40 protein-coding genes are annotated in these 49,882 nt (G+C 63.1%); 18 read left to right on the top strand and 22 right to left on the bottom strand.

What is annotated here, in order from left to right:
* Together RUW20_RS09800 and RUW20_RS09795 are read right to left on the bottom strand one after the other, a co-directional pair.
* A partial coding sequence (locus RUW20_RS09800; RefSeq protein WP_313952020.1) for a TIR domain-containing protein occupies window positions 1–439 on the bottom strand: 439 nt, incomplete at its 3' end.
* A gap of 70 nt (window positions 440–509) precedes the next feature.
* Window positions 510–1,484, bottom strand: coding sequence for an N-acetylmuramoyl-L-alanine amidase (locus RUW20_RS09795; protein WP_313952019.1), 975 nt, complete (start codon window positions 1,482–1,484; stop codon window positions 510–512).
* Window positions 1,485–1,840: 356 nt separating this feature from the next.
* On the opposite strand from RUW20_RS09795, the gene RUW20_RS09790 reads away from it, so the two are divergent.
* Window positions 1,841–4,414 carry a glycogen/starch/alpha-glucan phosphorylase gene (locus tag RUW20_RS09790; protein WP_313952018.1) on the top strand — a complete coding sequence of 858 codons (2,574 nt, stop codon included), beginning with the start codon at window positions 1,841–1,843 and terminating at the stop codon, window positions 4,412–4,414.
* An 83-nt stretch (window positions 4,415–4,497) separates the two neighbouring features.
* Here RUW20_RS09790 and RUW20_RS09785 read toward each other — a convergent pair whose 3' ends face one another.
* Window positions 4,498–6,456, bottom strand: a complete 1,959-nt coding sequence (locus RUW20_RS09785) for an alpha-1,4-glucan--maltose-1-phosphate maltosyltransferase (protein WP_313952017.1) — start codon at window positions 6,454–6,456, stop codon at window positions 4,498–4,500.
* A gap of 145 nt (window positions 6,457–6,601) precedes the next feature.
* Window positions 6,602–7,810, bottom strand: a complete 1,209-nt coding sequence (gene glgA, locus RUW20_RS09780) for a glycogen synthase (RefSeq protein ID WP_313952016.1) — start codon at window positions 7,808–7,810, stop codon at window positions 6,602–6,604.
* Between the two features lie 261 nt (window positions 7,811–8,071).
* On the opposite strand from glgA, the gene tsaB reads away from it, so the two are divergent.
* From tsaB to RUW20_RS09750, 6 genes are all read left to right on the top strand, one after another.
* On the top strand, window positions 8,072–8,749 hold the full coding sequence (gene tsaB, locus RUW20_RS09775) for a tRNA (adenosine(37)-N6)-threonylcarbamoyltransferase complex dimerization subunit type 1 TsaB (protein WP_313952015.1): 678 nt from the start codon (window positions 8,072–8,074) through the stop codon (window positions 8,747–8,749).
* The gene (rimI, locus tag RUW20_RS09770; RefSeq protein WP_313952014.1) at window positions 8,746–9,222 is read left to right on the top strand and encodes a ribosomal protein S18-alanine N-acetyltransferase; all 477 of its coding nucleotides are present in this window, start codon (window positions 8,746–8,748) and stop codon (window positions 9,220–9,222) included. The genes tsaB and rimI overlap by 4 nt, the downstream gene beginning before the upstream one ends.
* Window positions 9,219–10,064, top strand: a complete 846-nt coding sequence (locus RUW20_RS09765) for a uracil-DNA glycosylase (RefSeq protein ID WP_313952013.1) — start codon at window positions 9,219–9,221, stop codon at window positions 10,062–10,064. The genes rimI and RUW20_RS09765 overlap by 4 nt, the downstream gene beginning before the upstream one ends.
* 78 nt (window positions 10,065–10,142) lie before the next feature.
* Complete coding sequence (locus RUW20_RS09760; RefSeq protein ID WP_313952012.1) at window positions 10,143–10,772, top strand: LemA family protein; 630 nt, start codon at window positions 10,143–10,145, stop codon at window positions 10,770–10,772.
* 3 nt (window positions 10,773–10,775) lie between these two features.
* Window positions 10,776–11,648, top strand: coding sequence for a YgcG family protein (locus RUW20_RS09755; protein ID WP_313952011.1), 873 nt, complete (start codon window positions 10,776–10,778; stop codon window positions 11,646–11,648).
* Window positions 11,648–12,145: a TPM domain-containing protein gene (locus tag RUW20_RS09750; protein ID WP_313952010.1), complete on the top strand. Its 498-nt coding sequence runs from the start codon at window positions 11,648–11,650 to the stop codon at window positions 12,143–12,145. Before RUW20_RS09755 ends, RUW20_RS09750 begins: the two co-directional genes overlap by 1 nt.
* Here the strand turns inward: RUW20_RS09750 and RUW20_RS09745 are convergent.
* The gene (locus RUW20_RS09745) at window positions 12,142–12,663 is read right to left on the bottom strand and encodes an Lrp/AsnC family transcriptional regulator (RefSeq protein WP_313952009.1); all 522 of its coding nucleotides are present in this window, start codon (window positions 12,661–12,663) and stop codon (window positions 12,142–12,144) included. The genes RUW20_RS09750 and RUW20_RS09745 overlap by 4 nt on opposite strands.
* Window positions 12,664–12,785: 122 nt before the next feature.
* On the opposite strand from RUW20_RS09745, the gene ipdC reads away from it, so the two are divergent.
* Window positions 12,786–14,408: an indolepyruvate/phenylpyruvate decarboxylase gene (gene ipdC, locus RUW20_RS09740; RefSeq protein ID WP_313952008.1), complete on the top strand. Its 1,623-nt coding sequence runs from the start codon at window positions 12,786–12,788 to the stop codon at window positions 14,406–14,408.
* Between the two features lie 26 nt (window positions 14,409–14,434).
* On the opposite strand, the gene lplT is transcribed toward ipdC, so the two are convergent.
* Window positions 14,435–15,697: a lysophospholipid transporter LplT gene (lplT, locus tag RUW20_RS09735; protein WP_313952007.1), complete on the bottom strand. Its 1,263-nt coding sequence runs from the start codon at window positions 15,695–15,697 to the stop codon at window positions 14,435–14,437.
* Window positions 15,698–15,867: 170 nt separating this feature from the next.
* On the opposite strand from lplT, the gene RUW20_RS09730 reads away from it, so the two are divergent.
* The 5 genes from RUW20_RS09730 (at window position 15,868) to RUW20_RS09710 (ending at window position 22,986) form a co-directional block, all read left to right on the top strand.
* Window positions 15,868–16,770: a LysR family transcriptional regulator gene (locus RUW20_RS09730; protein ID WP_313952006.1), complete on the top strand. Its 903-nt coding sequence runs from the start codon at window positions 15,868–15,870 to the stop codon at window positions 16,768–16,770.
* Window positions 16,770–17,873 (top strand): alanine racemase, encoded by a 1,104-nt coding sequence (gene alr, locus RUW20_RS09725; RefSeq protein WP_313952005.1) that lies wholly within the window; start codon window positions 16,770–16,772, stop codon window positions 17,871–17,873. Before RUW20_RS09730 ends, alr begins: the two co-directional genes overlap by 1 nt.
* A gap of 2 nt (window positions 17,874–17,875) precedes the next feature.
* Window positions 17,876–19,255: a DNA repair protein RadA gene (radA, locus tag RUW20_RS09720; protein ID WP_409559339.1), complete on the top strand. Its 1,380-nt coding sequence runs from the start codon at window positions 17,876–17,878 to the stop codon at window positions 19,253–19,255.
* Window positions 19,256–19,348: 93 nt separating this feature from the next.
* Window positions 19,349–21,877 carry an ABC transporter permease gene (locus RUW20_RS09715; protein WP_313952004.1) on the top strand — a complete coding sequence of 843 codons (2,529 nt, stop codon included), beginning with the start codon at window positions 19,349–19,351 and terminating at the stop codon, window positions 21,875–21,877.
* A gap of 134 nt (window positions 21,878–22,011) precedes the next feature.
* Window positions 22,012–22,986 carry a histidine phosphatase family protein gene (locus RUW20_RS09710; RefSeq protein ID WP_313952003.1) on the top strand — a complete coding sequence of 325 codons (975 nt, stop codon included), beginning with the start codon at window positions 22,012–22,014 and terminating at the stop codon, window positions 22,984–22,986.
* A 105-nt stretch (window positions 22,987–23,091) separates the two neighbouring features.
* Here the strand turns inward: RUW20_RS09710 and RUW20_RS09705 are convergent, their stop codons facing one another.
* The 3 genes from RUW20_RS09705 to RUW20_RS09695 all read right to left on the bottom strand — a co-directional run bounded on the left by RUW20_RS09705 (window position 23,092) and on the right by RUW20_RS09695 (window position 25,748).
* Window positions 23,092–23,250, bottom strand: a complete 159-nt coding sequence (locus RUW20_RS09705; protein WP_313952002.1) for a hypothetical protein — start codon at window positions 23,248–23,250, stop codon at window positions 23,092–23,094.
* 168 nt (window positions 23,251–23,418) lie between these two features.
* Complete coding sequence (locus RUW20_RS09700; protein WP_313952001.1) at window positions 23,419–24,591, bottom strand: phosphoglycerate dehydrogenase; 1,173 nt, start codon at window positions 24,589–24,591, stop codon at window positions 23,419–23,421.
* Window positions 24,592–24,632: 41 nt separating this feature from the next.
* On the bottom strand, window positions 24,633–25,748 hold the full coding sequence (locus RUW20_RS09695) for a phosphoserine transaminase (protein ID WP_313952000.1): 1,116 nt from the start codon (window positions 25,746–25,748) through the stop codon (window positions 24,633–24,635).
* 913 nt (window positions 25,749–26,661) lie between these two features.
* On the opposite strand from RUW20_RS09695, the gene RUW20_RS09690 reads away from it, so the two are divergent.
* The 5 genes from RUW20_RS09690 (at window position 26,662) to RUW20_RS09670 (ending at window position 35,712) form a co-directional block, all read left to right on the top strand.
* Complete coding sequence (locus RUW20_RS09690) at window positions 26,662–28,299, top strand: sensor histidine kinase (RefSeq protein WP_313951999.1); 1,638 nt, start codon at window positions 26,662–26,664, stop codon at window positions 28,297–28,299.
* Complete coding sequence (locus RUW20_RS09685; RefSeq protein WP_313951998.1) at window positions 28,296–29,993, top strand: ATP-binding protein; 1,698 nt, start codon at window positions 28,296–28,298, stop codon at window positions 29,991–29,993. Before RUW20_RS09690 ends, RUW20_RS09685 begins: the two co-directional genes overlap by 4 nt.
* Window positions 29,990–30,436: a response regulator gene (locus RUW20_RS09680; RefSeq protein ID WP_313951997.1), complete on the top strand. Its 447-nt coding sequence runs from the start codon at window positions 29,990–29,992 to the stop codon at window positions 30,434–30,436. Before RUW20_RS09685 ends, RUW20_RS09680 begins: the two co-directional genes overlap by 4 nt.
* Before the next feature lie 694 nt (window positions 30,437–31,130).
* Window positions 31,131–32,453, top strand: a complete 1,323-nt coding sequence (locus RUW20_RS09675) for a diguanylate cyclase domain-containing protein (protein ID WP_313951996.1) — start codon at window positions 31,131–31,133, stop codon at window positions 32,451–32,453.
* A 211-nt stretch (window positions 32,454–32,664) separates the two neighbouring features.
* Entirely contained in the window at window positions 32,665–35,712 is a 3,048-nt protein-coding gene (locus tag RUW20_RS09670; RefSeq protein ID WP_313951994.1) for an EAL domain-containing protein, read from the top strand.
* Between the two features lie 24 nt (window positions 35,713–35,736).
* Here RUW20_RS09670 and RUW20_RS09665 read toward each other — a convergent pair whose 3' ends face one another.
* The 13 genes from RUW20_RS09665 to RUW20_RS09605 form a co-directional block, all read right to left on the bottom strand.
* The gene (locus tag RUW20_RS09665) at window positions 35,737–36,639 is read right to left on the bottom strand and encodes a DMT family transporter (RefSeq protein ID WP_313951993.1); all 903 of its coding nucleotides are present in this window, start codon (window positions 36,637–36,639) and stop codon (window positions 35,737–35,739) included.
* A gap of 19 nt (window positions 36,640–36,658) precedes the next feature.
* Window positions 36,659–37,387, bottom strand: a complete 729-nt coding sequence (locus RUW20_RS09660; protein WP_313952029.1) for an ABC transporter ATP-binding protein — start codon at window positions 37,385–37,387, stop codon at window positions 36,659–36,661.
* Entirely contained in the window at window positions 37,387–38,226 is an 840-nt protein-coding gene (locus RUW20_RS09655; RefSeq protein ID WP_313951992.1) for an ATP-binding cassette domain-containing protein, read from the bottom strand. Before RUW20_RS09655 ends, RUW20_RS09660 begins: the two co-directional genes overlap by 1 nt.
* The gene (gene livM, locus RUW20_RS09650) at window positions 38,223–39,539 is read right to left on the bottom strand and encodes a high-affinity branched-chain amino acid ABC transporter permease LivM (RefSeq protein WP_313951991.1); all 1,317 of its coding nucleotides are present in this window, start codon (window positions 39,537–39,539) and stop codon (window positions 38,223–38,225) included. Before livM ends, RUW20_RS09655 begins: the two co-directional genes overlap by 4 nt.
* The gene (locus RUW20_RS09645; protein ID WP_313951989.1) at window positions 39,539–40,453 is read right to left on the bottom strand and encodes an ABC transporter permease subunit; all 915 of its coding nucleotides are present in this window, start codon (window positions 40,451–40,453) and stop codon (window positions 39,539–39,541) included. The genes livM and RUW20_RS09645 overlap by 1 nt, the downstream gene beginning before the upstream one ends.
* An 84-nt stretch (window positions 40,454–40,537) precedes the next feature.
* Window positions 40,538–40,732 carry a type II toxin-antitoxin system HicA family toxin gene (locus RUW20_RS09640; RefSeq protein ID WP_313951988.1) on the bottom strand — a complete coding sequence of 65 codons (195 nt, stop codon included), beginning with the start codon at window positions 40,730–40,732 and terminating at the stop codon, window positions 40,538–40,540.
* Complete coding sequence (locus RUW20_RS09635) at window positions 40,729–40,941, bottom strand: type II toxin-antitoxin system HicB family antitoxin (protein WP_313951987.1); 213 nt, start codon at window positions 40,939–40,941, stop codon at window positions 40,729–40,731. Before RUW20_RS09635 ends, RUW20_RS09640 begins: the two co-directional genes overlap by 4 nt.
* 208 nt (window positions 40,942–41,149) lie before the next feature.
* The gene (locus RUW20_RS09630; protein WP_313951986.1) at window positions 41,150–42,109 is read right to left on the bottom strand and encodes a restriction endonuclease; all 960 of its coding nucleotides are present in this window, start codon (window positions 42,107–42,109) and stop codon (window positions 41,150–41,152) included.
* Between the two features lie 160 nt (window positions 42,110–42,269).
* Window positions 42,270–45,419, bottom strand: a complete 3,150-nt coding sequence (gene putA, locus RUW20_RS09625) for a bifunctional proline dehydrogenase/L-glutamate gamma-semialdehyde dehydrogenase PutA (RefSeq protein ID WP_313951985.1) — start codon at window positions 45,417–45,419, stop codon at window positions 42,270–42,272.
* Window positions 45,420–45,558: 139 nt separating this feature from the next.
* Window positions 45,559–46,656: a branched-chain amino acid ABC transporter substrate-binding protein gene (locus RUW20_RS09620; RefSeq protein WP_313951984.1), complete on the bottom strand. Its 1,098-nt coding sequence runs from the start codon at window positions 46,654–46,656 to the stop codon at window positions 45,559–45,561.
* Window positions 46,653–47,345, bottom strand: a complete 693-nt coding sequence (locus tag RUW20_RS09615) for a GntR family transcriptional regulator (protein WP_313951983.1) — start codon at window positions 47,343–47,345, stop codon at window positions 46,653–46,655. The genes RUW20_RS09620 and RUW20_RS09615 overlap by 4 nt, the downstream gene beginning before the upstream one ends.
* Before the next feature lie 288 nt (window positions 47,346–47,633).
* The gene (locus RUW20_RS09610) at window positions 47,634–49,004 is read right to left on the bottom strand and encodes an HlyD family type I secretion periplasmic adaptor subunit (RefSeq protein ID WP_313951982.1); all 1,371 of its coding nucleotides are present in this window, start codon (window positions 49,002–49,004) and stop codon (window positions 47,634–47,636) included.
* A 72-nt stretch (window positions 49,005–49,076) separates the two neighbouring features.
* Window positions 49,077–49,882: calcium-binding protein (locus RUW20_RS09605; RefSeq protein ID WP_313951981.1), on the bottom strand; the 806-nt coding region annotated here is incomplete at its 5' end.

Below are 49,882 nucleotides of genomic sequence, written 5' to 3'. Positions count from 1 at the left end.
CCACCAGACGCTGGACATCGTGCGCCCAGTCGTAGGCACGCAACTGACGCCAGGTGAACTCGCCGAGACGGTTGAACGGCGCTGGCAGATCGGCGGCTTGCGGTGGCGCCACCAGTCCGTCGCAGAGCAGCGGAATCAGGTGCGCGCCGCCGGCCAGCGCGTCGGTGAGTTCGCGCCGCACCGGATCGGCCGGATCGGCGATGCGCAATTGCCCGTGATCGTCGGTGGCGGCCAGCAGCTGCGGCGTGAGCAAAAGCAGAAGCACCGGTTGGGTCCGGAGCGTTCGCGCAATTTCGTCGCGCCAGCGGACGCCGGCGCGCAAATCGTCCTTGTCGAGGAAGACCTGTTGGTCGCCAAACAGGGCGCCGAGATCGCGCGCCAGGGCGGTTGCCTTGTCCTTGCCATCGGAGGTCCGGTAGCTGATGAACAGCTGGGCCACTGACGTGCCGCTGTCGGTCTTCGGTCAGCGGTAACGCGGGGCCGCGACACTGGCGCCAGTGCCTGACGGACTAGGCATTGTCCGACTCGGCATGGAGCTTTTGCGCCCGGCGCGCCTTTTTCGCTGCCTTGCCCTTGCCGGCACCTTTTTTCAGCCTGGTGGGGGCGAAGGTCGGATCGGTGGAGGCCGGTCCGGCAACCGTGAACCTCGGGACGGCAGCGTCTCGGCCGCCGTCGATCGGTGCGATGTAGGCGTTGCTCACCCAGCCCTCGACCTCGGGGTCGGCGACAACTTCCACCAGACTCCATCGGTCACGCGCTTCGAGCAGTAGCAGCTCGGTTCCCTTCTTCAGCGCTGTGGTGACGCGTTCGGAACTGGCATCGGGTCCCTGGCGAATGTTCAGGCTGCTGGCAATGACCACATAGTGCTGCGGTTCGTCCTGTTCGCGACCGAGCACCCGGCTGCGCACCGCGGCAAGCGGGAAAGCAGGTCCCGGGTCGGTCTTGCGGCCGGGGGCGATATCCTCGTGCCCGAGTACGTCCTGCAGGCCGTAATGGTCTACCAGCAGATCGGCGAGTTCCATCGCCCGCGCAATTTGCACTTCCGTGTAGGCGTGCCACGGCGACACCGGGCCGCCGTTGCGATGCGCGGCGAGCATCACTTCCTCGTCCGGATAGACCTTGGCAAACCAGGCCTGGTACTGGCTGCCGACCCGCCGGAGCAGGCCGGCATTGTCCATTTCGATACCGATCGAGTGGGAATTGAGCCCTACCAGCCCGGCCCACTGGCTGACGCCGGCGTGCCAGGTGACGACGTTGAAGGGCGCCAGTTGAACGATCTGCCCGTCGCGCCCGAGAACGACATGCGCCGAGGCATTGCCCTGCGGCTTGCGGGTGCACAGCGACTGTACCGAGCTGTCGACCGAGCGGCCGGCAGTGTAATGCATGATCAGGTAGCTGGGGGCCATGATGCCGCCGCAGTTTGGCGTGTCGCGATGACTGACCTGGTCACCGACCAGTTTGTGGTTTTCGATTCTCAGAGTCATGTGCGTTTTCCTCGCTGTGCTTGAGTAGGGTCGAACACGGCGCATTGGGGAGGCGCCATAGAAGGCAAGCTCGTGTTTTGCGGAATGCTAGCACCATCCTTCGTTGACGCTCCGACTTTGCTCACCAGCAATCGTTCGCCCGCGCGTCGGCAAGGACCTCATGGCGCTCCACGGCGGTGGCCGTTGACACGCGACGCCGTTGCGCAGGGCCCAGGCAAGGGGGAAAAACAGACCTCGAACGCGGCAGGGTGCACGGCTGCCGACAATGCTTTAGACTCGCCGCTGACGTCAATCGCCGGAGCGGCGATTGACGAACGCGCTTTGGCAATTAATTACCAACATGGTGGGGGTGTGATATGAATCAGAAGAAGCAATCTCCGGCAGCGACGTCTGCAGATGCGGCGCCGCTGGTAGGACTCGACAATCGACGCATGGGGCTCAGCGTGGACGCGCTGAAGCGCGCTTTCCTGGATAAGCTGGTGTATTCGCAGGCGCGTTTCCCGGAAGTTGCGACGCGCCACGACTGCTTCCAGGCGCTGGCGCGCGCTGTGCGCGACCGCCTGCTGCAACGCTGGGTGCAGACTGCGCGCACCTACCGCGACCAGGGCAGTCGCACCGTCTGCTACATGTCGGCCGAATTCCTGATCGGTCCGCAGCTGGGCAACAACCTGATCAATCTCGGTATTTTTGACAATGCCAAACAGGCGATGAGTGAACTCGGACTCGACCTGGAGGTGCTTCTGGATCAGGAGGAAGAGCCGGGTTTGGGCAATGGCGGTCTGGGGCGGCTGGCCGCTTGCTACCTCGACTCGCTGGCGACCTTGGAGATTCCGGCGATTGGCTATGGCATCCGCTACGAGTTCGGCATCTTCACGCAGGCCATTCGTGACGGCTGGCAAGTCGAATTGACCGACAAATGGTTGCGTTCCGGAAGTCCGTGGTTGATCCACCGTCCGAGCATCGCCTTCGATATCAAGCTTGGCGGTCATACCGAACATCAGTATGAGGCGTCCGTCAATCGGCGCTTGCGGGTGCAATGGATGCCAGCCAAGGTGGTACGCGGTACGGCCTGGGACATGCCGGTGCTCGGTTACGGCGTCAACACGCCAAACCGGCTCAGGCTGTGGAGCTCAGAGGCGCCGGAGTCATTTGATTTCGCCGCCTTCAACGCCGGCAACTATTATCAGGCGGTGGACGCGCAGGTACTGTCGGAAACACTGACCAAGATACTCTATCCGAACGATGAAATGGAAGCGGGCCAGACCCTGCGTCTCGAGCAACAGTACTTCTTCGTTTCGTGTTCCCTGCAGGACATGATTCGCCTGCAACTGCAGCGCGAGAAGAACCTCGATCGATTTGATGAGAAATTCGTCGTTCAACTCAACGACACGCACCCGTCGATTGCCGTCGCCGAACTGATGCGCCTGCTGGTGGACGACTACGGCATGGTCTGGGACCAGGCCTGGGGGATCACCCAGCGGACCTTCGCCTATACCAATCACACCCTGTTGCCCGAGGCGCTCGAGAAATGGCCGCTGAAGTTGTTCAGGAAGGTGCTGCCGCGGCATTACGAGATCATTTGCGAGATTAACGAGCGTTTCCTCGACGAAGTGCGCATCCACTTTCCGGGTGACGATGAGCGGCTCCGGCGGATGTCGCTGATCGATGAAGACGGTGCACGCTACGTGCGTATGGCGCACCTGGCGGTGGTCGGCAGTTTCGCTGTCAATGGTGTCGCCGCGCTGCACAGCGAACTGGTCAAGTCCGATATCCTCAAGGACTTCTACGAGATGTGGCCGGAGAAGTTCCGCAACAAAACCAACGGCGTCACGCCGCGCCGCTTCGTTCTACTGTCGAATCCGTCGATGTCACGACTGATCGACGAGACCATCGGGCGCGGTTGGGTAACCGACATGGGGCGCCTGCGCGAGCTCGAACCGTATGCCGAAGAACCCGCATTTCGCGAAGCCTGGCGCAACATCAAACGGCGGAACAAGGAGCACCTGGTCCACGAGATCAAGCGTTTCGCCCACGTTGACGTTGATCCGACGTCGATGTTCGACATCCAGGTCAAGCGCATTCATGAGTACAAGCGACAACACCTCAACCTGCTGCATGTGATCTGGCTCTACAAGCGCCTGAAAGACAATCCGGGTCTGGTGGTGGCGCCTCGCACGGTGATCTTCGGTGGCAAGGCGGCGCCGGGTTACCGGATGGCCAAACTGATGATCAGACTGGTCACCGCGGTGGCCGATATCATCGGCCGCGATCCGGCGATGCGGGGCAAGCTGCAGGTGGTCTTCTTCCCGAACTACAACGTCAAGAGCGGTCAATCGATCTTCCCCGCGGCCGATCTGTCCGAGCAGATTTCGCTGGCCGGCAAGGAGGCGTCGGGGACCGGCAACATGAAATTCCAGATGAATGGCGCGCTGACCATCGGCACACTGGACGGCGCCAACGTCGAGATTCGCGAGCAGGTAGGCGACGACAACTTCTTCCTGTTCGGAATGACTACACCAGAGGTCAAGGAGCTGCGGAACGCCGGTTATCGACCACGTACCTACTACGACGCCAACCCGCAACTTCGCGAAGTGATCGACCTGATCGCCTCCGGCTTCTTCACCAGGGGCGACCGGGATGTCTTCCGGCCACTCGTGGATCACCTGCTGAATCATGACGATTACATGCTTCTCGCCGACTTTCAGTCGTACATCGACTGCCAGGAACGGGTGTCCGAGGCTTACCTCGACTACGAGCGTTGGTCCCGGATGTCGATCCTCAACGTCGCGCGTTCAGGCTTCTTTTCGTCTGACCGGGCGATTCAGGAGTACTGCACGGAGATCTGGAAGGTGCAACCGGTGCGCATCGAACTCAGCGATCTCTCGCAGGATGACATGCAGTTCAAGCGCGCCGCGGCAGGCGGTGACTGAGCAGCAGGGGCCGGGCGGGGCGGCCTCGCCGCTCTCCACCGGCCCCCGGCTCTCCGCCTGACTGACCCCTTTCGGTCGATCGCCTACCAGCGGCGAATTTTGATGATGTGCGCCATGGTGGTGTGGGGGCTGAGTTCGACGTAAGCGGTCGGACCGCTCCAGCGATAGCTCTGATCGGTGAGCAGGTCGTGCGCCTGATACTGCTCGTCCCAGGCGATGTCGAAGGTGCCGAGCGGGATCTGGATGGTCGACACCTGTTTGTGGAAAGGGTCGAGGTTGACCACGCAGACGATGATGTCCGATCGATCGTCGGTCATCTTGGCGTAGGCGATGATGTTGGCGTTGTCGGTGGCCAGGAACAGTACGTTGTTGTAGCGGTGCAGGGCAGGAGAGTCACGCCGGGCCTGATTGATCCGGGTGATGATGTCGACAATATTGCCCGGCGCCCGCCAGTCGCGTACCTTGATTTCGTATTTCTCCGAGTCCAGGTATTCTTCCTTGCCCGCAATCGCCTCGTTTTCGCACAGCTCGTAACCGCTGTAGATACCGTAGACCGAGGACAGGGTTGCCGCCAGCACGGCGCGCATGATGAACGCCGGCCGGCCGCCGATTTGCAGCAGCGGCGGCAGGATGTCCGGCGTATTGGCAAAAAAGTTGCCGGTGTAGTATTCCTTCATCGGGCCATTGGCCAGTTCACTGACGTACTCGGTGAGCTCCTCCTTGGTGTTGCGCCAGGTGAAGTAAGTGTACGACTGCGCGTAGCCGGCTTTGGCCAGTAGCCGCATCATCTTCGGCTTGGTGAAGGCTTCGGCGAGGAAGATCACCTCCGGGTGTTTCTTGTGCACCTGGCCGATCACCCATTCCCAGAACGCGACCGGCTTGGTATGCGGATTGTCGACGCGGAAAGTGGTCACCCCCTTGTCGATCCAGAACAGGAAAACCCTGAGCATTTCCTGCCAAAGGCCTTCGCGGTCGCTGGTTCCGAAGTTCAGCGGGTACACGTCCTGGTATTTCTTTGGCGGGTTCTCGGCGTACTTGATCGACCCGTCCGGGCGGTGGAAAAACCACTCCGGATGCTCGGTGACGTAGGGATGATCCGGCGAGCAGTTCATCACGTAATCGAGCGCAATCTCGATGTCCAGCTCGCGACAGGTCGCCACGAACTGATCCCAGTCCTCCCAGGTGCCGAGTTTGGGCTCGAGCCCGGTGTGGCCACCGTGTTCGTTGCCGATCGCCCACGGGCTGCCGACGTCGTCGGGGCCGGCTTCGAGGCTGTTGTTCTTGCCTTTCCGGAAGCTGTGGCCGATCGGGTGGATCGGCGGCAGGTAGATGACATCGAAGCCCATCGCCTTGATCCCGTGCAGGCGCTGGATGCTGTCCTGCAGCGTGCCGTGCCGGAAGGGCGTAGTGCTTTGCGAACGGGGAAAAAATTCGTACCAGGCGGCAAAACGGGTGATCGGCCGGACGACCGTTATCTTCAGTGTCGGTGCCAGTTCGTAGCCCTCGCTACGATCGGGATAGCTGGCCATCAGGTTGCGCAGCACACCGCCGATCCCGAGATCGACCGCTCCCTGCTGCTCATCGGCGGCCATCGCACTCTCGATGGCGTTGATGATGCCGTTGATGCGCGTGCGGTCTTCGCCTTTCGCCATCGCTACCGACTTTCTGATGATCGCCAGCCCCTCGAGCAGTTCGCTCTGAAGTTTGGCGCCGGGCACGTTCTTTTTGCTGATTTCCTCCACCCACGACAGGTAGTGATCGGCGTAGGCCTCGATGGTGTATTCCCATGGGCCGATCTCGGTGACCGTGAAGCCGCCGGTCCAGTCGTCGTTGAGAGCCAGCGTCATCGGGCTTTCCTGCCATTTCTTGTCGCCCACCTTGCGCGTTTTGACCACGGCTGCCAGCTTGTCGTGTCCTTCCTTGTAGATGTCGGCACTGACGGCAACGCTTTCGCCGACGACGCGCTTGATCGGGTAGCGGCCGCAGTCGATCTGCGGCTGAACGGCTTCGATGTTTACACGTGGGTAGTCTTGAGGAATCATTTCTGGGGCTCCTTAGTACTGAACCGGTGGGGCCGGAACAAAGACGATCTGATCTGAATGGCGACGGCGGTGAGGGCCGTCAGTGCGTGGCCCGCTCGATCCGGGGTGCGTTGACCCTGCGGATCGGACGAGGGCAAGGGGGTCCCTAGCGCAGCAGCGAATCGTAGAGCTGCTTGGTTTGTTCGGCGATGCTCGACCAACTGAACACTTCGCGCGCTCGTTGCTGGCCGGCAACGGCCATCGACTCGGCGAGTTGCGGGTCGTCGAGAACCTTGTTGATCGCCACCGCGAGGTCGCGCGAAAATCGGTCCGGGTCCACCGGTTCGAACGGCGCCACGTGTAGTTGCTCGAGCGGTACCAGGTAGCCGGTGACGCCATCGACGACGACTTCCTTGATGCCGCCGACCGCACTCGCCACCACGGCGGTGCCGCAGGCCATGGCTTCGAGGTTGATGATCCCGAAAGGTTCATAAATGGACGGGCAGCAGAACACCCTGGCGTGCGAATAGAGCTGGATGACTTCGGGCTTGCTGAGCATCTCCTGAATCCAGATCAGGTTCTTGAACCCCTCGTGTCGCACGGCCTTGACCGCCGCTTCCATCTCGGCACGCACTTCCGCAGTGTCGGGAGAGCCGGCGCAGAGGACGATCTGAGCGTCAGGGTTGATGTACCTGACCGCGTTGACCAGGTGCAGGATACCTTTCTGGCGGGTGATCCGGCCGACGAACAGAACGAAGGGCTGGTCCGGATCGACGCCGTACTTCTCAAGGGTGTCGGTATCCATCGTCGGATGGTATTGCTCGACCTTGATGCCGTTGTAGATCACCGAGATCTTGTCCGGGTCGATGTCGAAATGCTCGAGGATGTCGGCCTTGGTTCCCTGCGAAACGGCGATCACCGCATCCGCCATGTTGAGCGAGGTGCGTTCGATCCACGACGACATGTCGTAGCCGCAGCCGAGCTGTTCGCGTTTCCACGGTCGCAGGGGTTCCAGCGAGTGCACGGTATGGACCAGCGGGATGCCGTAGAGGTTCTTCGCCAGGATGCCGCCTAGGTGCGCGTACCAGGTGTGCACGTGCACCAGATCGGCGTCGACCTGCTCGCTCAAGGTCTCCAGATTGGTTTCGAAGGTGTCCAGCGCGCCACTGAGCTTTTTGTCCACATGTGCGAAACTTCCCTTGCCGAACGGGTAACCCTTGACCCGCACGCCGCCGCTGACCGTGTCCTGGTTACCAAAACAGCGGACTTCGACGTGCATCAGCCTGGCGAGTTCGTCGGCCAGGTACTCAACGTGAACGCCCGCTCCACCGTATACGTTGGGCGGATATTCTCGGGTCAGTAGCATCACTTTCATCGCGGCACTTTCTATCCAGTGGTTGTGAAATCGAGGGCGATGTCATCGCCTCGACGGCTTCGCCATTGTATCGGCAAAGGTCCGGGCGGCCAAACCAGAGGCACGGGTGGACGCCGTCGTCAGCGTCTGGTGGGCACCCCGCCGTGGTGAGAAACAGCGGCCGGCGCCAGCGTTTCCGGCACCGTCGAGGTGGCCTGTCGCCATGTCCGGCAAAGGAGGCCACGGACGACGCCGGCGACAAGGGCGAGTAGAATACGGCGCATGAATCTGCTTGCCATCGAGACTTCGACCGAACTGGGGAGCATTGCTCTGTGGTGCGACGGTGCGGTGACGCGGCGTGCTTGCCCGGCAGGTGTTTCACATTCGGAAACCCTGCTGCCACTGATTCGGGCGACCATGCGCGAAGCCGGGCTCGGCTTCGCCGACCTCAACGCCGTCGCCTTTGCTGCCGGCCCGGGTTCGTTTACCGGCCTGCGTGTCGCCTGCGGTGTTGCCCAGGGTCTGGCCTTTGCCCACGACCTGCCGGTGATTCCGGTCGGCACCCTTGATGCCATGGCTCTGGCCAGCGGTGGCGAACAGGTGATCGTGGCACTTGACGCGCGCATGGGTGAAGTCTACTACGGCTGCTATGCGGCGGCCCGTCTGCTCGGTCCGGTGGGCGTCTATCACCCATCGGCAGTGCCGATTCCCGACTCCTCTGGCTGGCTGGCCTGCGGTAACGGGCTGGCCGCCTACGCGGCCCTGCGTGAGCGGCTCTCGGGGTGCGTGCAGGAGTGGCAGCCTGAAAGGATGCCGGATGCGGGCTCCGTCGCCATCCTGGCGGCGTCATGGCTGGCGCGCGGCGAGACCGTTGATGTCGCCGAGGCGGTGCCGCTGTACGTGCGTGACAAAGTGGCGCTCACCGTTGCCGAGCGCTTGGCCAAAGGGGGCAAGGCGTGAGCGCCGTGCTGCGACCGCGGATCGAGATGCTGCCACTGGGCCATCGGGACATCGACGAGATGCTGGAAGTGGAGCAGGCGATCTATCCTTTTCCGTGGACCCGTGGCAATTTCGTCGATTCGATCGCCTCCGGTTACAGCGCCTGGGGTTGCCGTGTGGCCGGCGAACTGGTGGGCTATTTTGTGCTGATGCTGGCGCTCGATGAAGCGCACCTGCTTAACCTGAGCGTCGCCGAAAGGCACCAGGGACTGGGTTACGGCGCCCGTCTGTTGCGCCATGCGATGCGGGTTGCGCGTCAGGGAGGTGCCAAAACGCTTCTGCTTGAGGTGCGTCCATCGAACCGCAAAGGGCTGGTGCTCTACCGGCATTTCGGTTTTCAGCAGATAGGGGCGCGGCGTGGCTACTACGCGGCAGAGGCAGGCCGCGAAGACGCGCTGGTGCTGCAGCATGCGCTGGAAGAGTTTTCGGCATGAGTGCTGGTACCCCCCCCGACGAAACGGCTTTGACGCGTGCACAACTGCTGCGCGAGATGGGTCTGTCGCCGCAGTGGAAACTGCGTGCGCAGCCGTCAGTCGGGCGAATGACGCCGGTGCTGATCGCCGAGGCGTCGGTCGAGCAGGGTTCGCCGCCGGTCGCGGCAGTCACGGCCAGTTTTGCCACGCCAGGCGTTAGCGCAAGCGGAGCTTCGGTGACCGATCGCGAGCAACAGATCGCTGACCTCGACTGGGATGGACTACGGCAAGGCGTCGCCGACTGTCGTGCCTGCGGCCTCTGCCAGGAGCGCCGGCAGGCAGTGCTTGGCGTCGGTGACACCAGTGCCGACTGGCTGTTCATCGGCGAAGGGCCGGGGGCCGAAGAGGATGCCCGCGGCGAGCCTTTCGTCGGAGCGGCGGGCAAGTTGCTCGATGCCATGCTCACGGCAATCGATCTGAAGCGTGGCAGCGACGTCTACATCGCCAATGCCGTGAAATGCCGCCCGCCAGGCAACCGCACGCCGGAGGCTGCCGAGATGGCCGTTTGCGCGCCTTATCTGAGGCGCCAGATCGCCTTGATCCGGCCCAGACTGATCGTTCTGCTCGGTCGGGCGGCGGTACATGCCGTGCTCGGTGAGCTGGGTTCGCTGGCCAGCTTACGCGGCAAGCCTTTCGTTTATCCGGCAGCGGAAAGCGACGGCCAGGCGATTCCGGTGGTGGTGACCTATCATCCGGCCTATCTCCTGCGCAGCATGCCGGACAAGGCCAAGGCCTGGGAGGATCTGTGCCGCGCCCGCACGCTGATGCGTACCGCGAAGGCAGTCCCTTCGCTGCCGATGTGAGCGGGCGACACCCTTGAGAAAGCCCTGAACGTCGCCATTTCTCGCTTGCTCTGTTCATCTCCCGGAAAGGAAACCGTCATGCGCATTCGCCTGGTCGCCATCGTCGTCCTGCTTGCCAGCCTGCTCTCCGGCTGCGGCTACAACGCCTTTCAGGCCGGCGACGAAGCAGTCAAATCGGCCTGGTCGGAGGTGCTCAACCAGTACCAGAGGCGAGCCGATCTGGTGCCCAATCTGGTCCGTACCGTGCAGGGCTATGCCAGTCACGAGAAGGAAGTGTTTACCCAGGTCACACAGGCACGCGCGCAGGTCGGTGCCATCCAGGCGACAGCGGAACTGGCCAACGATCCAGCCGCTCTGGCCCGCTTCCAGCAGGCACAGGCCGGACTCTCGAGCGCCCTGTCGCGACTGTTGGTGGTCGCCGAGAACTATCCGCAACTGAAAGCGGACGCCGCCTTTCGCGACCTGCAGGCGCAACTCGAGGGCACCGAGAACCGGATTACGGTAGCCCGCAACCGCTACATCAAGTCGGTCGAAAGCTACAACGTCTCGGTGCGCACGTTCCCGAACAATCTGACGGCGATGGTCTTCGGCTACGCGGTGAAACCGAATTTCACGGTCGACGACGAGAAAGCAATCTCGACGGCGCCGAAAGTTGACTTTTCGGCACCCGCTGGCGGCGGCACGAGCGCGCCGGCAGCCGCCTACTAGCCGATGCCCAAGTTTCCTGCCCGGCCGGTGGCTTGGCTGTTTTCCCTGCTGCTGCTGCTCGGCGGTAGCTTTGCCTCTGGCGCCGAGCAGCAGGCGGTGCCGCCTCTTGAAGCCCGGGTCACCGACCTGACGGGTACGCTGTCGAGCGCGCAAAAGGCGGCGATCGAGGCGAAGCTGGCTGCCTTCGAGCGCGAAAAAGGGTCGCAGATCGCGGTTCTGATCGTCGCGACCGTCCGGCCCGAAGCCATTGAGCAGTACGCGCTGCGCGTCGTCGAGGCATGGAAGCTGGGTCGGCAGGGCGTCGACGACGGCGCACTGCTGCTGGTCGCCAGGGATGATCGGCGCCTGCGCATCGAAGTGGGCTATGGCCTTGAGGGCGCGCTCAACGATGCCACCGCCAAACGCATCATCAGCGAGACGATCACCCCGCGCTTCAAGCAGGGCGACTTCTACGGCGGTATCGACGCCGGCGTCGACGCGATGACCAAGGTCGTTGCCGACGAGCCACTGCCGGCACCGCGCAGCGAGGGACGCCAGCAGGCCCGGGTCGGAGACGCCTTCGACACGCTGCTGTTCGCCGGAATCTTCCTGGTTTTCGTCGTTGGCCGCGTGCTGCGAGCCGTTTTCGGACGTCTGCTGGCAGCGGGCATCGTTGCCGTCGCCGCTGCGGTGATTGCGTCGCTGCTGCTGTCGTCGCTGCTGCTGGCGGCGATCCTTGGTCTGGTCGCGTTCGTCGTTTCGCTGTTTGCCGGCGCCCTGAGTGCGGGCCGCGGAACTTCGCGCGGTGGTCCGTGGGGCGGTGGGGGTGGTCGTTCGGGTGGGTTTTCAGGGGGCGGTGGCGGCTTTGGCGGTGGTGGCGCTTCGGGACGATGGTGATGCCATTGAAGCGACTGCTACGCCACATGGTCCTGCCCGACTGGTGGGTGCGGCGCGCATTTTCGCCGCAACTACTGCGCCGGATTGCACAGGCGGTTGCCGCTTCCGAGGCGGTGCACCTTGGCGAGTTGCGGCTGGTGGTCGAAGCCAGCCTGCCGCTGTCGGGCTTGTTACGCGGCGCGTCCCCGCGCCTGCGTGCGATCGACCTGTTTTCACAGCTGGGCGTGTGGGACACGGAGCACAACAGCGGCGTGCTGATTTACCTACAACTGGTCGACCGGCGGGTGGAGATTGTGGCGGATCGAGGAATCGATGCCAAGGTCGGCCAGGAGTTCTGGGACAGTGTCTGCCAGAAAATGGAAGCCGCTTTCGCGGCCGGAGATTTCGAGAACGGGACCTTGCTTGCGCTGCGCACCATTACCAACACCTTGCGTGAGCACTTCCCGGCGTCCACAGAAAATCCGGACGAACTGCCAAATGCTCCGCTCCTTCTCTAATCTTCGGCGAAGCGCACCCGCTGCCGGGGCTTGCTGGGCTGGGTCAGGTGCCCGGTGGGCAGCATATGCGTTTGCTTTACCGTTTGCAGAGCGATGCTGGTCTTGATGCGGGCGACGCCCGGCAGACGCAGCAGACGCTTCATCATCAGTTCCGAGAACTCGCCCAGATCGGGCGCAACGATCCTCAGCATGTAGTCGGCATCACCACTGATCGAGAAGCAATCCAGCACTTCCGGCATCGCGGCGACAGCGCTTTCGAAGGTTTCGCTGGCCGTGTCGCCGTGACTTTCGAGGATCACCTGGGCGAATGCGGTAACCCCCAGGCCCAGCGCCGAGGGAGCGAGCAAAGCCACGTAGCCGGCAATGACGCCATCCTCTTCAAGCCGCTGGATGCGACGGCTGATCTGTGACGCTGAAAGGCGGATCTGCTCGCCGAGCACCGCGTTGGTCGCGTTACCCTTGCGCTGCAACGCATCAAGAAGTGCAAGATCATAGCGATCAATGGTGATCTTTGACATTATTTGCCCAATCCGCGCATGAAATGTGCGCAGTATAAGGATGGTTGGCGGTTTTTCCAACACCTTCTGCGCGCGATTGCTGGCATTATGGTCTCTTTCAGAGAAACTGGGGAGGGGCACCAATGAAGCTGACAGAGTCCTTGCTGCAAGCCTTGAAAGCGCACGGTGCGCGCCAGATTTTCGGCATTCCCGGCGACTTCGCGCTGCCCTTTTTCAAGATCATCGAGGAATCGCAGATCCTGCCGCTGTACACGCTGTCGCACGAGCCCGGTGTCGGTTTCGCTGCCGACGCCGCAGCACGGATGGTCGGCGGACTCGGCGTCGCTGCGGTGACCTATGGCGCCGGTGCGTTGAACATGATCAACCCGGTCGCCGCCGCCTATGCCGAGAAATCGCCGCTGGTAGTGCTGTCGGGCGGACCGGGCAAGAACGAGTCGCGAGCCGGGCTGCTGCTGCATCATCAGGCCAAGACGCTCGACTCGCAGTTCCAGATCTTCAGGGAAATCACCTGCGACCAGGTGCGGCTCGACGACGCCGGCCGAGCGCCCAGCGACATCGCTCGCGTGCTCGGCAACTGTCGACGCCTTTCGCGGCCGGTGTATATCGAGCTGCCGCGTGACATGGTCGGTGCGCCTTGTCAGGCAGTGCGCGCCGAACCAGCGCCGGCAGTCGATCAGGACGCGCTCGATGCCTGCGTAGACGAGATTCGCGAGCGCCTGAAACGGGCTGCCCGGCCGGCGCTGATGGTCGGCGTCGAGGTCCGTCGCTTTGGCCTTGAGCAGCGGGTGGCCGAACTCGCCCGCCGCCTTGGTCTGCCGGTGGTCACCAGCTTCATGGGACGCGGCCTGCTGGCTGATGCCGATGTCCCCTTGATCGGTACCTACATGGGCGTTGCCGGTCTGCCCGAGGTGACCGAACTGGTCGAGAACTCGGACGGCCTCTTCCTGCTCGGGGTGATCATCTGCGACACCAACTTCGGCGTCTCGGCCAGCAAGATCGACCTGCGCAAGACCATTCAGGCACTCGATGGGCAGGTGAGCATGGGCTACCATAGCTATCCGCAGATTCCGCTCACGGCGCTGGTCGATCGCCTGCTGGAAGGTGCGCCGGCGGGCGACAGCGCCTATGCGATGACGCCGCGAATCTTCCCGCGTGGCATGGTCGCCGATCAGGCAACGCTGACCCCGACCGACATCGCGGCGGCGGTCAACGACCTGATGGCCGAGCACGGCAAGCTGCCGATCGCTTCGGATATCGGCGACTGCCTGTTCACGGCCATGGACATCGAGCACACCGCGCTGGTGGCGCCAGGCTACTACGCGACGATGGGCTTCGGGGTGCCGGCCGGTCTGGGTGTGCAGGCCGCCACCGGACAGCGGCCGTTGATCCTGGTAGGAGACGGAGCGTTCCAGATGACCGGCTGGGAACTCGGCAACTGCCAGCGCTATGGCTGGGATCCGATCGTCCTGGTGTTCAACAACGCCAGCTGGGAAATGCTGCGCACCTTCCAGCCGGAATCGTCGTTCAACGACCTCGGCCACTGGGGTTTCGCCGAAATGGCTGGCGGATTGGGTGGCGATGGCATTCGGGTGGCGACCCGCGCGGAGCTCAAGGCGGCCCTCGACTCGGCGGTGGCGAAGCGCGGCCGCTTCCAGCTGATCGAAATGTCGATCCCGCGTGGCGTCCTGTCGGCTACGCTGGCACGCTTCGTCGCTGGCGTCAAGCAGCTCAACGCGGCCAGGTAAGCACCCAAGCGCGCGGTGACTGCGCTTCAGTGCTTGCTGTCATCGAGGTGGATCACGTCATCGCGGTGCCGCTGGTTGGCTTCGTGGCGGCGTTTGACGAGGAACATCGAGCTGCTGAGAAACAGGCCGAACAGCGTAATCACCAGGTAGATCGACATCTCGCAGCGGACCATCACGAAATAGGCGCCGGTCATCGCCAGGATCGACAGATTCTCGTTGAAGTTCTGCACCGCAATCGAATGGCCGGCACCCATCAGGATGTGGCCGCGGTGCTGCAGCAGGGCGTTCATGGGCACCACGAAGAAGCCGGAGAGCGCGCCGATCAGTACCAGCAACGGGACCGCGAGCCAGGTGTGATGGACGAAGTTCATCGCCAGAACGATAATTCCCATCGCGATACCGAGCGGAATGACGCGCACCGACTTGCGCAGGGTGATAATCCGTGCGGCGCCAACGGCACCGAGTGCCACACCAAGGGCGACGACCCCCTGCAGCATGCTGGACTTCGACAGGTCGAAGTTTAGCGAGGCTTCGGCCCACTTGATGACGATGAACTGGAGGGTGGCGCCAGCGCCCCAGAAGAGCGTCGTCACGGCCAGGGAAATCTGGCCCAGACGGTCACGCCAGAGCAGCCAGAGGCAATGATTGAACTCGCGCAGCAGGTACCAGGGGTTCTTGTGCAGCACGCGGTGATCGACCCCGGTGTCGGGAATACGAAGATTGAACAGTCCGGCCAGCAGGTAGAAAACGGCAACAAAAGAAATGGCCATTTCGCCGACCGTATCGACACCCGTGTCAATCAACGGGAAATCGAAGCCCAGCAGAGCCTCGGCGATGTCGGGTCTGATCAGCAAGCCGCCGACGACGACGCCAAGGATGATCGCGCCGACCGTCAATCCTTCGATCCAGCCGTTGGCGACGACCAGCAGGCGGTGCGGCAGGTACTCGGTCAGGATGCCGTACTTGGCCGGCGAATAGGCTGCGGCGCCTAGACCGACCACCGCATAGGCCAGCAAGGGGTGGACATCCCAGAACATCATCGCGCAGCCCAGGATCTTGATGCCGTTGCTGATGAACATCACCCGCCACTTGGGCATCGAGTCGGCGAAGGCACCGACAAAGGCGGCCAGAACGACGTAGGAGACGGTGAAAAAGGTTTTCAGCAGTGGCTCATACTCACTCGGCGCCTGCATGTCTCGCAGGATCGAGATGGCGACAATGAGTAGCACGTTGTCGGCCAGCGCGGAAAAAAATTGCGCTGCCATAATGATGTAGAAGCCGAAAGGCATGGAGCACTCTGGATGCGGCTATTTTTGATAAGCTGGGCTTATACCATGAAAGGCCGTAACTTGTTAGCAACGCCAGCCGTCACCGGGGGCGAGTCTGGCCTGTGTCTCGCTGTCCGCTGCCGTGGTTTTGTGTTTGAATATGAAGAGAAGTCGAAACAGGGAGAGGGCTGATGGCCGATCGTCGCTTGCAGGTGTTTCACGCCGTGGCCAAGCACCTATCATTCACCAAGGCTGGTGAGGCGCTGCACATGACCCAACCGGCGGTGACCTTTCAGATCAAGCAACTCGAAGAACGCTTCAATACCCGCCTTTTCGACCGTGGTGGCGGGCGCATCTCGCTCACCGCAGCCGGCGAACTGGTGCTCGACTACGCTGAGCGGATCCTGGGACTGTCGGCCGAACTCGACATCCGCGTCGCCGAGATGACCGGGCAGATGAGTGGCAGCCTGCTGGTTGGCGCGAGCACGACGATTGCCGAGTTCATGCTGCCGCCGATCCTCGGCGAGTTCAACGTGCGCTATCCGCAGGTTCGCGCCCGGCTGACGGTCGCCAACTCGGAGGTGATCAGCAACGCCATCGCCGCCCATACCCTCGACATCGGCCTGATCGAATCGCCGGTGAGCCAGCCAAACCTGCAATACGAGGTCTGCGGCGACGACGAATTGCAGGTGGTCTGCACACCGGATCATCCCCTGGCACGCCATGCCGAGATCGAGGCTCGCAGCCTGTTGGCGTATGACTTCATTGCCCGCGAACCCGGCTCGAGTACGCGGGAAGTCACCGACAGCTATTTGCGGGCCTGCGGCGTCGAGCCAGAACAACTCAGGGTGGTGATGGAGTTGTCCAGTCTGGAAGTGCTGAAGGGCGTGGTGGCCACCGGCCTGGGATTCTCCATCGTCTCGCGGGCGAGCTTCGAGAAGGAGCGCCAACTGGGGACTCTGGTTGCCGTCCCGCTGCGGCCGGCCCTGAAGCGGACCTTGTCGCTGGTCTATCCAAAGGAAAGATTCCGCTCGCAGGTGGTACTCAGCTTCGTCGAGTTCGCCAGGAACAAGCTCAAGGAGTTGTCTGCCTGATGCCGCGTCCGATCGAGGCCCGCATCGACCTGGCGGCGCTGCGTCACAACTATCTGGTCGCCAGGAAGCACGCTACCCGCCACGCGCGTGCGGCGAAGGCGTGGGCAGTGGTCAAAGCCAACGCCTACGGTCATGGCCTGCGGCGGGCTGCGCTTGCGCTGGGCGACGTTGCCGACGGTTTCGCACTGCTCGATCTCGAGGAGGCGATTACCCTGCGCGAGGCGGGCATCCGTCAGCCGATCCTGCTGCTCGAGGGCTTTTTCGAGGCGGCCGATCTGACCGTCTGCGCTGAGCGCGGGTTAACCGTCGTCGTGCATTGCCTCGAGCAACTGCAGATGTTGCGTCAGGCAGCCCTGCCGGTTCGCCTGCCGATCTATCTGAAGCTCAACAGCGGCATGCACCGGCTCGGCCTGACGGCCGAGCAGTTGCCAGCGGCCAGACGTGAACTCGCGGTGTCACCCTCCGTCGGCACGGTAACGCTGATGACGCACTTCGCCGAAGCAGACGGCGATGGCGGTCAGCGCTGCATCGCCTGGCAACTGGAACGTTTTGCGGAAATGACCGCCGGCTGGGCCGCGGCAGCGGCATTTCCGGTCTCGCTGGCCAACTCGGCTGCCATCCTGCGCTATCCGCAGACGGCCCATGACTGGGTGCGGCCCGGCATCATGCTCTATGGCGGCAGTCCGTTTGCCGACCAGGATGCGGCCAGCTTCGATCTGAAACCGGTGATGACGCTCGCCAGCCGGATCCTCGCAGTGCAGGAAATCGCCGTCGGCGAACGCGTCGGCTACGGAGGCACCTTTGTCGCGCAACGGCCGACCCGGGTCGGTATCGTTGCCTGCGGTTATGCCGACGGCTACCCCCGTCACGCGCCCGGTGGCACGCCGATCGTCGTTGCCGGCCGGCGAACGCAGACACTCGGTCGGGTGTCGATGGACATGCTGGCCTGTAATCTCACCGATCTGCCCGATGCCGGTGTGCATAGCCCGGTGGTGCTCTGGGGCGATGGCCTGCCCGCCGACGAGGTGGCGACTGCGGCGGGCACCATCAGCTATGAGCTGTTCTGTGCGCTGGCCCGCCGCGTGCCGGTGCGCGAAGTCTGAGCATGGCCAGGTCAGTGGGTACACCGAAGACCATTTTCTCGTGCACCGAGTGTGGTGCCAGTGCCGCCAAATGGCAGGGACAGTGCCCCGGCTGTGGCGTATGGAATACCCTGGTCGAAACCATTGCCGAAGCCCCTGCCGGTAGCCCGCAGCGACGTTTTGCAGCGCTGGGGGGTACTGCCGGTCTGCAGACGCTTTCGGAAATCGAAGCCCGCGAAGAAGACCGTTTGCCGACCGGAATCGGCGAGTTCGATCGCGCGCTGGGCGGTGGACTGGTGGCCGGCGGCGTCGTGCTGATCGGTGGCGACCCGGGGATCGGCAAGAGCACCTTGCTGCTGCAGGCGCTGGCGGCGCTCGCGCCAGCGCGCAATGTGCTCTACGTCAGCGGCGAAGAGTCGGGCCAGCAAATTGCGATGCGCGCCCGTCGTCTGTCGCTCGAGACGCGCGGGCTCCGCTTGCTCGCCGAGATCAACCTCGAGAAAATCCTCGCCACCCTGCAGCACGCGAAGCCGCAGGTGGCGGTGATCGACTCGATCCAGACCCTGTGGTCGGATCAGCTCAACTCCGCACCTGGCTCGGTCGCGCAGGTTCGCGAATGTGCGGCGCAACTGACCCGACTGGCCAAACAGACCGGAATCACGGTCATCCTGGTTGGCCATGTGACCAAGGAGGGCGCTTTGGCCGGGCCGCGGGTGCTCGAACATATCGTCGACACGGTGCTCTATTTCGAGGGCGACACGCACTCCAGCTTTCGCCTGATCCGCGCCGTCAAGAATCGCTACGGCGCGGTCAACGAGATCGGCGTCTTCGCCATGACCGACCGTGGCCTGAAAGGGGTGAGCAATCCCTCGGCGATCTTTCTCTCGCAGCATGGCCACGACGTTCCCGGTTCCTGCGTGCTGGTCACCCAGGAAGGCACGCGGCCGATGCTGGTCGAGATCCAGGCACTGGTCGATCAGGCGCACGGTAATCCTCGACGGCTGACGGTGGGTGTCGATGCGCAACGTTTGGCGATGCTGCTGGCGGTCCTGCATCGTCACGCCGGCGTGGTTTGCTTTGATCAGGACGTCTTCGTCAACGCCGTTGGCGGCGTCAAGATCGCCGAGCCTGCAGGCGATCTGGCGGTTCTCTTGGCGATAGTTTCGTCTCTAAAAAACAAAGCACTACCAGATAAACTTATTGTGTTTGGCGAAATTGGCCTGGCCGGCGAAATTCGCCCGGCGCCGCGCGGCCAGGAGCGTCTGCGTGAAGCCGCCAAGCTCGGGTTCACGCGCGCCCTGATTCCCGAAGCCAACCAGCCCCGGCAGAGTATCGCCGGCATCGAGGTGATCCCCGTGCGGCGGGTCGAAGAGGCGGTACAAGCCCTGCGAGACCTTGAGTAAGGCTTTCGGCAGGGCCGGGCCGGGCTCTTTTGCGTTGCCGCCGCGAAGCTTTTCTTCTTGTACCGTGGTCGGTCTACCCTGTACCTTCTGGCAATGAACTGGTGGTCCTTTTCCTGGCGGATGCTGCGCCGCGACGCGCGCGGCGGCGAGTTGCGCTTGCTGGCGGCGGCGCTGGTCGTTGCGGTGGCTGCGTTGACGGCCGTTGGCTTCTTTACCGACCGCGTGCGACAGGCACTCGAGCGGGAGTCGCACCAGCTACTCGGTGCCGATCTGCTGCTGGTGGCGGATCATCCATGGCCGGCGAGCTTTGCCGACGAGGCGCGCGCGCGCGGCTTGCAAGTGGCGGAGACGCAAACTTTCCCGAGCATGGTGATGCGCGGCGAGGGCGCCGACCTGCATGCCCAACTGGCCGAGGTCAAGGCCGTCAGTGCCGCTTATCCGCTGCGCGGCGCCTTGCGCATCGCGCCGGCGCGAAATATGCCGGATGAGCTTGCCGAAGGGATCCCCGCACGTGGCGCGATCTGGATCGACGAGCGTCTGGCGTCGACGCTGGCGGCAGGCGTTGGCGACCGGGTCACCGTCGGGCAGTCATCACTGCGCGTTGATGCCGTCCTGACCCTGGAACCGGATCGCGGCATCAATTTCTTCAGCGTCGCACCACGCCTACTGATGAATCTCGACGATCTGCCGGCAACGGCCTTGCTGCAGGTCGGCAGCCGAGTCGGCTATCGCCTTCTGCTGGCCGGCGATGCGCTGCTTGTCACGCGCTTTCAGCGCGACATCGAGCCGCGCCTGGCGCATGGCGAGCGCATAGAAGACGCGCAGAATGGCCGACCGGAGATCCGCACCGCACTCGACCGGGCGCAGAAATTCCTCGGTCTTTCGGCCTTGTTGACGGTGGTCCTGGCGGCGGTGGCCGTGGCGCTCGCCGCACGGCGCTATGCACAGCGCCACCTCGATCCCTGTGCGGTAATGCGCTGCCTCGGTGCGACGCAGGCTCTCCTGTTACGCCTCTATCTGGGGCAGTTTGCCGCGCTGGGTGTGCTCGCCGTCAGCCTTGGCTGCGCCCTGGGTTACCTTGCCCATTTCGTGTTGCACGCGTGGCTAGCGCAGTTGCTGGCGACGCCGCTGCCAGCGCCGGGTCTGCTGCCAGTGGTGCAGGGCGCGGCGGTGGGCATGCTCTTGCTCTTTGGTTTTGCCGTGCCGCCGCTGCTTCAGCTCAAGAGGGTGCCAACCCTGCGCGTCCTGCGTGGCGAACTGGGCACCCCGCAGGCCGGTTTGCTCGCTGGTTATCTGCTGGGCTTTTTGGCACTGGCCGGCCTGATGTTCTGGGTGGCCGGCGAGATCGCGCTGGGTGCGTACGTGGTGCTGGCCTTCAGTATCGCGCTGGTGGTGTTTTCGCTGATTGCTCGTCTGATGGTCAGGCTGGCGGCGGCCGCGCGTGGCGGCGCCGGCAGGAGCGGTGGCGTTGGCTGGCGCTACGGGCTGGCCAGCCTCGAACGACGAGCGGTCGCCAGCGTCGTTCAGATCGTTGCCCTCGCGCTGGGCTTCATGGCCCTGCTGCTACTGACGGTAACCCGAGGCGATCTGCTCGACGCCTGGCAGCGCGCCGTTCCGCCAGAGGCACCGAACCGCTTCGTGGTCAATATCCAGCCTGAACAGGTGGCGCCGGTTGGCGCGGCGCTGGCAGCGGAGGGCTTGTCGCCCGAGCTGGCGCCGATGGTTCGCGGCCGCCTGACCCGCATTAACGGCGTCGAGGTCAGCGCTGCCAGCTATACCGAGGAGCGGGCGCAGCACCTGATCGAACGCGAGTTCAATCTGTCGACGCGTGTCGACCTGCCCGCAGGCAACAGCGTCAGCGCCGGGCACTGGTTCTCGTCTGCCGATCTTGGCGGCGCAGGCACTGCCGGTGCGGCCTCGGTGGAAGCAGGGCTGGCGAAGACCCTTGGCCTGGCTGTCGGTGACCACATCGACTTCGTCGTTGCCGGCGAAAACATCGGCATGCAGGTCGTCGGTCTACGCAAAGTCGACTGGGACAATATGCAGGCGAACTTCTACGTGCTGACGCCACCGGCGGTCCTCCGGGGCTATCCGACAAGCTGGATTACCAGTTTCTACCTGTCGCCCGAGAAGGCCGAGTTCGCCAACCGCCTGGTTCGCGACTTTCCCAATCTGACGATCATCGATGTCGCTGCGATCCTGCGCCAGTTGCAGGCGATCATGGACCAGGTGGCGCAGGCAGTGCAGTTCATCTTCCTGTTCACGCTGGCCGCTGGCGTCATCGTCCTCTATGCGGCATTGGCTTCGGCGGCTCAGGAGCGTCGCTATGAACTGGCGGTGATGCGGGCGCTGGGTGCCCGTCGAGATCAGCTACGGCGGGCTTTGCTTGCCGAGTTCGCCGCGATCGGCGCGCTGTCTGGCCTGATCGCTGCGCTCGGTGCAATCGGCATTGGGCAGTTCCTGGCCCGCGAGGTTTTCCAATTTGAGGTGACAATCAATCTTTGGCTGGCGCCGGCGGCGGTGTTCTGTGGCGCGGCGCTGGTCACCGGCGCCGGATGGTTTGCCGCGTCCAGATTGCTGCACACCGCGCCGCTCGAGGCGCTACGGGGTGGCAGCGCCTAGCCGACGGGTGTTGCGGCAAACCCGGCTTTGGTTATCATAAGCACCTGCCAAGGGAATATTGCGAGCGTGACCCTATCCCGGCATCGCTCCGCGGGTTTGGCTCACCAGCTCTTGTGGGCGGGAGGATTCACGAAATGAAGAACAAGACTTTGCTGGTATTGCGGCACGGGAAATCGGACTGGACCACCGGCGAAGCGGACTTCGATCGCCCGCTGGTCAGTCGGGGTCGTCTGGGCAGCCGAAAAATGGGAGCCTGGATCAAGCACCGGAAGCGCTTGCCGGACGCCGTGCTCAGTTCGCCGGCCGAACGCGCACGAGCTACCACCGAGGCCGCCTGCAAGGCGATGGGCCTGCCGATGAAAAAAGTACGCTGGGACCAGCGCATCTATGCAGCTCCGCTGGACTATTTGTTGGCGGCACTGGCCGACTGCCCAAATGGCACCCGCCGCGTGATGCTGGTCGGACACAATCCGGGACTGGAAGATCTGATCGAGTTTCTGCTTGGCGGCAGTCTCGAAATTCCTGCCGATGGCAAGATCCTGCCGACATCGGCGCTGGCGGAACTGGAGTTGGCGCAGGACTGGCAGAAGCTGACGCGCGGTTGCGCAACGCTGATTTCGGTCACCCGGCCGGGCGAAGTGCCTGACGATCTGGCGGTCGAGGCGGCGACCGATAACGAGGACAAGGGTTCGGTGCCGGACTACTTTTTCACCCAGTCGGCTGTTTTGCCGTATCGCCGAATCAACGGCAAACTGCAGATCATGGTCATCGCCTCGCGCAAGGGCACTCGGTGGGTGATTCCCAAGGGCGTCAAGGAGCCGGAGCTGTCCTTGCGTGACTCGGCCAGCAAGGAGGCGCTGGAGGAGGCTGGGGTGCGCGGTCTGCTTGACGCTGAGCCGATCGGCCATTACGACTACCCAAAATGGGGCGGTATCTGCAATGTCGCCGTCTTTCCGATGGCAGTCAGCGAAAGCGTTGCCGAGGAACTGTGGGAGGAAAGCCATCGCGAACGGCGCTGGATCGAGCCGCAAAAAGCCCGGCGTCTGCTTGATGAATCGGCTTTGCGCAAGCTCATCGACAAGTTGGCAAGACGCTTGGGCAATGACTGAGTTTGGACAGCTATCCCGGGCCAGCGGATAGCTGTCCGCCGGCCATGGATTTCACCGCTCCGCGGTGGCGCGTCATGCGGGCGAGGCTGCAGGCCGCCAGTTGCGCTAGAATTCTGTTTTCTCGTGGGCCAAAGTACCTATCAATTCCAGGTAATCCCTCTGGTTTTGACGGATGACCAGGAAAAATACCAGCCCCAGGAGCACTACGAAGATCAGGATCGGCAACTCGTTCCAACTGAGACTTTCGAGCAGGTGGAGGTTCATGTTTTTCCCATTCATCGAGGGTTCAATTACCGGGCGGCGCCTTCTTGCCTGCAAGCTCCTCGTCGTTTGACTCACATCGGACGGCCACGTTCTCCGGTCAGGGGACGCCAGATCTCTTTCGCCCGGCTACTGGGAGGGTGGTGGGCGACCCGCGAAGGGTCGCCATTGTCAGATCACCCGCACCCGAATCACGTGCTCTACAGCGCTGATCGCGTCAACCACTTCGGCGCAAGGCACTTTGTCGACGTCCACGATGTTGAAAGCCAGCTCGGCACGGCTCTTGTTCATCATGTCGACCACGTTGACTTTCTTGTCGGCCAGTACTGAGAGAACCTGGCCGAGCACTCCGGAAACGTTGTCGTTAGAAAAAGTGATCCGCGACGTGCCCGGGCTGCGCTCCATGCCGAGCGTCGGGAAGTTGACCGAATTGACGATGTTGCCGCTCTCCAGATAGCCGATCAGTTGATTGGCGGCCATCACCGCGCAGTTTTCCTCCGATTCCTCGGTGCTGGCGCCGATGTGCGGCATGGCAATGATCTTCTCGTGCCCTAACAGCGCGGGCTCCGGGAAGTCGCAGACGTATTTCCCCAGCCTGCCGGCTTCGAGACTTTGCAGAATGGCGGCCGAGTCAACGATCGCGTCGCGAGCGAAGTTGAGCAACACCGCGCCTGGCTTGATCACCGCCAGGGTGTCGCTGTTGATCATGTGGCGCGTCGCTTCGATCGACGGCACGTGCAAGGAGATGTAGTCGGCGCGGGCGAGCAGTGCCTGCAGGTTCTCCATGCGGCTGACCTCGTTCGACAGACGCCAGGCAGCATCGATCGATAACACCGGGTCGAAGCCGACGACTTTCATGCCCATCGCCAGCGCCATCTCGGCGACCATCGAACCGATCGCGCCGAGGCCGACGATGCCGAGGGTCTTGCCGCGGAGCTCGTTGCCGGCAAAGCGCGATTTCTCTTTCTCCACGCGCGGTGACATTTCCGCCGGATCCTTGAGGTCAGCCAGCGACTGCACGAAGTTCATGCTGGCGACGATCCCGCGCGCGCTCAGCAACATGCCGGCCATCACCAGTTCCTTGACCGCGTTGGCATTCGCACCCGGGGTGTTGAAGACGACGATGCCTTGCTTGCCGTACTCGGCCACCGGGACGTTGTTTACGCCAGCACCAGCGCGGGCTACGGCCAGCAAGGACGCGGGTATGTCAATCCCGTGCAGCTTCTGGCTGCGCAGAAGGAAGGCGTCGGGATGGGCGATATCGCTACCGACTTCGTAGGCTTGACGCGGGAAGCAATCGAGGCCGGCGACCGCGATCTGATTGTAGGTTCTTACCTTGTACATGGAGATGTCGCTCAAATAGGGGGTGGAAGGAGGTTGCGCGATCAGCTATTGACCTGCGCATAGGCCCAGGCCAGCCATGGCATCAGGGCCTGCAGATCGGCAGCCTCGACAGTCGCGCCACACCAGATGCGGATACCGGCCGGGGCGTCCTTGTAGGAGCCGATGTCAAAAGCCACGCCTTCGCTGTCGAGCAGTTTGACCATTTTCTTGACCTTGTCGGCATCGAGTTCAAGACTCAGGCAGACGCTGGTATTCGAGCGCGTCGCCGGGTCCTTGGCCAGGAAAGCAATCCACTCATTGGCGGCGACAAAATCGGCGATCACGGCCAGATTGGCTTCGCTGCGCGCGATCGCTGCCTTGACGCCGCCGATGGAGTCTACCCACTGCAAGGCGTCGAGATAGTCTGCAACGCACAACATCGATGGCGTGTTGATCGTTTCGCCGCGGAAAATGCCTTCGATGAGCTTGCCGCCCGAGGTCAGCCGGAAGACCTTGGGCATTGGCCACGGGGGGCTGTAACTCTCGAGGCGGGCGACGGCGCGAGGACCGAGGATGAGCATGCCGTGAGCACCTTCGCCGCCGAGCACTTTCTGCCAGGAAAAGGTCACCACGTCGAGCTTGTCCCACGGCAGGTCCATGGCAAAAACGGCAGAGGTCGCGTCGCAGATCGTCAGGCCGGCACGGTCGGCCGGGATCCAGTTACCGTCCGGTACCTTGACGCCGGAGGTGGTGCCATTCCAGGTAAACACCACGTCGTTGGCAAAGTTGACCTGCGACAGATCGACAATGTCGCCGTAATCGGCCTTGAGCGTGTTGACATCGGAAAGTTTCAGTTGCTTGACCACGTCAGTGACCCAGCCCGAACCAAAAGATTCCCAGGCCAGCACGTCGACGCCGCGGGCACCGAGCAGCGACCACAGCGCCATCTCCACCGCGCCGGTATCCGAACCCGGAACGACGCCGGCGCGGTAGCCTTCCGGCAGGCCGAGGATGCGCGCCGTCTCCGAACACGCCAGCGCCAGTACTTTCTTGCCGAGCGCCGAACGATGCGAGCGGCCGAGGGTGTCGAGTTGCAGGGTCTTGACGTCGTAGCCCGGGCGTTTGCTGCACGGTCCAGACGAAAAATTGGGATTCTTGGTTTTTGCTGTGGGTTGCATGATCGCCTCGGTCGGGGAGCAAGAAAACGCCGGCTGTGGCGTTCCCGGAGGTCCGCCGGAGCATGCGTCGATGAAGAGCGAGATTGTAACAGAGTGCGTTTTCTCGGACAGCACGCGGACAGCCGTCTTGGCACTGGCGAGAGCCGTCTTCAGACGCCTTCGGGCTGTGGTTCCACGGCGCCGGGCGGTCGCCACGAGGGTCTTGTCGATGACGCCAGGAGCAGGCGTCCATCAAGCGCACTGCTTTTGCGGCGGTGCTCACGCTGGCGCGTCAGCAACATCACAAAGCACTGCAAGGATAAGATGTAACAGGCGGTATTAATGTATTTGTACACCGCAAGTGCGGGGCCTTGAAGGAGCCTGGGGCATCAGGTCATGGGCAGCGGATGGCGGCACGATTCGTCGCCCGGGCGTTCCAAGCTCCGCTGTTGTGAAGTCCCGTGCCACGCAACCACAGGGCTAACAAAACACATGCAAAATACTCGCTACTACAAGGATAATTAAAATGAAATGTGGATTCGCGGCGGTCTGCTCTCGGTGGTGCCGTGAAAAAAATTGACTCCGAGCACATTACAGCCCTCAAGTCCTCCAATTTGCTGCCGTAATAGCCAATCAGGGGTCGTGCAATCCTGGCGCACGGCTTGACGATGCGCGCTGCCAGCCGGAGCGGTTCGCGCCGCCCCGGCGGAGCCGTTGACAGCCGCCGACAGCGACGAGCCGGGGGGCAGCCCGTGGAGCGAGAGGAGAAGCGGCCTATCAAAACGGTCACCAAAACAAGTGTGCGCTCCACCGGCGCCGACATCGCGGTCGCTGTCACGCGCCTTTACGCTGACCGACGCGGCGAACCCGACAGCGGTGCTTCTGCTGTCGCCTGGCTTCGCACGCCGGCGCACTTCGATCAGGAAGTTTGGCGATGAGCGATACGATCGACGATCCGGACCTGTTTTCGCTCATGCCTGCTGCCGGGCAGGTAGAAACGCTCGCTTCCGCCGCAGCCAAGCCGTGGAAGGTGTTGCTGGTGGACGACGAAGCGGACGTCCACGCCGTTCTCCGTCTGGCGCTGCACGATGTCGTCATCGAGGGCCGTGGGTTGCTGTTGCTCGACGCACTATCGGCGAAGGCGGCGAAGGTTGCGCTCGCCAGTCATCCTGACATCGCCCTGGTTCTGCTTGACGTGGTGATGGAAACCGATCGGGCAGGTCTCGACCTGGTGCGCTACATCCGCGATGAGTTGGCCAACCGTAGCGTGCAGATCGTCCTCATCACCGGACAACCGGGCTATGCACCGCAGCGGGAGGTCGTCAGCAAGTACCAGATCGACGGCTACCGGCACAAGTCGGAACTGAGTGCCGACCGGATCTTCGTTTCGGTATGCTCAGCGATCCGCACCCATCGCTTGATGCGCGAGCACGAGATGCTCCAGGACGACCTGCAGCAGAAGGTGACAGAACTCGATGACACCTTGCAGGTCCTTCGCGAGAGCGAGACCAAGCTGATCCGTGCGCAGTCTGTCGCGCATGTCGGGAGCTGGACCTATGAACTGGCAAGTGACGAAATTCGGCTGTCGGCGGAAACCTGCCGCATCTTTGGGCTGCCGGAAGGGACGACCGGCAGCTACCGGACCTATCTCTCTCGTGTCTATCCGGACGACCGCGGTGCCCTGGAACAAGCGTGGAAATCGGCTCTCAGCACAGGAGAACGTTTCGAACACGAGCACCGGATCAGGATCGGTGACGCGATTCGCCAAGTCCGTCAGCAGGCAGACCTGACCCGAGCCGCCGACGGCACGCCCTTGCGTAGCCTGGGCACCACACAGGACATTACCGAGCGCAAACAGGCGGAAGAGGAGCTCAAGCGTTCGAATGCCGAACTGGAACAGTTCAGTTACGCCATTTCGCACGATTTGCGCCAGCCTTTGCGGATGATCTCCAGCTATCTGCAACTGCTCGGCATGAGCCTTGGCGACCAGTTCGACGACGAGCAACGCGAGTACTTCAAGTTTGCCGTTGACGGCGCCAGCCGCCTTGACCGGATGCTCGTCGCCCTGCTCGAGTATTCGCGGGTCGGTCGTATGGGTGAGCCTCCGTCCTGGGTGGCAAGTCGGGCCATCGTTGACGAAGCGCTTCTCTTCCTGCAGCCGGCGATTGCCGAGGCGCAGGCGAAGATCAGCGTCCGCGGTCGCTGGCCGCGTGCTTGGGTTCGCCCGGATGAGATGCTGCGGCTGATCCAGAACCTGATTGCCAACGCTGCGAAATTCCGCGTGCCGGGAAGGCGACCAGAGATCAGCGTGTCCAGCAGGATAGCGGGCGGTCACTGGCACCTGACCATCGCTGACAACGGTGTCGGCATTCACCCAGGGCAACTTGGCCGCCTGTTTCAGGTGTTCCAGCGTTTGCAGAGCCGAGCCAGCTATGAGGGCAGTGGTGTCGGGCTGGCGCTTTGCCGCAAGATTGCCGAGCATCATGGTGGCCGAATCTGGGTCGAGTCGGCGGGTGAAGGGCAGGGTAGCAGCTTCCGCGTGTCCATGCCGCTGCCGCGGGAGGGTGCGTGACCAAGGAGTACGTTGATTCACTGGCGCCAGGCGACGGTGCAGCTGACTCGCGGCCAAATGGCCGCGGCGGGTTGCTCTCGCGGCCGGCGTATGTGGCAGCGATTGCCTTCGTGGTGGCGGCATCACTGGCCGCTGGTCTGATCTGGCGGCAGGAGCAGGATCGTCTTCGGGACGCCCGCAGCCTGGCCGCCGATCTGGCAGCAGAGCGCGCATACGATATACAGACCGGTATCGATCATGCGCTGACGGCGACCTATGCTTTGGCGGCGATGCTGCAGCAGGGCCGGGGAAAAATAGCGAACTTCGAGGTGACGGCGGGCCGACTGCTGCGCTATTACCCGGGAGCTGCCGCGCTGCAGCTCGCCCCCGATGGAATTGTCAGACAAATCGCTCCGTTGCAAGGTAACGAAAAGGCGATTGGTCACGACCTGCTACACGATCCGCAACGGGACAAGGCCGCGCTGCTCACCCGCGATCGTGGTCAGCTGTTGCTGGCGGGGCCGTTCGAGCTGGTTCAGGGTGGCCTGGCTGCGGCCGGCCGCTTGCCGGTCTTTCTTAAGGATGACCAGGGAGAAGAGGCATTCTGGGGCCTGGTGATCGTTCTGATCTCCTTCCCGGATGTCCTCACGCCAGCCAAACTAACGCAGCTGGTCGACCGTGGTTACGCCTACCAGTTGTCGCGCGTGCCACCTGGCAGCGACGAGAAGCAGGTGATCGCCGCCTCGTCCAAAGGTGACTTGATTGACCCCGTCGAACGAACGCTGCAAGTACCCAACGCGACCTGGACCTTACGCATTGCTCCGGCCAGGGGCTGGAACGATGGCGCCGGGCTGTGGTGGAAGTCGGCACTGGGGCTTCTCTTCAGTCTTTTGCTGGCGTGGCAGGCGGCGTGGCAAGCCGCCCTGATGGCCCGGGCGAGAGCCCATGAACGAACCCTCGAACTGCGTGTCGCGCAGCGAACGGCCGATCTGCAGCGCTTTGCCGAAGTCACCGCCCATCACTTGCGGGAGCCAGCGCGCCGGGTAGCCAGCTATGCCGGCCGCCTGCGCTGCCAACTGGCCGGCCGGCTGGAAGATGGCGAAGTGCAGCTGTCGCTCGACTTCATTGGTCAGCAGGCACGCCGATTGCAGGATCTGCTGCGTGATGTGGAACTTTACCTCGCAGCCGATCAAGCACGCGGCAAGGTCGAGCCGTGCGATGTCAAGCCGGCGTTGACCGCCTTGCTGGCGGCGCTCGCTGACCAGATTTCCGGGGCGGGTGCGACGGTCAGCGTGGGCGAGTTGCCCGCTGTTTTGGTCGACAGGCCTCGCCTGGTCGACCTGTTCAGGGTCGCGCTGGAGAACGCCCTGCGGCATGGCTCCAGCGAACGGCCGCTACGCATCGATATCAGCGGCGAGCGGCTGGGCGGATTTGTCCGCTACCACGTCAGCGACAACGGGCCAGGAATCGAGCTTGCCTATCGAGAGCGCGTATTCCGCGTTTTCGAGCGGCTGTCGTCGAGTAGTGCAGGGACCGGCGTCGGTCTGGCCATCTTGCGACGCATTACGGAAAGCGCTGGCGGTCGTACCTGGCTCGAAGCAAGCCCCGGTGGTGGCTGCCGGGTAGTCATTGAATTGCCGGCAGCCGAGCGTCCGACGCTAGCCGGCCAATCCACCTTCCCGGCCGCGACGACGCTGGGGAAAGCGAGACCATGAGCAAGCATTTGCAGCCTTTCGTGATTCTGCTGGCCGAGGACGAACCGGCCGATGCACATCTGGTCAAGCTGGCATTGAGCGAAAATCGGATCGACGCCGTGGTGCAACACCTGGTCGACGGCCGCGAGGCGCTCGAGTACCTGCGGCGTCAGGGCGAGCGCTTTGCCACCGCCATTCGTCCCGACCTGATCCTGCTCGACCTCAATATGCCACGCATGGATGGCCGGGAATTTCTGCTGGCGATCAAACAGGACCCGGCGCTACGTGATATCCCGGTAGTCGTCCTGAGCACCTCCGAAGTGGATCGTGACGTGCGCGATGCTTACCGGCTCGGGGCAGCCGGCTTTATCTCGAAACCGCTGGACGTCACCGAATTCATCGCCGAGATCCGTCAACTGACGGACTACTGGCTGTCTCTGGTAAGGTTGCCTGAATACCGCTGAGTGACCAGAGATGGAAGCGCCACCACACCGGCTGCTGCGTCCTGATCGTCTGGGACGAAGGCGGCCATCCCCGGCTGTCGGTGCTGACGTGGCCCGGAAAGGCCTGCACTATCGACGCTTGCGACGCCTTGCGGCAGCCATCGCGTCAGCCGCCGCACCCTTCGCGTGCGGCCGCATGCCCGGTCATGATTCTGCTCGACCTCTCGCTTCCCGATGCGAGTGGTTTCGACTTTCTTGCGCTGGTGAAGCACGACGAGAATCTGAGTACCACTGCGGTCGTCGTCATTTCGCGACCGCTCACAGCCGATGTGCACGCGGCATGCCGGATCGCGCCGCAGCGTACCTGCACAGACCTGCGGATTGGCAGTCACGCACCAGGATTGTGCGCCCTGGCGGGCGCGTCCGGGTTCAAACTGGTACGATCAGCGGACGACAGTCGGCGGGGCCCCGCACCGAATGAGCTCAGAATGACCTCAGTTGGCGGGAAACCAGCGGCGCGAGCGCGCGACCATCGTCTCACGAGTGGGCCGAACAGGCATTCTCGACGGCAATCTGCGATGGTGCATCCTGTAATTTCTCGCGAAACGCCTGCTTTGGCTGCAGAATAGTCAGCAGGCACCGAAGATGGTTAGTGCTTGCCAAGCGTGTGACAGGGGGCCGGCAAGTCATCCGAAGACGCGATGGAGAATAGTGCATGAACAACTCGATCCGACAGCGACTTTCGATTCTGGTGATCGAGGACGATCCGGGCGATGTGGGCCTGATCCGGACGAATGTTCGCCTGGCCGGCCTACGGCGAATGGGCGAGACGGATCCCGTGGTCGTGGCGCCAACCCTGGCCAAGGGGCTGCTTGCTGCCACCACAAGCAAACCCGACGTGGTGCTGCTCGACCTGTCGCTGCCCGATTCGGCCGGCATCGCCACGGTGGAAGCGATGCGTGCCGTGCTGCCCGATGTGCCGATCATCGTCCTCACCGGTCGGGACGACCATCAGCTTGCCGAGGCAGCTCTGCATGCCGGTGCGCAAGACTATCTGCTCAAGGGGCAACTGTTTCAGCAAGATGCGCTTGGTCGGGCGATACGCCATGCGCTGGTTCGCCAGAAGCTCGAGTCGCGCCTGCGCCTGTTCGAGGCGGCGCTGAGTTCAGTGGGCAATGGTATCGTTGTTACCGACGTCGGTGCCGCGATCGAATGGGTCAATCCAGCGTTTACAAGGATAACCGGCTTTGAGTTGTCGGAAGTCCTGGGGCGCAATCCGGGTGAAGTGCTCAACTCCGGGCAGCAGGACCGGCGCTTCTACGAGAACATGTGGGAGACCATTCTGGCTGGCCGGGTGTGGAGCGGTGAGCTGGTCAACCGACGCCGCGACGGTAGCCTGTTCGATGCGGCACTGACCATCTCCCCGGTGACCGACGTCGACGGGCGGATTCAGCACTTTGTCGCCGTCCAGGAGGACATCTCCGAGCGCAAGGCCAGCGAAGAGCGCGTCCAGCACCTTGCCCATCATGACCAACTGACCGACCTGCCCAACCGCATGCTGCTCAGCGACCGCTTGTTCCAGTCTCTGGCGCAGGTGCGTCGAGAGCGAGGGACCCTGGCGGTGATGTTTCTCGATCTGGACAACTTCAAACCGGTCAACGATTCCCTCGGGCACGACATTGGCGATTTGTTGCTCAAGGAGGTGTCGCTTCGCCTGCGTGGCTGCGCGCCCAGGAGTTCGGACACGGTTGCTCGCCTGGGTGGTGACGAGTTCGTGATCCTTCTGGCACAGATCGACAAGGCGGCCGATGCCGTGATGGTGGCTGGCAAGGTCCTTGCCACGATCAATCGCCCCTTCATCATCGGGCCGCACCAGATCGATATCTCGACCAGTATCGGCATCGCCGTCTATCCGCAGCACGGTGAGGACGTCGCGCTGCTGTTGAAGAACGCCGATACCGCCATGTACCACGCCAAGAAGGCGGGCCGCAACTGCTACCGGTTTTTCCGGGAGCTCACGGAAACCGCAGGAGCCTGACTTGGCGGACTCCCCGCGGCAGGCGGCCAGCCCTGGCAAGCAGAACGCCGCATTGGGAACCGACAGCCAGCGATTACGGCGGGAATCACCTGACCGTAGGGGGCTTTTCCACGGTCGCGTCCGAGGCGCTTGCGCCAATCCCGCGGAGTTATCGCCGCTGGCTGGCGACTCGGCGGAGTTGAGCAGCAAGGGCCGGCGCCGGGCATCTGCCATGAACGGCGAAGAGCCGCCTGAAACAGACGAGGCGGCGTCACTGGCGATGGAGCAAGGCGACCCGCCGCGTTTCCGCTCACCTTCTCTGGCGTTTCTCAAGTACACCGCCTGGGCGATGTTGATCACGGCCATTGGTGCGCTGGTGATCATTTTCCTCAGACTGCCCGATCAACCGTGGCGGACGGCCGGCCCGGCAGCCATGATACTGGTGGCGGTGACCGCCTTGCGCCTGTTGGCGAGTGACCGCGTAGCAACGTCCCTGGCGGTGCTGGTCTGGGGAACGTGGTTGGTAGCGACCGGGATTTCGACCTTCTTCGGGGGCGTGCGGGGGCTGCCGATCATCGTCTACCCCTTGCTGATCCTTACCGGCGGCTGGCTGCTTGGCACGCGCACGGCGATCGTTCTTGCGGCGCTGACGGTGGCCGCAATTCTCGGCTTCGCGGCTGCGGATTTCTGGGCTTTGCTACCTCCACGACCACCCACGCCGGCGCTGATGTATGCCCTGGTAGAGATCGCCTGCGTCATCGTCGCTTGGCTCTTGATCACTTTCCTGGTGCGCTCGTACCAGGAGCGGATCACCGATCTGCGCCACTTGCGCAGGAATCTTGCGCAGCGCAGGAAAGAAGTTCGGGCTCGGGAAGCCGATCTCAACCGCGCGCAGGCGGTTGCCCATGTCGGCACCTGGTTCGTCGACCTGGTCAGCGGCAAGATTCAGATGTCGACCGAAACCTGCCGCATCTGTGGCGTTCCGGAAGGCAGCGAGGGTAGCGTCGGTGGCTTCCTGGCGCTGGTGCATGGCGATGATCGCAAGGCGCTGCTACGGGCCATTGACGCAGCGCTTGCCGGAGAGCCGTTCGATATCGAACTGCGCATCGTGGTCGGTAAATCGGTTCGCTGGATCGCGCAGCGTGCAGAGATGGAGTTCGACGAACGCGGGCGGCGGCTACGTGCCGTTGGCACCACCCAGGATATTACTGCCCGCAAGGAGCTGGAAGCCCGCCTCCAGGAACAGCGGGAGTTCTTCCGACTGATTCCCGAGTCCATCGGTGAGCACGTCGCAGTTCTCGACCTGGAGGGGCGGCGGCTGTACAACAGCCCTTCCTATGGGCAGCTGTTCGGCGAGGAGAGGCAACTGAAAGGCTCCGATTCGTTCGCCGATATCCATCCTGACGACCGCCAGCGGGTGAGCGAGGTGTTCAAGCAAACAGCGCGAACCGGCGTCGGTCAGGAAATCGAGTATCGCCTGCTGCGTCAGGATGGAAGCGTTCGCCTGATAGCATCGGCCGGAAAGGTGATCCACGACAGCAACGGTCAGGCGACCCGTGTGGTCGTCGTTTCGCAGGATATTACCGATAGAAAACAGGCGGAGCAGTGGGAGCGCATCGCCACCACCACCTTCGAGTGTCAGCAGGGGATGTTCATCACCGACGCCGATGGCATCATCTTGCGGATCAACCAGGCGTTCACCGAGATCACCGGCTACAGCGCCGACGAATGCGTCGGCCAGACGCCGAAACTGCTCCGTTCGGGACGCCACGACGCCGCTTTCTATGCGGCCATGCGCGCCAGTCTGGCGAGTGCGGGAACCTGGCAGGGTGAAATCTGGAACCGCCGCAAGAACGACGAGATCTACCCGGAATGGCTGACGATCTCCGCCGTCAAGGACAGCGAGGGCATGGTTACCCACTACGTGTCTACGCTGACCGACATCAGCATGCGCAAGGCGGCCCAGGAAGAGATCAGGCATCTGGCCTTCTACGACGCGCTGACCGGCCTGCCCAACCGCCGCTTGCTACATGACCGGCTGCGACTGGCGCTCGTGGCCAGCGCCCGCCGGGGGCGTCAGGGCGCTTTGCTGTTCATCGATCTCGACAACTTCAAGACGCTCAACGACACCCTCGGACACGATATGGGCGACCGCTTGCTGCAGCAGGTCGGCAAGCGGCTGGCTACTTGCGTGCGTGAACGCGATACCGTCGCCCGTCTGGGCGGCGACGAGTTCGTGGTGATGCTCGAAGATCTCGGCCGGCGACCAGAGGTGGCCGCGGCCCAGTGCCGCACCATCAGCAAGAAGATCCTCGCAGTGCTCAATCAACCCTACGACCTGGCCGGTCACGAGTATCACAACACGCCCAGCATCGGTATTGCCGTGTTTGGCGACGGCAAGGACGGTATCGACGAGCTGATGAAGCGGGCAGACCTGGCGATGTACGAGGCCAAAGGCGCCGGCCGCAATACCTTGCGCTTCTTCGATCCACAAATGGAGGCGGTGGTGACCGCACGGGCCAATCTCGAAAAGGATCTCCGCAAAGCGCTGCAGGAGAAACAGTTCATCCTCTTCTACCAGCCGCAAATCGACCGCGGTGGCCGCGTCATCGGCGCCGAGGCCCTGGTCCGCTGGCAGCACCAGGGGCGCGGCATGGTTTCACCCGCCGAGTTCATTCCCCTGGCCGAGGAAACCGGATTGATCCTGCCCTTGGGTCTGTGGGTGCTCGAAACGGCCTGTGTCCAGCTGGCAGTGTGGGCAGCGCGGCCCGGGCGAGAGGGGTTCACCGTTTCGGTCAATGTCAGCGCTCGTCAGTTTCTTCAGGCAAACTTTGTCGAGCAGGTGCTGACGGCCCTGTCCAGCAGCGGTGCGAACCCGCACAACCTCAAACTGGAACTGACCGAGAGCATGTTGCTCGACAACATCCAGGAAATGATCGCCAAGATGAGCGCCCTGAAAGACCACGGCGTCGGCTTCTCGCTGGACGATTTTGGCACCGGCTATTCGTCGCTGTCATACCTGAAGCGATTGCCGCTCGATCAGTTGAAGATCGACCAGAGCTTTGTGCGCGATTTGCTTACCGATCCCAATGACGAAGTGATCGCCCGTACGATCATCGCCCTGGCCAGTACACTCGGACTGTCGGTCATCGCCGAAGGGGTGGAAACCGTCGAACAGCGAGACGCGCTGGCGTCCCAGGGCTGCAACGCTTACCAGGGCTATCTGTTCAGCCAGCCGCTGCCGGTCGCCGAATTTGACTCGTTTCTGCAGACGCTTTAACGCACGCGGCTGTCGCAGTGGGGGTCAATGTCCTTCGCCACGTGCCGCCAGATAGATCCCGAACAGCAGCAGCACAAACCCTATGCCCTGCAAGAAAGCGAAGGACTCGCCGAAGAAGAGCCATGCCAGCGCTGCGCTGCCAACCGGCTCGCCCAAGGTCACCACGGCGATGAAGGTGGCGGAAACATGTCGCAACGACCAGTTGTACGAGGTATGACCCAGCAGCTGCGGGCCGACCGCCATGCCCAGTGCGATCAGGTAGGCGGCGTTGGCGTAACCCGTCAGCGCCGTGGCACTGGCCTGACAAGCGAAGAGCAGAAAGAGCGATGCACTGCCGTAGGCCAGCCAGACATAGGCCGGTAGGGGCAGATTGGCGCGCAGGCGGCGGCCGATCAGCAGGTAGGCGGAAAAACACCAGCTGCCGACGATGGCCAGGAAGTTGCCAAGTAACGGATCGCTGCCGGCAACGCTGCTCTGGCTGTCGCTCCAGAAAATCAGCAGGCTGCCGGACAGTGAAACGACGATACCGATGGCCATCAGGCGGCCCGGTTTCTCGCCGAAGAGCAGAAACGAGGCGATGCCGACCCACAGCAGGTTGGTGGTCACCAGCGCCGTGCTGCTGGCCACCGAGGTGTACTCGAGCGAACTGATCCAGGTAGCGAAATGCAGCGCCAGGAAAAAGCCGGCGCCGCAGGTCAGCAGGATCTGGCGGCCGCTCAGGGCGAGCAACACCCTTCCCGACTGCCAAAGCGCGAGCGGCGTGATGATCAACGCCGCCAGCCCAAGGCGCAGCGTGGCGATGGCCAGCGAGGGCAGGCCGTGCCCCTGCGCCAGGCGCGCCAGAATGGCGCCAAAGGAAATCGCCAGCAGCCCGATGCCGAGAATGACGAAGGGTAACCAGCGCGGCGGCGCCTCGCTTGTTGCCATGTTGTGCGCGACTGACGGCTTAGGCAGTGGTGGTTTCGGCCTGGCCGCCTTCAAGATAGGCGGCGCGGACCTCGGGACTGGCCAGCAGCTCGCTACCGGTTCCGGAGAGGATGATCTGGCCATGCTGCAGCACGTAGCCGCGATGGGCCACGCGCAAGGCGTGGTGCGCGTTCTGCTCGACCAGCAGGATGGTCATGCCGTGCTCGCGGTTCAATTCGCGAATGATTTGGAAAATCTTCTTGATATACAGCGGCGCCAATCCCAGCGAGGGTTCGTCGAGCAGCAGCAATTGCGGGCGGCTCATCAACGCGCGCGCGATGGCCAGCATCTGCTGCTCGCCACCTGATAGCGTACCGGCACTCTGTGTGCAACGCTCTTCGAGAATCGGAAAGAGTGTGTACATCCGCTTGAGGTCGACCTCGAAGTTCATTGCTTCGCCGAGCACGGCGCCCATCTGCAGGTTCTCGATCACCGTCATGCGCGGAAAGATGCGTCGACCTTCGGGTACCAGGGCGATGCCGCGGCGGGCGATTTCGTGCGTCGGCAGGGCGGTGATGTCCTCGCCGTCAAAGACGATACGCCCGGCCGAGGCGCGTGGCTGACCGAAGATCGACATCATCAGGGTCGACTTGCCAGCGCCGTTGGCGCCGATCAGCGTCACCACCTCGCCGACCTGCACTGCCACATCCACACCGTGCAGGGCGTGGATGCTTCCATAGTGGGCATGGACACCCGACAGTTGCAGCATCATTGGCCGACCTCCGCATGCAGTTGTTCATCGGCATCGTCCTCACCCAGGTAAGCTTTGATGACGTTGGGGTCCCGCTGGATATGCGCCGGCGTACCTTCGGCGATCTTGCGCCCGTAGTTGAGCACACAGATATGGTCCGAGACGTTCATGACCACGCTCATGTCATGCTCGATGAGCAGGATGGCGATGCCTTCGTCACGGGCCAGATGCTTCAGCAGCTCGTTGAGCTCTGCCGATTCGCGCGGATTGAGGCCGGCCGCCGGTTCGTCCAGGCAGAGCAGCAGCGGATCGACGCACAGTGCCCTGGCGATCTCGATCCGTCGCTGCATGCCGTAGGGCAGGTCGCCGGCGGCGGTATTGGCCTTGTCGATCAGGTCCAGACGCTTGAGCCAGCCGATCGCCTTGTCGATCGCCTTCTGTTCCGCCTGGCGATAGCCGGACAGGCCGAACAGGCCGGCCAGCGAGAAACGCGACGCGTGTTGCAGGGCGTTGTGCTGGGCCACCATCAGGTTCTCGAGCACGGTCATTTTGGGGAACAGGCGAATGTTCTGAAAGGTGCGCACGACCTGTGCCTTGTGCGCCACCTGATGGCTGGGCAGAACCTCCAGGCGCATCAGGCCGCGTTGCGGGTGATTCAGGCGAACACTGCCCTCGGTCGGCTTGTAGAAGCCGGTCAGACAGTTGAAGAAGGTCGTCTTGCCGGCGCCGTTCGGTCCGATCACGCCGGTGATCTGGCGTGCGGCGACGTCCAGCGACATGTCGTCGATGGCCAGCAGACCACCGAAGCGCATGGTCAGGCGCTCGACGCTGAGCAAGGGGGCGGTGGCGGTGCTCATCGGCTTTCTCCGTCGGCGACATAGCGCATCGTCGGTTCGCGGTGGGAAAGAATGCCGCCCGGCCTCCAGACCATGATCATGACCATCGCTGCTCCGAAGAGCAGCATCCGGTATTCGGCAAAATCCCGTCCGAGTTCGGGCAGCAGGACCAGCACCAGGGCTGCGAGAACGACGCCGAGTTGGCTGCCCATGCCGCCGAGAACGACGATCGCCAGAATGATCGCCGACTCGCTGAACGTGAACGATTCCGGCGAAATGAAGCCCATGCGGGCGGCGAAGAAGACGCCAGCGAATCCGCCGAGCATGGCGCCAATGGCGAAAGCCGAGAGCTTGACGTTGCGGGCGTTGATGCCCATCGCCTTGCAGGCGATCTCGTCTTCGCGCATTGCTTCCCAGGCGCGCCCGATCGGCAGCTTGCGCATCCGCGAGACGAAGACATTGGTGATCAGTGCCAAGGCCAGAATCAGGTAGTAGAGAAAGATGATCCGATGGCTGGGCGAGTACTCGATAGCGAAAAAAGAGGCAAAGGTCGGATCGTCGCCGGGTGGCTTGAGTTCCAGACCGAAGAACGTCGGGCGGGGGATCGACGCGATCCCGTTGGGGCCGCCGGAGAGCTCGGTCCAGTTCACCAGGATGACGCGGACGATCTCGCCGAACCCGAGGGTCACGATGGCCAGGTAGTCGCCACGCAGACGTAGCGTCGGCCAGCCGAGGATGACGCCGAAGGTTGCCGCCATGCCGCCGGCGACCGGCAGCGCCTCCCAGAAGCTCCAGCCGAATTGTGTCCCCAGGATACCGTAGGTGTAGGCACCGACGGCGTAGAAGGCAACGTACCCAAGGTCGAGCAGACCGGCCAGCCCGACGACGACGTTGAGACCCCAGCCGAGCATGACGTAGATCAGCACGGTGGTTGCGGTGTCGACGACGTAACGATTGTCGGCAAAGAAGATCGGCAAGGTCAGCGCGACGCCGAGCGCCGCCCAGCCGACCCAGGTCAGCAGTGGGCTACTGGCTCGACCACTGTCCGCCAGCGTTGCCGCTGCCGTTGCGGCCGTTGAGCGCTCGCGGGTCAGTTGGTGCGCCTTGAAGCGGTCGATGCCGTAGCGCAGGACCAGGCGGCCGGCGAAAGCGACGGCGACGAATGCGAACAGGGTCGGCCAGCGGGTGGCAATCTGCAGCGCACCCCCCCGGTCGACGGTGGTCAGGCCGATCATTGGAATGCCCAGTAGCAGGGCGATGAAGGCGACCGCCACGGCGTCCTTGAAGCGCGCCGCTGGCGAGATGGTGTGCGTGGCGAGAACCAGGGTGGCCATCAGACTTTCTCCACTTCAGGACGACCAAGGAGGCCGGAAGGGCGGAACATCAGCACCAGGATCAAAATGCTGAAAGTTGCCACGTCCTTGTACTCCGCCGACAGATAAGCGGCCCAGAAGGCTTCGATCAGGCCGATCAGCAAGCCGCCGAGCATCGCTCCCGGCAGCGAGCCGATGCCGCCGAGGACGGCGGCGGTGAAGGCCTTGATACCGGCGACGAAGCCGATGAAGAAATCGACGACCCCGTAATACACCGTCACCATGACACCAGCGACTGCAGCCAGCGCCGCGCCGAGCATGAAGGTCAGCGAAATCGTCCGGTCGACGTTGATGCCGAGCAGGGCGGTCATCGTCCGGTCCTGCTCGCAGGAGCGCTGCTGTCGTCCGAAGGACGTCTTTGTAATCAGCCAGGTGAAGCCGGCCATCAGCGCGACGGTGACGATGACGATGAGGATCTGCGTGTAGGCCAGGCGGACCGTGAAGCCGTCCACGGTCATCAGGTCGATGCCGCCAACCAGTACCGGTGGGATCGGCTTGACGCGCGCGCCTTGTGTCAACTGCACGAAGTTCTGCAGGAAGATCGACATGCCGATCGCCGAGATCAAGGGCGCCAGGCGGGTGGCACCGCGTAGGGGGCGGTAGGCAATGCGTTCGACCGCCCAGCCATAAACCGAGGTGAACAGCACGGCGACGATCAGCACCAGCACCACGCCCAGCGCCACCGAACTGATGCCAAAAGTGGCGAGCATGGTGAACACGGTGATGGCGATGAAGGCGCTGACCATGTAGATATCGCCGTGGGCGAAATTGATCATCCCGATGATGCCGTACACCATCGTGTAGCCGATGGCGATCAGGCCATAGACGGCGCCAAGTGTCAGGCCGTTGATCAGTTGCTGGAGTGCGAGAGCCATCACCTTCCTCCTTTGCGGCTGGCGCGAAATGCGCTGATTGTTATGCTTGCGTCAGGCCGCCAAGCGTCTGCAGCGGCGGCAGTGTCAGAATCTTCCAGGCTCCGGAATGCCGAGGTCACGGCAGATCTTGATGGCCAGGTAATTGCTGATTTCGTTATGCCTTGGAACGGCGCTTCGCCTGTTCGTAGTTGAATGGCACCACCAGGAATGACTACCACCCTCACGCAGTAAGGCACAACCATGCGTCATGAGGTGTGATAGCAAGTCGCGCCGTTTCACAGGGCAATTGGCAGTTCTTCGAATCGATTTCCTGCCGCATCGAGTGCTTCCGCTCGATTGAGGTCAATGGCTTCGATCAGGGTCTCGCGAAGGGACTGCAACAGGGCTTCCCGTGACGATTCCTGGCAGTTTACGCCCGGCACTTCTTCGATCCAGCCAATCCACCAGTCGGCATCCTGCTTGACTACGGCGGTGTACGTTTGATTCATGGTTCGTCCTCCTTTGCTCACGTTCGAGCAGCATCAAGAGCTGCAGCCTGGTCATTGGTAGCTTGGGGTGGGGCAGCAATCCCAACATGAGGGGCGCCGTCCCTCGTCAAAAAACGCCTTTGCTATTTGCCAATGGGCTGAAATAAGCCAGCCCTCGCCATCAAGTCCGCTATCGTCATTTGACTTCTCCAATACGTACAACCCAACGCTACCGGGGCGCTGCGCGCTTCCGACGCGTTCCCGGGAGCACCCTACTGGGCAACTCACTGATCGCTTTCTTGGGATCCTGACCATAATTCGACAACAGGGTGTAATCAATCGCGTAGGTCTTCGCCGGCAGCAGGCCGAATTCATGCGCTTCGAGCAACTCGATCAGACGATCCCCGTCGATCAATTCGATCGGTTTGCAGCCCGGACGGCGTGCTGCGTCCCGCGCGCTGTCAGTAAAGTACCCAGTGGTAAAGAAGATCCCCTTTTCTGCGTCACCTATTGCGCCTTGAAAGGCCTGTACCTCACTTGGAGAGACAGAGCCGGAGTAACGTTTGCATTGGAAGGCGATCTTGGCAGTGACGATCGGCCCCAGCGGAAGGTAGCCCTCGCCATCAATGCCTTTGTCGCCCTTGCCGCCAGTGACTCTCACTCTTTCCAGCCCCAGATGTTTCAAGAGGTCGGCACAGAACTGCTCAAACGATTCGGGTGAAAGCGCTTGCAGTTGAAGGAGCAGTTCTTCGCCGTAGCCGTTGGACGGGCTGGTCAGAGAGGGTTGAGCTGTTGCCACTTCCAGCGACGACTGCTGTGCCTGTGGTGATTGAGCCCGTTTCTCGGCATGAATGGCAACCCACTTCCTGACGATTTCGCGGGCCTGTTCAAGAGTTAGGTGGCGCTCCCTGCTGGACGGCGTGAGCATCCAGATTCCATGTTTCGGCGATGAGAGCAGCCCCTCCCAAACAAGATATTGGCGGCCCCAGGCGACCTGATTCGGGAAGCGCAGGCTGCCACTCTCGAGCCTCGCGAAGCGTTTCTCATCTGGAACATGGGCCAGCCTGGCCACGGCGTCGCAAACCTCTCTGGGTGTCGCCGATCCTCCAAATTCCCGCAACGCGTCGAGGATGTGAGGAATCCACTGCACGAATTCGGCATGCTTTTTCGTCGTCACAGATTGGCTCATCGCATTGCCCGACCGTGATCGCGCGCGACACTGCTGTCGTGCAACGTCGCGCTCGGGATCCTGGATCGCGCAACGCACGCACGCTGGGACGTTGCCGTGCTGATGGCTCTCGGATGAATACTCCGTGGCGAATCAGCGACCATGGAGCAAGCGTATCGAATCATTCGTCCACCGCGTCGAGCGCCATCAGGCTGGCGTTGCCGCCGGCAGCCGTGGTGTCGATCGACAGCGTGCGTTCGCTGGCAAAACGGTAGAGGTAGTGCGGGCCACCGGCCTTCGGCCCGGTGCCGGAGAGACCTTCGCCGCCGAACGGCTGCACGCCGACCACGGCACCGATGACGTTGCGGTTGACGTAGGTGTTGCCGACGTGCAGGCGGGCGGTGATCCGCCGCACGGTGTCCTCGATACGGCTGTGGATGCCCAGCGTCAGGCCATAGCCGGTGCTGGCGATGGCGTCGCAGACCTTGTCGAGATCCTCGCCGCGCCAGCGCACGATGTGCAGGATGGGCCCGAAGACTTCGCGTTCGAGGCGCGACAGCTTGTCGATTTCGTAGGCGCTCGGGGCGAAGAAGGTGCCGTGGCGGGTCGCCTGCTCGTCGAGAGGGCAGGTGTAGAGCGGCGTGGCGAAACTGTCCAGCCAGCTGGCGTGCGCGAGCAGCACCTTGCGCGCTGCTTCGTCGATCACTGGCCCGACGTCGGTACGCAGGTCGGACGGATCGCCGATGCGCAGTTCCTGCATGGCGCCGGCGAGCATCTTGCTGACGCGGTCGGCAATGTCGGACTGGACGAAGAGCACGCGCAGGGCCGAGCAACGCTGACCGGCCGAGTTGAACGCCGAGGCGACGACGTCGCGGACGATCTGCTCGGGTAGCGCGGACGAATCGGCGATCAGCGCATTCTGCCCGCCGGTTTCGGCGATTAGCGGCACCAGCGGGCCATCCTTGCCGGCCAGCGTGCGGGCGATGATGCGCGCCACCTCGGTCGAGCCGGTGAAGGCGACGCCGGCGCATTCACGCCCGGCGACCATCGCCGCACCAACGCGGCCATCGCCGGGCAGGAAAGCGAGCACATTGGCCGGAATGCCGGCGCTGTGCAGCATGCTCACGGCCAGCGCCGCGACCAGCGGCGTCTGCTCGGCGGGTTTGGCGAGCACGGTGTTGCCGGCGGCCAGCGCAGCGGCGACCTGGCCAACAAAAATCGCCAGCGGGAAGTTCCACGGACTGATGCAGACGAATACCCCGCGGCCGTGCAGCGACAGGCTGTTGCGCTCGCCTGTCGGGCCGGGCAGCTCGATCGGCGCCGCGAACTTCTCTTTCGCCTGGGCGGCGTAGTAACGGCAGAAATCGATCGCCTCGCGCACCTCGGAAACGGCGTCGACCTGTATCCGGCCGCCTTCGCGAACGATCAGCGCGACCAGCTCGGGGAGGCGTTCCTGCATCAGGTCAGCGGCGCGTTCGAGAGCGGCCGCACGGGTGGCGGCGGGTGTGTTTTCCCAGGCCGGGAAGGCCGCCTGCGCGACAGCCAGCGCGGTGCTGACGTCGGCGACGCTGGCCTCGATCACCTGCCCGATGACTTCGCGCTGATCGGCCGGCGAGCAGACCGGCCGGCTGCTGGCGCCCAAACCCTGCTTGCCGCCAATCAGCGGTGCGGCAAGGTATTTGACGCTTCGACTCTGCTTGATGGCGTTGGCGAGGTCCTGGAGTGCGGCTTTGTCGTTCATGTCCGGTCCTTCACTATTGGTGCGTTCTTCACCGAAGAGGTCACGTGGCAGCGGGATGCGTGGCTGGCGTTTGACCGCCAGGGAGGCAAGTTTTTCGACCGGATCGGCGATCAGCGAATCGATCGGCAGCTCGGCATCGGCGATGCGGTTGACGAACGACGAGTTGGCGCCGTTCTCGAGCAGACGACGGACGAGGTAGGCGAGCAGATCCTCATGGCTGCCGACCGGCGCGTAGACGCGGCACGGACGCCCCCACTTCTTCTCCCCGACGATCTGGTCGTAGAGCTCTTCGCCCATGCCGTGCAGGCGCTGGTATTCCCATTCGTCGCTGCCACCAGCACTGATCGCAATTTCGGCGACCGCGGCGAGGGTGTGCGCGTTGTGCGTCGCAAACGCCGGGTAGAAAGCATGCGGGTCGGCAAACAGACGTCTGGCGCAAGCCAGGTAGGACACGTCGCTGGTCACCTTGCGGGTAAACACCGGGTAGTCGGTGTGCCCACGCTCCTGCGCGATCTTGATCTCGGCGTCCCAGTAGGCACCCTTGCACAGGCGCACCAGCAGGCGCCGCTGGCCGCGGTGGGCGACGTCGGCGAGCCAGTCGAGCAGGGGCAGGGCGCGCTTCTGATAGGCCTGGATGGCCAGACCGAGGCCGTTCCAGCCGACCAGTTCGTGGTCGGTGGCCAGGGCTTCGATCAGCCCCATCGACAGTTCGAGTCGCTCGGCTTCCTCGGCGTCGATGGTCAGGCCGATATTCTTGGCCTTGGCTCTGACCGCCAATGCCTTGATGGCCGGCAGCAGTTCGCGGCGCACGCGGTCTTCGTTGGCCACTTCGTAGCGCGGATGCAGCGCCGAGAGCTTGATCGAGATCGAGGGCGCGATGAAGGGCGGGCGGCCACTGGCCGCGTCGCCGATGGCGGCGATCGCCTTGCTGTAGGAATCAAAATAGCGCAGCGCGTCGGCGCTGGTTCGCGCCGCCTCGCCGAGCATGTCGTAGGAGTGGCGGTAGCCGGCTTTTTCGGCGCTGCGCGCGCGCTCCAGCGCCTCATGAATATTGCGGCCCATGACGAACTGCTTGCCGAGAATACGCATCGCAGTGGTCACCGCCTGGCGGATGACCGGTTCGCCGGTACGCGAAACCAGGCGTTTGAGGATGCCGCTGACGTTACGCTCGGCGGTCTCGAGATTGACGATCTGGCCGGTGAGCATCAGGGCCCAGGTGCCGGCATTGACGAAGGTGCTGTGCGAGGCGCCGAGTCGTTTTTGCCACTCGGTGCTGCCGATCTTGTCGCGGATCAGGCGATCAACGGTGTCGGCATCGGGGATGCGCAGTAGCGCTTCGGCCAGACACATCAGGACCACTCCCTCGCGGGAGGAGAGGTCGTAGGTGGTCAGGAAGGCATCGATACCGCCGGTCTTCAGGCGACGGTCGCGGACCGTCTGGACCAACGGCGTCGCGCGCTGGCGGATGCCCTGCTGCTCTGATTCGGTGAACCGCGCTTTGGCGATCAGCTCCTCAACGAGCTGTTCCTCGTCGATCCGGTGATAGTCACGCAGACGCTGGCGTAGTGTTTGGGTTGTGGCCACGCTCATCCTGCCTTCCAGTCGATGGGACACGACGTGCTGGGTCGCACCCGATTGTCGAAAAGTCCGCCGCCGGGGCAGACGCCGAAATTTGTTCGCAGTCCAAACGAGCGCTTGAGCGGCAACGCCGCCCAAGCGAGACTTTCGATTACATCTTCACGTAGTCGTACTTGCCACCTTTCCACTGGTAGACCCTGAAGCCGGGGAGTTTGTTGTCGCCCTTGGCGTCGAAGGTCAGCGTGCCGATCACCGTGTCGAAGCTACCCGAGCGCAAGGCCTTCTCCATATCCTTGTACTTGGTGCTCTTGGCAGCGTTGGCCGCCTCCGCGAACAGTTGCATGGCCGCGTAGGCGTACATCACATAGCCCTCGGGCTCGACCTTGGCATCACGGAACTTCTTGACGATGGCGGCCGCGCTCGGGTTCTTGCGCGGGTCCGGGGAGAAGGTGAACAGCACGTTGTCGGCGGCAGGGCCGGCAGCAGTCACCAGTTCCGAATTGGTCATCGTGTCGCCACCCATCACTGTCAGCTTGAGGCCGGCCTGCTGGGCCTGGCGCAGAATCAACGCCACCTCGGTGTGGTAGCCGCCGAAGGCCATCACCTCGACGCCTGCGGACTTGAGCTTGCTGACCAGGCCCGAATAGTCCTTCTCGCCAGCAGTGATCGACTCGCGCAGTGCCGGCTTGACGCCCTTGGCTTCCATCGCCTTGGCAATCTCGTCGGCGAGGCCCTTGCCGTAGGCGCTCTTGTCGTCAACCACCGCAATCTTCTTGCCCTTGAAATGCGCAGCCAGATAATCGCCGGCCACCAGGCCCTGCTGGTCATCACGGCCCATGATGCGGAAAACGTTCTTCAAGCCGCGCTCGGTGACCTGCGGGTTGGTCGACACGGTAGCCATTGGAATCTGCGATTCGTTGTACACGTCCGAGGCCGGGATCGTCGAACTGGAGCACCAGTGGCCGTGCATGAAGACGATCTGCTTGTTGACCATCGTGTTGGCCACTGAAACGGCCTGTTTCGGGTCGCACGCGTCGTCACCGACTTCAAGCTGCAGCTTCTGGCCGAGGACACCGCCCTTGGCATTGATGTCGGCGACGGCCATTTCGGCGCCCTTGCGGATCTGGTCACCCGCCGAGGCATACTGACCGGTCATCGGGCCGGCGATGCCCACCAGAATATCGGCGTAGGCGCTGCCGCCAGCGAGAGCCAGCAGACTGAAGCTGGCCATCAGGATCGATTTTTTCATTTGTTTCCTCCTTTGCTACGGTGGTAATTGAGATAGTGGACAAGTGACGCACCCGCATCGAGCACATGTGCCCGCGTGAGTTCTGCCGCCGCGTCCGGGTCCCGGCGGGCGAACGCGTCGAGAATCTCGGCGTGTTCGTGCAGGGTCTTGGGCAGTTCGGTGGTGATAGACAACAGCGCGCGTACGTAGCGTTCGACCTTGTTGTACAGCGAGCGGATTTCGGCGAGCAGGATCGGGCGGCCGGCAGCAGCATAAAGCGTCGAGTGAAACAGCCAGTTCAACTCGCCCCAGCGGCCAGCGTCGGTGGCCAGCTCAAACTGATCGAGGTGGTGACGCGCCTGTTCGAGAGTCTCGTCGCTGACCAGGGGCGCCGAAAGGCGAGCAGCCCGCGCTTCGAGCATCGCCCGGATGTCCATGTACTCGCCGATCTCGGCCACCGAAAGCGAAGCCACGACAGCGCCGCGATTAGGCAGGAAAGTCACCAGACCTTTGGCCTCAAGATGCTTCAGCGCTTCACGAACGGGGATCTTGCTGACGTGGAAATGGCTGGCGATCTCGTCCTGCCGGAGCAACTCGCCGGCCGGCAGCAGGCCGTCGACAATCGCCTTCTTGAGCGTCTGGGCCACGTGATCCGACGCGCTGAGGCGCGGCATCTTCTGGGCGGTGATCTGGTCAAGAATCGATGACATGGGCGAGGATGGACGCTCCGAATATCGTATACGATATAAACATCATACGAGACCCTAATGCCAGATTCGCCTGATGGCAAGCTGCAGTGCAACAATTGCACTGCCTGCCGAGACTTGGCGTTTCGCGAGTCACTGCGACGGGGCACGTGCTGAGCGTGCCTTATCCCCAGTGCGTCCCGGTCGACAGAATGCGCGCCGCCAACAACAAAAATCACTTTGGCTCCGCTTGGTAAGTAGATCTGTGTTTTGGCCTTGATTGTTCGGCAACGAACGGCCTCGCTTCGGTCTTCACCGCTCCCGCCCCGCTTCATGCCACGCCTTACGCACCGGCGAGAGCAGGTACTCCGCCACCGTTCGGGTACCCAACAAAATCTCGGCGCGCGACTGCATGCCGGCAGCGAGCACGAACTTTTCGCCGTCCATTTCCAGTTGCATGGCCTTGAGATGCACCAAGGCCTTGTAGAGAAGCGGCTGATTGTTGCTCGCTGCCGGGTCGCTCGGATCGCTGCCATTGCCGGCACTGCTGTCGGCTGAGTCGGCGCTGACGTACTCCACCGCCCCTTCGAGCATGCCGTATTTCTGGAACGGGAAGGCAGCGAACTTGAGCTTCACTGGCTGCCCCTGGCGCACGAAGCCAATGTCTTCGTTGCTCACCCAAACTTCGGCACGCAGCATCTCGTCCTTCGGCACCAGGGTCAGGAGCACCGTCCCGGGCTGGACGACGGTGCCGACCGAGTGGGTCGCCAAATCCTTCACCACGCTCGCCTGCGTTGCCCTGAGTTCGAGCAGCTCTTGCCGGTGCCTTTGTTTGACGACCTCCTGTACCAGTTTGTCGAAAGCGGCCTGAGCCTCGTTCTGCTCGGCGTAGAGCTCGCGTCGGTAGTCCGATTCGATCTGCGCGAGTTTCTTCTCCGACTGGGCAATGCTGGCGCGTGCCGATTCGATCTCGTAGCCCTGCGTCTTGAGTTCCTGTTCCTTTTCAATGCGCTCACGTTTCTTGTCGCCGGCCATGATGTGGCCGGCGAAGCCGCCCTTGGCGAGTTTCTCGAAAGCTTTGTCCTGCTCCCGGTAGTGCGGCAGGATTTCACCGAGCTTGGCCGCGACCTGCTGGGCAGAGGCGAGCTCGGCGCGGGCCTTGCTCAGACGACTGCGTTCTTCGGCCAGCGCCGCGTCCAGGGCGTTGCGGTTGGCGTGATATTGGGCGGCGACTTCGCCGGCCAGGGCAGCGGGGTCGCCGGTCGCCCTGGCGAACGGCTTGCCGCCGAGCTCGGCGTCGATGCGGCGCAGGGTCAGCCGCTTGCGCTGGTAGTCCGCTTCGAGCGACCTGGTGTCCGCTTCGCTGATCAAGGTATCCATGCGCATGAGGACCTGCCCGGCCTGCACGGTCTCGCCTTCGCGCACCAGGATCTCCTTGACGATGCCGGCTTCGGCTGGCTGCACGATCTTCAGGTAGCTATGCGGCACGAGCTTGCCTTCGGCGACGGCCACGATGTCGAGGCGGCCGATCAGCGCCCACAGCACGAGCAGTACCAGCATGCCAACCAGCAGCCACAGCACCTTGCGCCCGAGGGGATTGGGCGAAGCCTCCTGCAAGCGCAGGAGGGGAGGGGAGAACTCGTGGTAGTCGGGTTCGGCGACGTTGAAGGAGGGTAGTTTCATCTCTCGCTCGGCAGAAGTCGGGCAGGGCGGCGACTACACGCGCCGCGATGCGCGTTTCTCATTGGCCATCGATCAGGATAGTCGTGCGCCCTCCTGTAGCCCCGCCAGCGGCCTCAGGACCTGGGCTTGCGTGCCGAAACCCGCCTCGCCGATCACCTGCCTGGCCGAGGTGGCACCGATTCCGGCCAGCGTTCCGTTCTGGCCGTACTGGTAAGCCAGATCGCCACCGAGGGCCGCAGTGTCCGAAGCCGCCAGGTGGAAAGTGCTCAGGCCATTGATCAGCGCCCAGCTGGTCAGGCCTGGCGTCGCCTCCCGTGCGGCATCGAAAGCGGCGGCCAGCCCGGTGAAATCGAACTCCTGCACCTTCTGGTTGAGCAGCGGGTCAGCCGATCCGGCATCGAAATCGGCCATCGCTTCGGCGACGATCTGCAGATTGAGAACGGTCTGGTTGGCCGTGCCGACATACCAGTTCTTGAACGCCATGCCTTGGCGAGCGCCGGTGTCGAGCACCAGGTCGTTGCCGCTTTTCCTCAACCGGAGGTCGCTGTAGGCAAGGCTGCCACCCAGCGAAAGGGTCTTGCTGCCGGCGCCCAGCGTCACGCTGTCGTAGCCGTCGCCCTTGTTGAAGGCGATGACGTCATTGCCATTGCCGGAGAACAGCGCGTCGTTGCCGGCCCCGCCGACCAGCAGGCTGTTGCCAGCACCGTCGCTCAGCGTGTCGTTGCTCAGACCACCGTCGAGCAGGTTGCTACCGGCGACATCGTTGAGCGTGTCGTTACCATCTCCACCTTGCAGGATGTCGATGCCGCCAAGGCCCCTGAGGGTGTCCGAACCGGCGCCGCCAATGATGAAGTCGTCGCCGGCGCTGCCGGTGATGA

It is taken from the genome of Accumulibacter sp. (assembly GCF_032229525.1).
Classification (GTDB): domain Bacteria; phylum Pseudomonadota; class Gammaproteobacteria; order Burkholderiales; family Rhodocyclaceae; genus Accumulibacter.
The sequence above is the reverse complement of the archived record's forward strand: the minus strand, read 5'-3'. Positions and strand labels throughout refer to the sequence as shown.

Excerpts from the sequence above, each read along its gene's own strand:
- ipdC (WP_313952008.1), top strand. The coding sequence starts at position 12,786 with ATGAAGCTGACAGAGTCCTTGCTGCAAGCCTTGAAAGCGCACGGTGCG.
- tsaB (WP_313952015.1), top strand. The coding sequence starts at position 8,072 with ATGAATCTGCTTGCCATCGAGACTTCGACCGAACTGGGGAGCATTGCT.
- RUW20_RS09635 (WP_313951987.1), bottom strand. The coding sequence starts at position 40,941 with ATGAATCAAACGTACACCGCCGTAGTCAAGCAGGATGCCGACTGGTGG.
- RUW20_RS09665 (WP_313951993.1), bottom strand. The coding sequence starts at position 36,639 with ATGGCAACAAGCGAGGCGCCGCCGCGCTGGTTACCCTTCGTCATTCTC.
- RUW20_RS09750 (WP_313952010.1), top strand. The coding sequence starts at position 11,648 with ATGCCATTGAAGCGACTGCTACGCCACATGGTCCTGCCCGACTGGTGG.
- RUW20_RS09760 (WP_313952012.1), top strand. The coding sequence starts at position 10,143 with ATGCGCATTCGCCTGGTCGCCATCGTCGTCCTGCTTGCCAGCCTGCTC.
- RUW20_RS09645 (WP_313951989.1), bottom strand. The coding sequence starts at position 40,453 with ATGGCTCTCGCACTCCAGCAACTGATCAACGGCCTGACACTTGGCGCC.
- radA (WP_409559339.1), top strand. The coding sequence starts at position 17,876 with ATGGCCAGGTCAGTGGGTACACCGAAGACCATTTTCTCGTGCACCGAG.
- RUW20_RS09615 (WP_313951983.1), bottom strand. The coding sequence starts at position 47,345 with ATGTCATCGATTCTTGACCAGATCACCGCCCAGAAGATGCCGCGCCTC.
- glgA (WP_313952016.1), bottom strand. The coding sequence starts at position 7,810 with ATGAAAGTGATGCTACTGACCCGAGAATATCCGCCCAACGTATACGGT.
- RUW20_RS09670 (WP_313951994.1), top strand. The coding sequence starts at position 32,665 with ATGAACGGCGAAGAGCCGCCTGAAACAGACGAGGCGGCGTCACTGGCG.
- RUW20_RS09790 (WP_313952018.1), top strand. The coding sequence starts at position 1,841 with ATGAATCAGAAGAAGCAATCTCCGGCAGCGACGTCTGCAGATGCGGCG.
- RUW20_RS09690 (WP_313951999.1), top strand. The coding sequence starts at position 26,662 with ATGAGCGATACGATCGACGATCCGGACCTGTTTTCGCTCATGCCTGCT.
- RUW20_RS09620 (WP_313951984.1), bottom strand. The coding sequence starts at position 46,656 with ATGAAAAAATCGATCCTGATGGCCAGCTTCAGTCTGCTGGCTCTCGCT.
- RUW20_RS09755 (WP_313952011.1), top strand. The coding sequence starts at position 10,776 with ATGCCCAAGTTTCCTGCCCGGCCGGTGGCTTGGCTGTTTTCCCTGCTG.
- RUW20_RS09630 (WP_313951986.1), bottom strand. The coding sequence starts at position 42,109 with ATGAGCCAATCTGTGACGACGAAAAAGCATGCCGAATTCGTGCAGTGG.
- RUW20_RS09705 (WP_313952002.1), bottom strand. The coding sequence starts at position 23,250 with ATGAACCTCCACCTGCTCGAAAGTCTCAGTTGGAACGAGTTGCCGATC.
- RUW20_RS09715 (WP_313952004.1), top strand. The coding sequence starts at position 19,349 with ATGAACTGGTGGTCCTTTTCCTGGCGGATGCTGCGCCGCGACGCGCGC.
- RUW20_RS09710 (WP_313952003.1), top strand. The coding sequence starts at position 22,012 with ATGAAGAACAAGACTTTGCTGGTATTGCGGCACGGGAAATCGGACTGG.
- RUW20_RS09795 (WP_313952019.1), bottom strand. The coding sequence starts at position 1,484 with ATGACTCTGAGAATCGAAAACCACAAACTGGTCGGTGACCAGGTCAGT.
- RUW20_RS09655 (WP_313951992.1), bottom strand. The coding sequence starts at position 38,226 with ATGAGCACCGCCACCGCCCCCTTGCTCAGCGTCGAGCGCCTGACCATG.
- RUW20_RS09765 (WP_313952013.1), top strand. The coding sequence starts at position 9,219 with ATGAGTGCTGGTACCCCCCCCGACGAAACGGCTTTGACGCGTGCACAA.
- livM (WP_313951991.1), bottom strand. The coding sequence starts at position 39,539 with ATGGCCACCCTGGTTCTCGCCACGCACACCATCTCGCCAGCGGCGCGC.
- alr (WP_313952005.1), top strand. The coding sequence starts at position 16,770 with ATGCCGCGTCCGATCGAGGCCCGCATCGACCTGGCGGCGCTGCGTCAC.
- RUW20_RS09675 (WP_313951996.1), top strand. The coding sequence starts at position 31,131 with ATGAACAACTCGATCCGACAGCGACTTTCGATTCTGGTGATCGAGGAC.
- RUW20_RS09660 (WP_313952029.1), bottom strand. The coding sequence starts at position 37,387 with ATGCTGCAACTGTCGGGTGTCCATGCCCACTATGGAAGCATCCACGCC.
- RUW20_RS09610 (WP_313951982.1), bottom strand. The coding sequence starts at position 49,004 with ATGAAACTACCCTCCTTCAACGTCGCCGAACCCGACTACCACGAGTTC.
- RUW20_RS09785 (WP_313952017.1), bottom strand. The coding sequence starts at position 6,456 with ATGATTCCTCAAGACTACCCACGTGTAAACATCGAAGCCGTTCAGCCG.
- RUW20_RS09700 (WP_313952001.1), bottom strand. The coding sequence starts at position 24,591 with ATGTACAAGGTAAGAACCTACAATCAGATCGCGGTCGCCGGCCTCGAT.
- RUW20_RS09680 (WP_313951997.1), top strand. The coding sequence starts at position 29,990 with ATGAGCAAGCATTTGCAGCCTTTCGTGATTCTGCTGGCCGAGGACGAA.
- putA (WP_313951985.1), bottom strand. The coding sequence starts at position 45,419 with ATGAGCGTGGCCACAACCCAAACACTACGCCAGCGTCTGCGTGACTAT.
- lplT (WP_313952007.1), bottom strand. The coding sequence starts at position 15,697 with ATGCCTTTCGGCTTCTACATCATTATGGCAGCGCAATTTTTTTCCGCG.
- RUW20_RS09745 (WP_313952009.1), bottom strand. The coding sequence starts at position 12,663 with ATGTCAAAGATCACCATTGATCGCTATGATCTTGCACTTCTTGATGCG.
- RUW20_RS09730 (WP_313952006.1), top strand. The coding sequence starts at position 15,868 with ATGGCCGATCGTCGCTTGCAGGTGTTTCACGCCGTGGCCAAGCACCTA.
- RUW20_RS09695 (WP_313952000.1), bottom strand. The coding sequence starts at position 25,748 with ATGCAACCCACAGCAAAAACCAAGAATCCCAATTTTTCGTCTGGACCG.